This window comes from Mesorhizobium alhagi CCNWXJ12-2, from assembly GCF_000236565.1.
GTDB lineage: Bacteria > Pseudomonadota > Alphaproteobacteria > Rhizobiales > Rhizobiaceae > Allomesorhizobium > Allomesorhizobium alhagi.
In genome coordinates, this window is the sequence record NZ_AHAM01000021.1 from 1 (window position 1) to 55,580 (window position 55,580).

Below are 55,580 nucleotides of genomic sequence, written 5' to 3' on the forward strand. Positions count from 1 at the left end.
TCGCCAAGCGACTTCAAAGCTTCGTCCAGCGTCGGCAGGTCGGAAGCATGCGCCAGGCGGATGAGCACCATTTCCGCCGCACTCACCGGCCGGTTCGAGGCCTGCACCTCGGGAATGCCCTTGAGCAGCATCTGCCAGCTGCGCGACAGCACGCGCACCGACAGCGCCTGGGCGAATTCGCGGCCGCGCCTGCGCTCCTCCTCGGACAGCGAAGCGTCATCGGCCGCCGACGGCACGAAGCGCAAGCGGGTGACGAGATGATTGAACTCGGCAAGGTCGGTCAGCACGGCGACCGGATCGGCGCCGGTGTCGTACTGGGCGCGGAATTCGTTGAGGGCGGCAGCCGCATCGCCCTTCATGACGTGCTCGAACAGGTCGACGATGCGGGCGCGATCGGCAAGTCCGAGCATCGAGCGCACCGCTTCCGCGGTCACCCTGCCGGCGCCATGCGCGATCGCCTGGTCGAGGATCGACTGGGCGTCGCGGACCGAACCTTCGGCGGCGCGCGCGATCATCGCCAGCGCGTCGTCATTGACCTCGATCTCTTCCAGCGAGGCAATATTGCGCAGATTGGCGGTCAGCGTTCCGGCGTCCACGCGGCGCAGGTCAAAGCGCTGGCAGCGCGACAGGATGGTGATCGGGACCTTGCGAATCTCGGTCGTTGCGAAGATGAACTTCACATGCGGCGGCGGCTCTTCCAGCGTCTTCAGCAGGCCGTTGAAGGCCTGCGTGGACAGCATGTGCACTTCGTCGATGATATAGACCTTGTAGCGTGCCGAGACGGGCGCGTAGCGGACTTGCTCGATGATGTCGCGAATGTCGTCGATGCCGGTGTGCGAGGCCGCGTCCATCTCGATTACGTCGACATGGCGGCCATCCATGATCGCCTTGCAGTGCTCGCCGAGCGTCGTAAGTTCGACAGAAGGCTGGTCGATTTCGGCCGTCTTGTAATTGAGCGCCCGCGCCAGGATGCGCGCCGTGGTGGTCTTGCCGACGCCGCGCACGCCGGTCAGCATCCAGGCCTGAGCGATACGGCCCGAAGAGAATGCGTTGGTGAGGGTGCGGACCATCGGCTCCTGGCCGATGAGGCCCGAAAAATCGGACGGACGGTATTTTCGCGCAAGAACGCGATAGGCGCCGGGGGCGTTGCCTGTCTGATTGCTTCCGGCTTCGCTCATTCGCCCGTTTTGCTCCACTGGCCAACTGTGCTCGGCCGATTCCAGAAATGTGAGTGTCGCCCGCGCCGCAACGCGCCGTCAATGTCGCGGCGGCCCTTAAAAAGCGGTTTGCGAAGAGGTGGGAGGCTGGAACAATGACCCGTTCCGGGCTCGTTAGGGCTGCTTCCTTCCGGACCTGACCCGGTTGGCGAGTGGATCGTCCACCACCAACCTCCCGGGTTCCATATCGTCAATTGCGTGGCGAATTGCAAGACCGGCGGCAGAATCGGCTGGGACAAGCAATTTGGGCCATGATTCGCTTGCAGCGCCCCGGAAGGCGCTCTAGCCTTTCCAGAAAGTCGAGGAAACGCCGATGCAGACTGGCCAAAAGGCCGGATTCGAGCTTGACGCCCGGCTCGAGGCCGACAGCGAACAGCTGATGTGGCTCGGCCTGTGCGAATTGCGCGTCATGAACGACCGGCGCTGGCCGTGGCTCATTCTGGTTCCGCAGCGCCCCGGCGCCGAGGAGGTGCATGAATTGACGCCGCTCGACCAGGCCATGTTGACTTTCGAATCCAATATGGTCGCGCAGGCGCTCAAAACCGCCACGGGCTGCACCAAGATCAACAGCGCGGCGCTGGGAAATATCGTGCGCCAACTCCATGTGCATGTGGTGGCTCGGTCCGAGGGTGACCCTGGCTGGCCGGGGCCTGTTTGGGGCCATGGCATGCGCGAACCCTATAAGCCTGACGACATCCGCCGCTTTTGCGAGAAAATCAAAGCTGCGCTGTAGCGAGCCGAGGGACAGTTTACATTTTTCCGCTCGCATGGAATTTCAGCGGCCACTGCCTTTCTGCGGAAAAGTAAACTGCCCCTGGAGCCAGACCTGATGCCGTTTCGCCTTTTCGACGCGCCAGAGCGCGAGCCCAGCCAGTCTGTCGGGTTTGCCGGCAACCTGATCGATCGGCAGTCGGAGAATCGCAGCGACGACTCCGTCGAGAAGGCATTGGAAGACCCGGGCGCACGCGTGATGCTGATGCGCGAGGGCCGTCTGCTGTTGAAGCGCATCGAGGACCGCTTCGACGCGCATTTCTTGCTGAACGAGTGCGATCCGCTCGAAACGAGGCTGGACGACGCAATCCTGCTCGGCTTTGACGAAAGCGGGCCGATACTTGCGGCGCCCTGCCTCCTGGATACCGAGCGCCTGCCCGAAACGATCAAGGCGATCGACCACCGCTCTATCTATATTCAAGGCCTCATTGATCCGGCCGCGCTTGGCGCGCTGGCGCAAGGGGCCGCGCTGTTATCGTGGCATGCAAGCCATGGCTATTGCGGCAGATGCGGGCACCGGACAGAGATGCGAGCCGGCGGCTACAGGCGGCGCTGCTCGGCTTGCAATACCGAGCATTTTCCGCGCACGGACCCCGTCGCGATAATGCTTTCAGTTACCGCCGACCGGTGCCTGCTGGGGCGAGGCAAGCATTTCGCACCCGGCATGTATTCGGCGCTCGCCGGCTTCATCGAGCCCGGCGAAACGATCGAGGCGGCGGTGCGCCGCGAGACCTTCGAGGAAGCAGGTATCCGGCTCGGGCGGGTGGTCTATCACGCGAGCCAGCCCTGGCCGTTTCCTTATTCGCTGATGATCGGCTGCTTCGGCGAGGCGCTGAGCGAGGACATTTCAGCCGACATGAACGAGTTGGAGGACTGCCGCTGGTTTTCCCGCGACGAGGTCCTGGCGGCCATGGCAGGCAATCATCCCGGCGGCGTATTCGTCCCGCCCAGCGGCGCCATCGCCCACCACCTGATCCGTCACTGGGCGGAGAGCGAATAGTTTACCTGACTCAAGTCAGATAATTCTTGCCTTGGCAAAATACCTGACTAAAGTCAGGCGATGGACAATTCGCAAATCATACAGATCCGCAGCTTCAGTCGCGCGGTGACGCGTCGTGTCGGCGCTTTGGACGAAAGCTACCTGCGCCGCGGACGCCCGCTCGGCGAGGCACGGCTGCTTTTCGAGATCGGGCCGGAAGGCGCGGGGCTTGGCGCGCTCCGCAGCCGGCTTGGACTGGATTCGGGCTATCTCAGCCGCATGTTGCGTTCGCTCGAGGCGCAGGGCCTCGTCTCGGTCGAAAAGCTCGACGGCGACGCCCGCAGCCGCCGCGCGATGCTGACCGAGAAGGGACGCGCCGAGCACGCAGCCTACGATGCCCTGTCGGACGAATTGGCGAATTCCATTCTCGAGCCGCTTTCAGCGGCGGCGAGAGACCGGCTTGTTGGCGCGATGGCGGAGGTCGAGCGGCTGCTCGCCGCCGCGTCGATCGCCGTCGAGGAGGAGGCCGCCGACACCGAGGAAGCACAGCAATGCCTGACGCAGTATTTCAACGAACTCGCCGAGCGCTTCGAGGAAGGGTTCGACCCGGGTAAGGGAAACGCGACGACCGAGAGCGATTTCATCCCTCCCCGGGGCAGTTTCGTGATCGCCCGACTAGACGGCAATCCCGTCGGATGCGGGGCGCTGCGGATGATCGATGCCGAGACGGCGGAAATCAAGCGGATGTGGGTCGCGCCTTCAGCGCGTGGGCTTGGCGTAGCCAGCCGCATGCTGCGCAAGCTGGAGGCGATCTCGGCGAGCTTCGGCGCCAAGACGGTGTGCCTCGACACCAACCGCTCGCTGAAGGAGGCGCAGTCACTCTATAAGCGCCAAGGCTACGACGAAATTGCCCGGTTCAACGACAATCCGTACGCCGACCATTGGTTCGCCAAGCGTCTGTAGCTGACGGCGCCGTTGCCGGCTTCAGTCCGCCACTTTCCATTCCTCACGCGATTCGCTGCGCGGATAGACGCCGAGAATGCGCACCTCCCTTGAGAAGAAGCGGAGTTCGTCGAGCGCCAGCTTGACATTGTTGTCGTCGGGATGACCCTCAATGTCGGCATAGAACAGCGTCGCCGTGAACGCGCCGAGCTGGTAGCTCTCGAGCTTCGTCATGTTGACGCCGTTGGTGGCGAAGCCGCCCATGGCCTTGTAGAGGGCGGCGGGCACGTTTCGCACGCGAAAGATGAAGGTCGTCATCATCCTGGCATCGGCGGTCGGCCGTTCCACCCAGTTCTTGGACCTGGACAAGACGACGAAGCGGGTGACGTTGTTTTCAGTGTCCTCGACATTCTCTTCGAGGATATCGAGACCGTAGAGGCTGGAAGCGAGCCGGGGCGCCAGAGCCGCCATCGTCCGGTCGTTCAGCTCGGCGACCAGCTTTGCCGCACCCGCCGTGTCGCCGGCGACCATCGGTTTCCAGCCATTCTTGCGGATGTATTTGCGGCACTGCCCAAGCGCGTGGATATGGCTGTGTATGGTCTTGATTTCCTGCCTTTTCACGCCCGGCAGCACCATCAGCTGGAAGTGGATCGGCAGGAAATATTCGCCGACGATGTGCAGCCGCGATTCGGGCAAGAGATGGTGGATGTCGGCCACTCGCCCTGCGATGGTGTTCTCGATCGGGATCATCGCGAGGTCGGCCTTGCCGGTCTCGACCGCGTTGAACGCATCCTCGAAGGTTGGGCAGGGCAGCGGCTCCATCGACGGATAGACGTTGCGGCAGGCGGTGTCCGAATTGGCGCCCGGCTCGCCCTGGAAGGATATTCTGTTGGTCTTTTCAGGCGGCATGATCGGCCTTCAGGAATTGGTCAGGATTTCGCGGGCACGGGCGAGATCTTCGGCCGTGTCGACACCGAGCGGCACCGATTGCACGATCTCAACGTCGATACGCATTCCCGCTTCGAGCGCCCGCAACTGCTCGAGTCGCTCACGCCGTTCCAGCGGAGACGGCGAGAGGCTTACGAAGCGTTCCAGCGCTGCGCGCCGATAGGCGTAAAGCCCGATGTGATGGTAGAGCGGCCCTTCGCCCCAAGGCGCTGTCGCGCGGGTGAAGTAAAGCGCATGCAGCCGGGTTTCGGAAAGCGGCGAGCCGACGACCTTGACGACGTTCGGGTTGGTCTTTTCCTCGTCGCGGTGAATTTCGACACCCAATGTGGCGATGTCCACCGCCTGGTCTTCCAAAGGCCGCAAGGCGGCGCGGATGGTTTCCGGATCGATGGTCGGCAGGTCGCCCTGAACGTTGATGACGGTCTCGACCTTGCCGCCGGGATCGAGCGCCGACAGGGCTTCGAATATCCTGTCCGAACCCGATTCGTGGTCCGTCCGGGTCATGACCGCCTCGAAGCCGTGAGCCTGCACCGCCTCGCGCACGGCTTCGGTGTCGGTTGCCACGACGACGCGGCCGAGCCCGCTCTCGCGCGCTCGATCGGCGACGTGGACGATCATCGGGCGGCCGGAAATGTCGGCCATCGGCTTGCCCGGAAGGCGGGTCGAAGCCATGCGGGCGGGGATCAGAATGAGGGTCGACATGGCGCGGGTAAATCAGTCTCGGAAGGGCGGTTGAAAGTGTCAAAAGGTCTCACTGACCCCGCCCTTATAGGTGTTGCAACCCACAAGCAAAAGACCTAGTTTCCGCCGCAATTCGGCCGGGCACGGCCGGTTTGTGAAATCATGCCGGCTGCCTTCGTGGAGGCGCACCTCCTGCCAGCCAGCCGGATCAGGAAGCCTGGGGCGCAGATGGACTCTTTCGAATTCAACAAGCTGATCGGCGGTCTCCTGGGCGCAGTGTTCGTCGTGTTCTCAATTTCGATCGCTTCCGACGCGATCTTCGCCTCCCCCTCTCCGGAGAAGCCCGGTTTCATCATCGAAGCGGTCGAAGAAGAGCCCGCTGAAGGCCCGGCGGCGCCCGTTGAAGAGCCTATCGCCGTGCTGCTGGCCAGCGCCAACCCGGAAGCCGGCGCGGCCGCATTCAAGAAGTGCACCGCCTGCCACACCGCCGAAAGCGGCGGCGCCAACAAGATCGGGCCCAATCTCTGGAACATCGTCAACCGTCCGCTGGCCTCGCATGAAGGCTTCGCATATTCCGCGGCGATGAAGGAGTTCGCCCAGGGCGGCTCGGTGGTCTGGGATTACGAGCACCTCAGCAATTTCCTCGCGTCGCCGAAAGGCTACATCAAGGGCACCGCGATGAGTTTCGCTGGCGTGAAGAAGCCCGACGAGCGCGCCAATCTGATCGCCTATCTGCGCACGCTGTCTGACAGCCCCGCGCCGCTGCCCGAGGCGGCCGCTCCCGCCGCAGCCGCCGAACCCGCGGCCGCCGCCCCCGAAGGCGCCGCCGCGCCTGCCGAAGCTGCGCCTGCACCGGAAGCAACTCCTGCGCCGGCCGAGTCCGCTCCTGCGCCTGCGGAGCCAGCTGCTCCTGCGGAGCCAGCGCCGGCTCCGGCAGAACCGGCGCCTGCTCAATGACGAAATTGTAATCTCGAAAATCACGAAAAAGCCGGGTTCCGCCCGGCTTTTTTGTTAGACATTCTGAATATGCCGCCGAATGCTGGCCCAAGGCGTTTTCAGGAACCGGAGTTGGCCTAGATAGGCTCTCGAAGGTCTGATGGAGAATGAGTGATGAACGTTTGCGGAATCGGTTTCCTTGGCAAGGCCGGACTGGCTGCCGCGATACTCGCATCCGGCCTCCTTTCGGCATCGGCGGACGAATGGCGCACCTCCGACTCGCTGACCGGCGAATCCAAATACGGCCAGGATTTCAAACGTTACGACCATGTGAACCCTGACGCACCCAAGGGCGGTACGCTCAATTCCACCGTGGTCGGCACATTCGACAGCTTCAACCCCTATATCGTCCAAGGCAGCCCGGCGGCGGGTTTGGCCGCATTCGGCGGGGGGTTGCTGTATGACACGCTGATGGAGCAGTCGGTCGACGAGCCGAGCGTCAGTCATGCGCTCGTGGCCGAGGCCTTCAAGTTTCCTGACGATTTCTCCTCGGCCACCTATCGCCTCAACCCGAAGGCGAAATGGCACGACGGCAAGCCGATCACCGTGGAAGACGTCATCTGGTCCTTCAACGTGCTCAAGGAGCACAGTCCGCAATACAGCCATTATTACGCCAACGTGACGGAAGCGGTGGCGATTTCCGATCGCGAAGTCGAGTTCCGTTTCGACCAGAAGGGAAATCGCGAACTGCCGCACATCATGGGCGATCTCGTCGTTTTGCCGAAGCACTGGTGGGAAGGCACCGATGCTTCGGGCAAGAAGCGGGACATCACGAGGCCGACGCTGGAAGCACCGCTCGGCTCGGCCGCCTATCGCATCGAGAGCTTCAAGCCGGGATCGCAGATCGTCTGGACCCGCGTGCCCGATTATTGGGCCGCGGATCTGCCGGTGAAAGTCGGCCGCGAAAATTTCGATCGCCGGACATATCTCTATTTCCAGGACGACAATGCAGCCTGGCAGGCTTTTACCAAGGGTGGGTTCGAGGATTTTCACCTTGAGAACCGCTCCCAGCGTTGGGCAACAGGGTATAATTTTCCAGCGGTCCAGGCTGGCGACGTGATCAAGAAGGAATTTCCGACGACTTCGGGCGAACCGATGCAGGGATTCGTGCTCAATCTGCGCAAGCCGCAATTCCAGGATCGGCGCGTCCGTCAGGCGCTTACTTACGCGTTTGATTTCGAAAGCATGAACCGGACGCTGTTCTACAACTCGTATACCAGGACGGACAGCTATTTCGAGGGCGGGGAACTCGCCTCGAGCGGCCTTCCGCAGGGCAAGGAGCTCGAGATTCTCGAAGAATATCGTGACCAGCTTCCACCGGAACTTTTCACCGAAGAGTTCAAACTGCCTGTCTACGACTCGCCCCAGGCAACGCGCGACAATCTGCGGCGCGCTTTCCAGCTGCTCAAGGAAGCCGGATGGAACAATCGAGACGGCAAGCTCGTCAACGACAAAGGCGAGCAGTTCAAAATCGAGTTTCTTGGCGACGATCCAACCGACGACCGTGTGACCGGCCCCTTCATGGAGAACCTTCGGCGACTCGGCATCGATGCAACGCTGCGCATCGTGGACGCCAGCCAGTATGTGAACCGGTACCGCAGCTTCGAATTCGACGCGCTAACTGCCGTGCTGATGCAGTCGCAATCGCCCGGCAACGAGCAGCGCGACTTCTGGAGCTCCAAGGCAGCCGACTCGCCGGGATCGCGCAACATCATGGGCATCAAGAATCCCGTTGTAGACGCGCTGGTCGATCGCGTGATCTTCGCCACCGATCGTGATGATTTGCTCGCCGCGACCCATGCGCTCGACCGGGTGCTGCTGTGGAATTACTACGTCGTACCGCAATGGCATTTGCCGGAGGTCTGGACCGCCTACTGGAACAAGTTCGGCTTCCCCGAAAAGCAGCCGAGCTATGCCGGCGTCGATATAGAATCCTGGTGGGTCGACCCTGAAAAGGAAGCCGCGCTCGCGGCTAAATACGAGAGCATCAATTGATGCGGCCGATTCCGCGACGGAGTTTTCTTGCCGGGGCCGCGTCCGCGGCGGCCGTACCACTGCTGCCATCGATTGCCTTTGCCGCAACGCCGACCAGCACGAAGCTGCATGGCCTGTCGGCTTTCGGCGACCTGAAATACCCCGCGGATTTCCTGCATTTCGACTACGTCAACCCCGACGCGCCCAAAGGCGGCACATTCAACTTTTCGCCGCCCAACTGGTTTTTCAACCAGAGCACGCTGACCTTCAACACGCTGAACAGCTTCGTGCCCAGGGGCGATGCCCCTCCGCGTATGGAAATATGCTTCGACTCGCTGATGACTGGCATCCTGACCGGCCCGCTCGATGAACCCGATGCCGTTTACGGGCTGCTTGCCGAGACAGTCACACTCTCGGATGACCGCAACACATTTGAGTTTGCGTTGCGCCCGGAAGCGAAATTCCATGACGGGACGCCGCTGACCGCCGAGGACTGCGCCTTCACCTTCAAGCTCTTCAAAAAGGAAGGCCACCCCAACCTGCTGCTGCCGCTGAGCGAAATGACCGACGCAGTGGCGGTCGATGCGCGCACTCTCCGCCTTGTCTTTTCGGGCAAGCAGTCTGCGCGTACGGTGCTCAACGTTGTCAGCTTTCCGATTCTTTCGAAAGCCTATTTCGACGCCAATCCGTTCGATGGACGCGGTCTGAAGCCGCTGCTCGGCTCCGGGCCGTACAAGGTCGGGCGTGTCGTGGCCGGACAGGCCATCGAATATGAGCGCGTCGCCGACTATTGGGGCCGAGATCTGCCGGTCAATCGCGGATTGTACAATTTCGACCGCATCCGGATCGAATTCTACGGCGCGCGGCAGGCCGCATTCGAAGCCTTCAAGAAGGGCAACATCTTCTACCGGCAGGAACACACCGCGCGCGTCTGGGCCACGGAGTATAATTTTCCGGCGATGGCCGCAGGCAAGGTCATCAAGCGCGAGTTTCCCGCCGAGAAGCGGCCATCCATGCAGGCAATCGCGGTCAACCAGCGCCGCGAGCGTTTCCGCGACCGGCGCGTGCGTCAGGCGATCGCGCTTTGCTTCGACTTCGAATGGACGAAGCGCAATCTGTTCTACGATGCCTATGAGCGGTCGCAATCTTCCTTCGAGAAGTCCGACTACAAGGCCGAGGGCATGCCTTCGCCGGCGGAACTGGAGTTGCTGGAGCCCCTGCGCGACAAGATTCCGCCGGAGGCATTCGGTGAAGCGGTCATCCAGCCTGTGTCCGACGGGTCCGGCCGTGACCGCAAGCTTCTAAGCGCGGCCTCCAAGCTGCTGGCGGAGGCGGGGTGGAAGCGGGACGGTCCTCTCGTCGCCAACGGCAAGGGGGAAAGCCTGGCCGTGGAATTCCTGGTCGAGGACGACTCGCTTGCCCGCGTTCTCACGTCGTGGATGGAGAATATGAGGGCGATCGGCATCGACGCCACCATCCGCATGGTCGATTCGGCGCAGTACCAGGCGCGGCAGGCCGATTTCGATTTCGACCTTGTTATGATGGCGCTTTCCTTCACCGCCACGCCGACCCGCGACGACATGGAATCGCTATTCCATTCCCGCTCGGCCAATCTGCCGGGCGCGAGAAATCTTCCGGGCACCGCCGATCCCGCCATCGACGAGCTGATCGATGCCGTCGGCCGCGCCGCCGACCGCGAAAGCCTGGTTACGGCGGTCCGCGCACTCGACCGGGTCTTGCGCGCGCGGCTCGACTGGATTCCAAATTGGTTTTCGGCGAATCACCGTGCGGCCTTCTGGGACATGTTCGGCTTCAAGGAGCCGAAACCCGATTACGGCTTCCCGGTCGAAGCCATGTGGTGGTTCGACAAGGACAAGGCGGCAGCGATTGGGAAGGGCTGACATCATCTCCAGACCATCTTCCGAAAGGGTTTCGGCCTAATGGGCGCCTATATCCTCAGGCGCGTGCTTTTGATGATCCCGACGCTGTTCGGCATCATGGCGATCTCCTTCATCGTCATCCAGTTCGCGCCCGGCGGACCGGTCGAGCAGGTGATTGCGCAATTGACCGGGCAGGGCGGCGAAGACCGCCTTTCGGGCGGCGGCAGCGACATGGCTGCGGGCAATGTCGACGCCGGCGGCGGGGCTTCATCGAGATATCGCGGCGCGCAGGGGCTTAACCCCGAATTCATCGCCAAGCTGGAACAGCAATTCGGCTTCGACAGGCCGCCGCTCGAACGCTTCTTCAAGATGCTGTGGGACTATGCCCGCTTCGATTTCGGCGAGAGTTTCTTTCGCGACATCTCGGTCATCGACCTGATCCTTGAGAAAATGCCGGTGTCGATCTCGATTGGGCTGTGGACCACGCTCATCTCGTATCTGATCTCGATCCCGCTCGGCATCCGCAAGGCTGTCAAGGACGGGTCGGCCTTCGATGTCTGGACCAGCGGAATCGTCATCGTCGGCTACGCAATCCCGGGCTTTCTGTTCGCCATCCTGCTCATGGTGCTGTTTGCGGGCGGATCGTTCTTCGACTGGTTTCCGCTGCGCGGCCTGTATTCAGACAATTTCGACCAGCTGTCGCTCGGCGAAAAAATCCTCGACTATTTCTGGCATCTTGCGCTGCCGCTGACGGCTCTGGTGCTCTCCGCCTTCGCAACCACGACGCTGCTCACCAAGAACTCGTTCCTGGATGAAATCCGCAAGCAGTATGTGGTTACGGCGCGCGCCAAGGGGCTGTCCGAAGGGCGCGTCCTTTACGGCCATGTCTTCCGCAATGCCATGCTGATCGTCATCGCCGGTTTTCCCGGCGCCTTCATCGCGGCCTTCTTCACCGGTTCGCTGCTGATCGAGAACATCTTCTCGCTCGACGGGCTAGGCCTTCTCGGCTTTCGCTCCGTGGTCGCGCGCGACTACCCCGTCGTCTTCGCCAACCTCTACATTTTCTCGCTGATCGGCCTGTTCGTGGGCCTCATCTCCGACCTGATCTACACCTGGATTGACCCGCGCATCGACTTCGAGCGGAGGGATGTCTGATGGCGGCGGTCGAAGGATTCGGCCAGCGCGCCGCCCGGCCATGGCTGTCGCCGCTCAACCAGCGGCGCTGGCAGAACTTCAAGGCGAACCGGCGCGGCTACTGGTCACTCTGGATCTTCCTCGTCCTGTTCGTCCTGTCGATGTTTGCGGAGTTCGTCGCCAATGACAGGCCGATCCTCGCCTTCTACAAGGGCGAATTGCTGGTTCCGGCGCTTATCGACTATCCGGAGGAGAAATTCGGTGGCTTCTATGCAGTCACCGACTATCGCGACCCCGTAATATCGGACGAGATCGAGGCCAATGGCTGGCTGCTCTGGCCGCCGGTCCGCTATTCGTACCGGTCGGTGAACAATGAAATCCCCGAGGCCGCTCCGTCCAAGCCGTCCTGGATGTTCACGAAGGAAGAACGCTGCCAGCGCTATCCGCTTGGCGTCGACGACCCGAACTGCACCATAGGCAACTGGAATTGGCTCGGCACAGACGACCAGGCGCGCGACGTGCTGGCCCGCGTCATCTACGGCTTCCGCGTTTCGGTGCTGTTCGGCCTGATCCTGACTCTCGGGTCGGCGGTCATCGGCGTTTCGTCAGGTGCGGTCCAGGGCTATTTCGGCGGAATGACAGATCTCATCTTCCAACGCATCATCGAGATCTGGTCGTCGATCCCGGTGCTCTACCTGCTCCTCATCATCGCGGCGATCCTGCCGCCAGGCTTCTTCATCCTGCTTGGCATCATGCTCCTGTTCTCCTGGGTGAGCTTCGTCGGCATCGTGCGCGCCGAATTCCTGCGCGCGCGCAACTTCGAATATGTAAACGCCGCGCGCGCGCTCGGCGTGCCCAACCGCACCATCATGTTCCGCCACCTCCTGCCCAACGCGATGGTGGCGACGCTGACGTTCCTGCCCTTCATCCTGAACGGGTCGATCACCACGCTGACCTCGCTCGACTTCCTCGGCTTCGGCCTGCCGCCAGGTTCAGCCTCGCTCGGCGAACTGCTGAAGCAGGGCCAGCGCAACCTCAACGCGCCCTGGCTCGGCTTCTCGGGTTTCATCGTCATGTCGCTGATGCTGTCGCTGCTGATCTTCATCGGCGAGGCGACGCGCGACGCGTTCGATCCAAGGAAGACGTTCAAGTGAGCGCGGCTCCCCTTCTCTCGGTCCGCGATCTTTCCGTCGCCTTCAGCCAGGGCGGCAGGACGACCGCCGCCGTCGATCATATCTCCTTCGACATCGCCAAGGGCGAGACGGTGGCGCTGGTCGGCGAATCGGGGTCGGGCAAATCGGTCTCGGCGCTTTCGGTGCTCAAGCTTTTGCCCTATCCGCCGGCGAGCCATCCGTCCGGCCAGATACTGTTTCATGGCAACGATCTCCTGGCGCAGGGCGAGAACGAGTTGCGCAAGGTGCGCGGCAACAAGATCACCATGATCTTCCAGGAGCCGATGACCTCGCTTAACCCGCTGCACACGATCGAGCAGCAGATCGTCGAAATCCTGGCGCTGCACCAGGGCATGGGCGACCGCCAGGCGCGCGCCCGCACGCTCGAACTGCTCAACGAGGTCGGCATACGCGAGCCGCAGAAGCGCCTCCAGGCCTACCCGCATCAATTGTCGGGCGGGCAGCGCCAGCGCGTGATGATCGCCATGGCGCTGGCCAACGAGCCGGAACTCTTGATCGCCGACGAGCCGACCACCGCACTGGACGTGACCGTGCAGGCACAGATTCTCGAACTGCTTGCCGGTCTGAAGGCCCGCAAGGGCATGTCGATGCTGTTCATCACCCACGACCTCGGCATCGTCCGCAAGATCGCCGACCGCGTCTGCGTGATGACGAACGGCAAGATCGTCGAGACGGGGCCGACCAAGGAAATCTTCGACAATCCGAAGCACGACTACACCCGCCATCTGCTCGCCGCCGAGCCGAAGGGCCAGCCGCCGGTCGCCGACACCAGCGCAAAGACGGTGATGTCGGGAGAAGGCGTGAAAGTGTGGTTTCCGATCAAGCAGGGCTTCTTTCGCAGGATCGTCGATCATGTGAAGGCAGTGGACGGCATCGACGTCACAGTGCGTGCCGGCCAGACGCTCGGCGTGGTAGGCGAATCCGGCTCGGGCAAGACGACGCTCGGTCTCGCCCTCGCCCGCATGATCTCGTCCGAAGGCAAGATCCATTTCAACGGCCGCGACATCGACCGGCTTTCGTTCAACGAAATGCGCCCGCTGCGCCGCGAATTGCAGATCGTCTTCCAGGATCCGTTCGGTTCGCTGAGTCCGCGCATGTCGATTGCCGAGATCATCGAGGAAGGGCTGAAGATCCACGAGCCGAAATTGTCGGAGGAAGAGCGCGACCGGCGGGTGGTGGATGTGCTGAAGGAAGTCGGGCTCGATCCCGAGACGCGCTTCCGCTATCCGCATGAATTTTCCGGAGGGCAGCGCCAGCGCATCGCCATCGCGCGGGCGATGGTGCTCAACCCGCGCTTCGTGATGCTCGACGAGCCGACCTCGGCGCTCGACATGAGCGTGCAGGCTCAAGTGGTGGATCTTTTGCGCGACCTGCAGGTGAGGCACGATCTCGCCTATCTGTTTATCAGCCACGATCTGAAGGTGATCCGGGCGCTCGCCAACGAGGTGATCGTCATGCGCAACGGCAAGATCGTCGAGTTCGGCCCGGCCAAGCAGATTTTCGAGGCGCCGAAGTCGGATTACACGAGAGCGCTGATTTCGGCGGCGTTCAAGATCGAGACTGCGCCGACCGGAATCGTCAGCGAATAGCATGCCAGGAAAGAGACTGAGATCATGCAGAAGGGCCGCATCCTGCTTTCGGTCACCGGCTTCAATCCGCAGCGCTGGCAGGAATTGCTGTCAGCCGACCGCGAGGTGGTGCTGGCGCCGGACGGGCCGAACGATCCGACGATCACCTATGCGGTGGTGTGGAAGCAGCGTCCGAACCTGCTTGCCGGCCTGCCGAACCTGCGCGCCATATTCTCGATCGGCGCCGGCGTCGATCACATCTTCACCGATCCGACGGTGCCGGACGTGCCCATCGTGCGCGTCGTCGCCGAAAATCTCACCCAATACATGACCGAATATGTCACCTGGCGGGTGCTCGACCATCATCGGCAGGGCATGCTGTACCGCACCCAGCAGCGCAAGAAGATCTGGCATGAGCCGCCGCAGCGGCCTGCAAACGACATTTCGGTAGGCATCATGGGTCTGGGGCAGCTTGGCCGCGCGGCAGCCCAGGCGCTGCTGGCGCTTGGCTTCCGCGTCAATGGCTGGGGCCGCACGGACCGGCCGATGGCCGGCGTCACGACATTTTCCGGCGATGGCGGGCTGATCCCGTTCCTCAACGCCACCGACATCCTCGTGGTGCTTCTGCCGCTGACGCCGGCAACGCATGGCATCGTCAATTACGGGCTGCTTCGGGAACTCAGACGACGCAACGGTCTCGGCGGGGCGGTGCTGATCAATGCCGGGCGCGGCAGGCTGCAGCGCGACGCCGACATCTTGCGCGCGCTGGAGGATGGCACGCTGAAGGAAGCGAGCCTCGACGTGTTCGAGGTAGAGCCCCTGCCCCGCACCAGCCCGCTCTGGGCGCATCCGCGCGTCTTTGTCACGCCGCATGCGGCGGCGACATCCGACCCGGCGCACCTCGCCGCGCCGATGCTCGAGCAGATGGACGCCTACGAGCGCGGCGAGCCGCTGCACAATCTGGTCAATCGCGAGGCGGGGTATTAACCCGGGCATTTCTCGCCGGCTCGCCATCCCGCTTGCAGCGCGGGAGGGGATCACAGTCAAAAAGCCTACGGCCTTCTGAACCCCGTCGGGCCGCCATAGAGATAGCCTATGCGGTCGATGGCGTCGGAGAGCCGTTCGCGGGAGACCAGCATTGTCTGGCCGTTGGCATGGATCATGTTTTCGGCGTCGGTCATGATCGCGACGTGGCCCTTCCAGAAGACGAGGTCGCCGCGCCGCAGTCTCGAAAAGCCGGGGCCTGGCTCAACCGGCGCGCCGATGCTTTCGGCCTGCATGTCAGTGTCGCGCAACACGTTCCTGCCGGCCATGCACATGGCGAGCTGCACCAGCCCGGAGCAGTCGATGCCGAAACCTGATACCCCGCCCCAGAGATAGGGCGTGTAGAGGAGCGTCTCCGCCACCGCGACATAGTCCGTCGCGGCTTCGCCGATCGGGCGCAGGTGCCCCGCCACCAACGCTTCGCCGGAGGGCAGGAGCGCATAACGCGTGCCGCGCGTCTCGGCATAGCCGGTGGCGGTCACTGCCGAGCCCATCGACAATTCGCCCGAGCGCGGGAGCTTCAGGTCGGGGCCGGGATAGAGAAAACTGCGCGGCGCGGCCACGATATGCGTCGGTTCGGCCTCGCGCATCCCAAGGGCCGACTCGACCACATAGCCGACATAGCCGTCGCTTTCCGCCTGAATCCAGGCCCAGCCGCCCGCCCGCTCGAAGACCCGCACATCGGCGCCGAACAGCGCCTGCGTATCGACACCTGCATCCGGGGCCGGCGCCTTCCTGATGTCGGCGACTGCGGCGACGATGCGCGCCGGCTGGCCGGCGACAAAGCGCTCAGCCGCGACTTCACCTCTGAGGCGGTCGTCGGCGAGATCGGGACGGAAGGCATGCAGGCGGGCGTCGCGGGCAGTCAAATCGGCAGCTCCTTGGCTTTGGCGATGATAACATCGCCGAGCCGCTCGACATAGAGCGCGCCTTCGACGGTCCGTCTGACCAGCACGTTGCGCTTGTCGCGTTCGTCTCGGTGGCGCGAAACCAGCTTCAGCGCGCCCATCGAATCCAGCGCGCGCGTTATCACCGGCTTCGTGACGTTGAGCCGCGCGGCGAGGCCGCGCACGGTGTGCGGTGGCGGGTCGAGATAGACGGTGAGCAGGATCGCCGCCTGGCGCATGGTCAGGTCAGGCGCGTCGTCACGCACCTCCGAAAGGGTGACCTGCTGCCAGAGCCGAAGCGCCTGGCTGGGGCGCAAGTTGATGGTCATCGCAGCAGAATGAGCGCGAAACGTTTCGGTTCCGTTTCAGTTAGTGCAGATCATCATGTGAGGTCGGCGCCACCCCTCACCTGCCAGCCGGCATTTTCTCCCTGTATCTTTCGACAAGCTCAGACAGAGAGAAGCGGACTAGGCAGCTTCAGCCTTGCCCGAATGCTTAGCCATACCTCCGGGCCAGCACGCGCTCCAGCGCACGGATCCCCTGGGCTTCGCCGCCGGCGGGGCCGTGGGCGCGGTCGGACGGGTTCCAGGCGAAGATGTCGAAATGCGCCCAGCTTGCCGCCTTCTCGACGAAGCGGCGCAGGAACAAGGCCGCCGTGACGGAGCCGGCGAAGCCGTCGGTGGTGACGTTGTTTATGTCGGCGATCTTTGAGGTCAGCTTAGCCTCGTAGGGCCGCCACAGCGGCATGCGCCAGAGCGGGTCTTCGACAGCGAGTGCGGCGACCGCGAGTTCGGCGGCTAGCGCGTCATCGTCAGTATAGAAGGGCGGCAGGTCCGGCCCGAGCGCAACGCGGGCGGCCCCGGTCAGCGTGGCCATGTCGATGAGAAGCTGCGGCTCCTCCTCGTCGGCGAGCGCCAGCGCGTCGGCCAGAACCAGCCTGCCCTCGGCGTCGGTGTTGCCGATCTCGACGGTGAGGCCCTTCCTGCTCGGCAGGACGTCGCCGGGCCGGAAGGCGTTGCCCGAAATGGCGTTTTCCACCGCCGGGATCAGCACACGCAGGCGGATTGCGAGTTTCGCTTCCATGATCATAGAGGCAAGACCCAGCACATTGGCGGCACCGCCCATATCCTTCTTCATGATCAGCATGCCGCTTGCCGGCTTGATGTCGAGGCCGCCCGTGTCGAAGCAGACGCCCTTGCCAACCAGCGTGACCTTCAGCGCGTCCTTCGGGCCCCAGCGCATGTCGATCAGACGCGGCGCTTCAGTCGAAGCACGGCCGACAGCGTGGATCATCGGAAAGTTCTTTTCCAGCAGCGCATCGCCCGAGACGATTTTGATCTTGGCGTTGTGCTTGCCCGCAAGACTCTGGACCGCGGCTTCGAGCGCGTTGGGTCCCATGTCGTTGGTGGGCGTGTTGACCAGGTCGCGGGCCAGGAACACGGCGTCGGCGACGCGGCGCGCGTGCTCGATGTCGACGCCTGCCGGCACGGAAAAGCGTACGTCGCGCGACGGCTTCTTGCCGTAGCGGGTGAAGGCGTAGCCGCCGAGCATCAGGCCGAGCGCTGTGAGCGCCGGGTCCTTCGGCTCGGAAGCGAAATACCAGTCGCCCTCCGGCAGCGCCTTGGCCAGCGCGCCGGCAGTCAGCGACGCCTCGCCATTGCCCATGCCGCAAAGCGCGCCGGCAGCCGCGCCGCCGGCGCCAGGCAGGAGCAGCACCTTGCCTGCCTCGCCGGTGAAGCCGTTCGCGGCAGCCCATGCCGCGGCGGCGGGATCGAGGCCGGCTTTTTCCAGGCCGCCCCTGGTGACGAGATAGACGGGCAGCGCTTTGCGGGGCTGCTTGTGCACGAGTTCAAGAGGCATGTTTTCGGTCCTGGGACTGGTGAGGGCGTTCCTTAACCATCCATTAGGGTTAACGGAATATTTCTCCGAGGTGGGGCAGGCGGCCGGCGAACGGTCGCGGAGACGGATGGAGGTTCGGGCGCCGATGTTGACCAATCGCACGATGAACGCAACAGGCAAGCGGCTCGTGACCGGCGTTTTCCTGACTGTGATGGCCGCCGGCCTGGCCGGCTGCGGCACCTCGAAAATGATTACAGGCTCGATCTCGCGCGACGCGGGCAGGCCGATCGAAACCATGTCGGCCAGCGAACTCGACTCGACGGCCGACGCGCTGGGCAAGGCCTACACGCGCAACACCGAAGACAAGCCGACCGCCATGCGCTACGCCAGCGTGCTGCAGATGAACGGCAAGGCCGACCAGGCGCTCGCCGTCATGCGCAAGCTCGCCATCGCGCATCCCAAGGATCGCGAGGTGCTCGCCGCTTATGGCAAGGCGCTGGCCGGCGTCGGTCAGCTCGAACCGGCGCTGGACGCGGTGCGCCGGGCGCAGACGCCGGAATATCCGGACTGGAAGCTGGCCTCGGCCGAAGGCGCGATTCTCGACCAACTCGGCCAGACCGCCGAGGCGCGGCGGCTCTACCGCAAGGCGCTGGACCTGAAGCCGAACGAGCCTTCGGTGCTTTCCAATCTCGGAATGTCCTATGTGCTGGAAGGGGACCTCAAGACCGCCGAGACTTATATGCGGTCGGCTTCGCAGGCCGCGGGAGCCGACAGCCGGGTGAGACAGAACCTGGCGTTGGTCGTCGGGCTGCAGGGCCGCTTCGAGGAAGCCGAGCAGATCGCCAGGCAGGAGCTTTCGCCCGAGCAGGCGGAAGCCAATGTCGCCTATCTGCGCGGCATGCTGGCGCAGCAGAATGCCTGGACCCAGATCAAGGCCGAAGAAGAAAAGCCGGAAACCAATACGAACTGAGGCTGGCATCTACGCCGCCGCGCAGGAACACCGCCGCTTCATTCCTCGTGCCAGAGGATGTTCACGAGGCGGCCGAACGGGTCGCGAACGTAGAAGCGCCGCACGCCCCAGGGTTCGCTGGCCGGGCCGTATTCGATCTTCAATCCGTGGGCGACGACACGCTGCCGGACCTCCTCCAGATCATCGACCTCGATCGACAGATCGGGAACCGGCGTCCCCGAACCGCCTTGTGTGGCGAAGCTGATCTGCGGGGCTGCAAGGCCCTCATCCGCGAAGGTCTGGATCCAGCCGTGATCCATCACAATTCGGAGCCCGAGGATCTCGCCGTAAAAGGCATGAGCCGCGCCGAGATCCTCCGTTGCTATATTGGCGACTATGCGCTTGACCGTCATCGGATCCTCCATGCGCCAAGATCATTCGCGGTTCTTTATCTAGGCCTCGGCGCCTGAAGGGCTACTGGCTGGACGTCCGGCCGCCATCGCCGAAGATCCCTTGCTGACTGATCTGGATGCCGGCGGGGCCAAGGATAATGGCGAAGAGCACCGGCAGGAAGAACAGAATCATCGGCACGGTCAGCTTTGGCGGCAGCGCGGCCGCCTTCTTCTCGGCCGCATTCATGCGCATTTCGCGGCTCTCGGCCGCCAGCACTCTGAGCGCCGTGGCGACGGGCGTGCCGTAGCGCTCGGCCTGGACCAGCGCCTGCGTGACCGACTTGACCGATTCCAGTCCGGTGCGGCTGGCCAGGTTTTCATAGGCCTGCTTGCGTTCCTGCAGATAGGAGAGTTCGGCATTGGTGAGCACGAACTCTTCGGCGAGGTCGACCGACTGGCCGCCTATCTCGTCAGCAACCTTGCGCAAGGCCGCCTCGACGGACATGCCTGATTCCACGCAGATCAGCATCAGGTCGAGCGCGTCGGGCCAAGCCATCTGGATCGACTGCTTGCGCTTCGAGGCGCGGCTGCTGACGTAGAGATTGGGCGCGTAGAAGCCGCCATAGGCGACGACGATACAGACGAAGAACCGTATCAGAGGCGGCTGATCAGGCAGGCCGCCGAGCACGAACATATAGACGAGCGCCAGGGCGAAGCCGACAATGGGCAGCACCAGGCGGAAAAACAGGAACTTCGTCAGCGGATTCTGGCCGCGGAAGCCGGCGACCTTGAGTGCGTTCAGCGTCTTTTCGTCGACCAGCGCACGCCTCAGATCCAGCTTCTCGACGATGTTACGCATGCCGATCGACTGTTCCTCGCGCAGGCCCTTGCGGCGGCGCTCGGCATCGGCGGCGAGGCGCGCGCGCTGCTTGGCGCGGAGTTCGTCACGCTCCAGCGCCACCGATTTCATGCGCGCCTTGAGCGGATTTCCGCCGAATGCCGGCAGCACAGTGAAGACGGTGGCGAAGACGGCGATGCTGACCAGCATCGCAATGAGAAAGGATGGATCGGTAAGGGCTTTGACAACTTGATCGGTCATTTCTTCAGACCTCGAAATTCATCATCTTGCGCATGACGAAGATGCCGATCGACATCCAGACGCCGGAAATGCCCAGGATCAGATGGCCGGTGCTCGTGGTGAACAGCGGCATTATGTAATTCGGGCTCGTCAGATAGACGAGGAGGGCGACGATGAAGGGCAGGGCGCCGATGATCGCGGCGGATGCCTTCGCTTCCATGGACAGCGCCTGCACCTTGGCCTTCATCTTTTTGCGGTCGCGCAGCACGCGCGAAAGGTTGCCCAGCGCTTCCGACAGATTTCCGCCGGCCTGGCTCTGGATCTGGATGACGATGCCGAAGAACCCTGCTTCGGGGCACGGCATGGTTTCGGGCATGCGCATAGTCGCCTCCGGGATCGATAGACCGACCTGCTGCGATTCGACGATGCGGCGGAACTCGGTCCTGACGGGCTCGGGCGATTCATTGGCGATGAGCCGGATGCCATCATTGAGCGGCAGGCCCGACTTCACCGCGCGCACGATGATGTCGAGCGCGTTGGGAAACTCTTCGAGGAAGGCCTTGACGCGACGCGCCCGCCGAAACGACACGAACCAGCGCGGCAGGCCGAGCGTGCCAGCGATAAGCGCACCGCCTACGACCATCAAGGGGGCGCCCAGCACGAAGGTCGCGAGCGTCAGCGCGAGACCGCTGGCGAGCGAATAGAGATAGAAGCGCTCGACCGTCATGGTCATGCCGGCCTGCCGAATCTGAACCTTTAGCGGCGGCTTCTTGACGTTCTGGTCCTTCGCCTTCTGCTTGGCATCGAGGTCATCCAGCGAATCCTGCACGGATCTGCGGCGCTTGGCTGCTTCCGCCATCCGGTCGCGCGACGCCTTGACTACGGAGCGATCGGTATCGGCGCGCTTGACGGTTTCGAGCCGTTTGCCGGCATTCTTCTCAGCGGCGATGGTGTTGAACAGGAATGCATAGGCGACAGCGCCGGCGCTGCAGCCCGCGAGCGCTATGAAGGCCAGTATCGTTCCGTCGATGCCGAACATCAGAGCACGCTCCCGCGCATCAATCCGCCTTCTTTTCCATGGCTTCGAGCGCGCTGGCGAGGCGCTGCTCTTCATTATAGTAGCGCGCGCGGTCCCAGAAATGCGGACGGCCGATGCCGGTGGACACGTGCTCACCCATAAGCCTGCCCGAGGAATCTTCGCCCTTGATGTTGTAGAGGATCAGGTCCTGCGTGATGATCACGTCACCTTCCATGCCGATCACCTCGGTGACGTGCGTGATGCGGCGCGAGCCGTCGCGCAGGCGGGCGGCCTGGATGATCACGTCCACCGAGCCGACGATGATCTCGCGCACGGTCTTTTGCGGCAGCGAATATCCGCCCATCGCGATCATGGATTCGATGCGGTTCAGGCACTCGCGCGGGCTGTTGGAGTGGATCGTCCCCATCGAGCCGTCATGGCCGGTGTTCATCGCCTGAAGGAGGTCGAACACTTCCGGTCCGCGGACTTCGCCGACGATGATGCGTTCGGGGCGCATGCGCAGGCAGTTCTTGACCAGATCGCGCATCGTCACCTCGCCCTCGCCCTCGAGGTTGGGCGGACGGGTTTCGAGGCGCACGACATGCGGCTGCTGCAGCTGAAGCTCCGCCGAGTCCTCGCAGGTGATGACGCGTTCCTCGCGGTCGATGTAGTTGGTCAGGCAGTTCAGGAGCGTCGTCTTGCCGGAGCCGGTGCCGCCGGAGATCACGATGTTGCAGCGGACCCGGCCGATGATCTTCAAAACCTCGGCGCCCTGCGGGCTGATCGCGCCGAACTTGACCAGTTGGTCGAGCGTCAGCTTGTCCTTCTTGAACTTGCGGATGGTGAGCGTGGTGCCGTCGATAGACAGAGGTGGCGCGATGACGTTGACCCGCGAGCCGTCGGGAAGGCGGGCGTCGCAGATCGGGCTCGATTCGTCGACGCGGCGGCCGACCTGGCTGACAATGCGCTGGCAGATGTTGAGGAGCTGCTGGTTGTCGCGGAAGCGGATGCCGGTCTGCTCGACCTTGCCGTTGACTTCGATAAAGACCTGCTTGGCGCCGTTGACCATGATATCGGCGATGTCGTCGCGGGCGAGCAGCGGCTCAAGCGGGCCATAGCCCAGGACGTCGTTGCAGATATCCTCGAGCAATTCCTCCTGCTCGGAAATCGACATCGCGAAGTTCTTGATCGCGATGATGTCGTTGACGATGTCGCGGATTTCCTCGCGCGCGCTGTCGGGGTCGAGCTTGGCGAGCTGCGACAAGTCGATCGTGTCTATCAGGGCCGCGAAAACCTGCGACTTGGTATCGTAGTAGCTTTCGCTCCGCTCGCGCGATGCGCGACGCGGCTCGGGCGCGATCGGCGGAGAGGCGACCGCACGTCGGGTTGGGGCTGCGGCGGGAGCAGTCGCCGACGCAGGCGTCGCCGGGGCCAGTGCCGGCTCCGGAGTCCGGACCACCGGGGGAGCCGCCGGAGTGGGCGCGCGGAATTCGGGCGTCGCCCGGCTTCCGTCGTCATTGCCTCTTCTGCCAAACATGATCGATTACCAATTCCGCTGCCGGTGGATCACTTCTTCTTCAGCTTCAGCTTGCCAAGAAGATCACCGAATGCGGCTTTCTTCCTGGCCTTGATCTCGCTTCGCCCGGTCAGCACGTGAGCGATGTCGTTGATCGATGCGACGACCGGGTTCTTGGCGTCCATCTCACCGAGCATGCGCCCGTTGTTGGAGGCGTTGCCGAACAGGAGCGGCTCGAACGGTATGACCGCCATCGGCGTCACGCCGAGCGGTTCGGCGAAGTCGGCTATCGATATCTCAGGCCGCTTCGGGACACCCGCCTGATTGACGATCAGCTTCGGCGGCACGTCATTCGGCCTGATCTTCTTAAGCATATCGACCAGGTTCTTGGCGTTGCGCAGATTGGCCAGTTCGGGCGTCACCGTGATGACGATCTCGTCGGCTTTCATCAGCGTGTTCTTGGTCCAGCCGGTCCAGACATGGGGCACATCCAGCACCAGAAGTGGGGCGCTGCGTTGCGCCGTATCGATGATCTGGGCGAAGGCGTCGATGTCGAAATCATAGACGCGGTCGAGCGTCGAGGGCGCCGCCAGAAGCGACAGCCGCTCGGCGCATTGCGCGAGCAGGCGGTCGAGATAGACTTCGTCGATGCGCTCGGGCGAAAAAACGGCATCCGCTATGCCCTGGGCCGGATCCTGATCGAAATTGATGTTGGCAGTGCCGAAGGCCAGGTCCAGATCGGCTACGACGACCTCGGAGGCGAAGAGGTTGGACATGGCCCAGGCGACGTTGTGGGCGATCGTCGACGAGCCGACGCCGCCCTTTGCGCCGATAAAAGCGATCGAGCGGCCGATCGGTTCGGCCTCGGGATCGACGAAGATCGACGAGATGACGCTGACGATGTCGGCCATTGAAATCGGGGCTACGACATATTCGGAAATGCCGGTGCGGATCAGTTCCCGATAGAGGCCGACATCATTGTAGTGACCGATGACGACGACCTTGGTCGATGGATCGCAGTATTCCGACAATTGCCGGAGCCCGGCGAGCAGTTCCTTCGGCTCGCTGCGGGATTCCAGAATGATCAGGTTGGGCGTCGGCGCCGTCTGGTAGAATTCGATCGCCGTCGCAAGGCCACCCATATGGACCTTGAGATGGGCCTTCGACATGCGGCGATCCTCGCCGGCGCGCTCGATCGGGTTGGCGATGCCCTCGGTCTCGCAGAAGGCCTGCACGGAGATGCGCGGAACCGGGCGCAGCGCTTGCATCGCTGCGATATCCTGCGCCGCGTCGCTGCTTTCGAGAGTGGTATCGTAGGCCAGATTGTTCATGTTTCACGCGCCCCCAAGGCTGCGACTGGATCAGTATTCGACTTCGCGGCGTTGTGGCGGCGCAAAGACCGGCGCATTGCGGTAGTCGTCGATGACGATGCCGCGCCTTTCGGCGTCAATCGTGGTCTGCTTGCGCGGACCGAGCAGGTCCGACGGATTGGCGATCTGCGCGGCCAGATTGTTCTGATAGGAGCAGCCGAAATTGGCGTAATGCTTGTTTTCGGTGGATTCCAGAATGTCTTCCGGCCAGCGCCCGCATTTGCCCGTCTGCGCCTTCATGGCGGTATAGGCGACGCGGACCGGCGCCGAGATCTCCGGCGACGGCGCCTGGTACGAGCTGATCAGGATCCGGCTGTCGGGAATGCCGTTGGCCTTCGCCAGCCTGGCGAAGTCGTTGCCGGCATGAGACGCGGCGATGTCATTGGCTGCGCCCACCGGCACCAATATGCTCACCGGGGGGGCCGCGCTGCGGTCGTAATCTGCGAAAAAACCTTCCAGGGAGGCACGCTGCCCCGCCGTCATGCCGCGGTCGCTGGCGGCCACGGGAAGATCGATCACCTGGTCCTTCTCGGCGATGACGATCGGATGGTTGGTGCGGTAGTCGTCCGGGATCGACCCCACGACGACGCTGTCCCGCTGGCCCATCGCGCATCCGGCAAGGAGCGCCAGTGCAGCCACGCCGAGGATTGAAACCGCCGGCCGGCGGATGCGCGTGGGGGAAACGCCCTTGCGCGCGGCATCCGTCCGGTTCTTAAACGCTGCCTTAGACATTGCCCGTTCCCCGCTCATTTGTAGATGAAGCCGACCATCCCGTGATAGCGGCCATTCGGCTTGTCGGTCTGCATGGTGCCGTAGACGCGGTTGACCCTGCCGAGGAACATCCCGGCGCCGTCGCTCGCGGCATTAAAATTGTCGTCCGGCTTGGCGAGCGCATTGCGCGCGGTCGGCTTGACCAGATAGGGCGTCACGATGATGACGAGCTCGGTTTCGTTGCGGACGAAATCGCGGCTGCGGAAAAGCGTGCCCAGAACAGGAATTTTGGCCAGGCCAGGAAGGCCGTTGACCGCCTGCCTGACGTCGTCGCGCACCAGGCCGGCTATCATCATCGACCCCCCGGAGGGGAGTTCGACCGTGGTGTCGGCCAGGCGCTTTCGGATCGAAAGCGCGGTTGAGCCAGGTACGTTGAATCTACTACCCATAGACGGGCTGGAGAAGGTGACCGACCCTTCCGTTGTCGGCTCCGAGACAGAAGTCCTTATCTTCAGGCTGATCCGGCCCGGCGAAAGCACTACCGGCAGGAATTCCAGACCGATGCCGTATTCAAGCTTCTGGATATCATAGGTAAGGGTGTCGGCTTCACCTTTGGTCTGGTCTCCTTGCGAGACACTCTGACCGGTAAGCAAGTTGAATTCGCCGCCCACCTTGAAAGTCGCCTTTTCACCGGAAACCGCTGTGAGCGTAGGTTCGGCGAGAGTTTTCATAACGCCGGACTGCTCCATGGCGTTGATGTAAGCATCGAGCATGGAAGTACCGAGCGATATCTGCGAATCAGAAAGAGGTTTGCCGAGCCCAAGCACGTTGTCGCTGATAGCGCCCCATGTGATGCCATTTCCGTCGCCGCTGCCAATCATATTGACGCCAAGCTGCTTCATGACGTTGCGGCTGACTTCGGCAACCGTGACCTTCAGCGTGACCTGATCCTCGCCGATGATCTGGAGAAGATTGACGATCTGGCTGGTGCGGCGGGTGGAATCGGGATTGTCGATGTCGACACCGCCGTCAGACGAACCACCAGAGGCGGTCTGCGAGTATTGGCCGGTCGTCGCTTCACCGCCGCTGACGAAGATGTTGGCAAGCTCGGCCGCGCGCTTGGCGTCGAGCGGCGTGTCCACGGTGCCGGTGAGGACCACATTGTCGTTGATGAGCTCGACGGTGATATCCGAATTGGGGATGAAGCGCTGGATATAATCCTCCAGGCCGGCAACATCGCGCTCGACGGCGAGGTCGAGACTGACGATCTGTTCGCCATTCGGGCCGAAGACGAAGATGTTGGTCTGGCCGACGGCCTTTCCGAACAAGTAGATGCGCCGCGCCGTGCGCGTGACTGCGTCGGCGACCCCCGGATTGGCTACGAGAATGTCATAGGCGTCGCTCGGCAGGTCGATCACGATGGACTTGTTGAGACCAAGCTTCACTTGCTGGCCCGCGGCGGCCGAAGAGCCTATTTTCGCAAGATTCTCGGCAGCCTGAACACTGGTGAGGCCTTCCAGGCCTGTGCCTGCAAGCAGGACCGCGCAGACAGCGGCCAATGTCGTCGCGGTGCGGAAGGTGAACTTACAGGCGTGCCGGACGGACATGACGGGTGATTTCGCGGTCATTGTCATTTCCTGGCTCCCACTTCGGAAACTTCGCCCGATTTGATCAGCCGGACCGTGCCGCGCCGGCCATTGCCGGAGACGAGATAGTCGGCCTCGACCTGCGGCTCTTCCTGCGCGTCCGCGACCGACCGCAGCGCGAGCGTGAGGCGATCGGCCATCTGCTGCGCCACGGTGATGATCTCGGCCTGCTGGGGCGTGAGTTCCAAGGTCGCCGTCTCGCCTACTTTGACGCGGCGGCCCTCCTCATCCTCCTGGATTGCCTGGTCGATCGCCAGCACCTTGATGTTCTGCAGGATGGTTTCTGTGATGAAGCCGCTGCCGGCGCCGGCAGTGTCGGAGCGGCGCGTCATGATGACGTCGACAAAATCGTTGGGAAGGATGAAGCCGCCGGCCGAGGTGTCGGCGGCGATCTGGGTGGCGACGGCGCGCGACCCCGAGGGCAGGATAGACGACATGAAGCTCTGGCCTTCGCCGACCAGCTTGGAGCGACGCAGCGGCTCGCCGCCATACATGGCAAGGCGGGCGATCGAGCCTTTCAGCTTTTCCATCGCATCGGGCTCAGCCGCGCGGGCGATGAAATGCTCGGTAACCGCGTTGGACGGCCAGGCCTGCCAGGATAGTTGGTCCCCGACGGGAGCGCCCATCGGAACATCGCCGGACAACACCAGCACTTCAGTCGTCTCGATCGACGGCTGTTGTGGGCCAGCCTCGACGACGATTTCTGCCGGAGGCGCCGACATGTTCTTCGCCACGTAGCCAGCGCCGCCCGCCGCAGCCACGGCCACGCCCAAAATGATCAATCTCGATGCAGCCATTTGTCCCAGCCCGCCCTTGGCAACTCATCTAGTCGAGCCGGACATTGCATCGCCAATCGTCAAATTACGGTTAATGCAATGCTTACGATCGTGATTAATTTAAGGTTTACTCAAATACCGCCGAACCCATGCCGGCAAACGAAAACGGGCGGCCAGGCCGCCCGTTGTGAACGGGGATTGACCGAGGTCAACTCGCCGCCAGCCGCTCCAAAGCCCAGACGACCAGCGGCGAAGCGGGATAGGCGACGAGCCCGCCCAGGCCGAGCGCTATGCCGTAGGGAATGCCGACGGCATCGTCCGCGAAATGGCGCAGGAACATGTTGCGGCTGGTGAACACCGAAAGCGCTGAGTTGCGATAGGCCAGGATGGCGACAGTGAGAACGCCGCCGAGGAAGGCCGAAACCACCAAATACTCGATGAGGTGGATGTTGAAGCCAAGGAACAGCGCGGTGGCGGACATGAGCTTGGCGTCGCCGCCGCCCATACCGCCCAGCGCGAAAAGCGCGAAGGTGACCAGCAGCACGACGCCGCCGGCGGCCAAATGCCAGCCGAAGTCGATCCAGTCCATGCCGGTGAGAGGCGCGACAATCGCAAACGTCGCCACCAGGACAATCGCGACGCGGTTGGCGATCGTCATCGACAGCATGTCGGAGACCGCGGCAAACAGCATGCAGAACGGGAAAACGACGAAAATCGCGGCTTCGAGCATGTCTGTTCCAATGTGGCTCCCGCCGTCGCCTGCAGAGCGCCGGCATAGTTCCTTTCAAATAAAAAGGCCGCTCCGTTGGGAGCAGCCTTTTTATATAGCAAAAGGCCTGCAGCCCTATTCGAATTACGGGTTGTCAACCGCTGTCAGCGAATCCGCGATAGACTGGAATTTCAGGGCCAGTTCGTCGCCGATGGCTCCGGCTCCAACGATAATCGCCATGGCGATAAGGGCGGCGATCAGACCGTATTCGATTGCGGTCGCGCCGGATTCGTCCTTCACAAAACGTGCAATGAGTTTAGACATTTGGAGAGCTCCTTACTCCACGTGTTACAGCACTTCCGTCAACTTTTTTGTCGGGGTTGATCGGATGACCGGAAAGTACAAGCGAGCTCTTTCGATCGGCTTAATAAACAGCCTTACCGAATTCTTTCAGCCGCCTCCCGCCCCTTTTGGTTAACCGCCGGCTAAACTTCGGCGGGATATTCGAAGCCGGGTGCATTGCTGGAATGGCTCGCTCCGCCGGGCTTTCGCCACGCTCTTATTTATATGCCCGCCGACGATCATTCCGACGACGGGGCAGCGACCCTGGAACGCTTAACCGTTGGTTCACCAATATCGTTCATCTTCCGTTGAACACTTCCCTCGCCCGGAGAGCCCCATGGCCGCGCTGAGATCTTTCCTTCGCATTGCTGGCGCAGCCGCGCTCATCGCCGCGTCCACGCTTGCCGCGCATTCGGGCGCCGGCATCGAGGTGGTCATGAACCAGGCCAAGATCGTCAAGCTTTCGCGTGCCGCAGACACGATCGTTATCGGCAATCCGGCGATCGCCGATGCGGCGGTGCAGGACGGCACGACGATCGTGCTGACCGGAAAAGGGTTCGGCGTGACCAATCTCGTCGTGCTGGACCAGACGGGCGCACCGATCGTCGACGAGCAGGTGACGGTGACGCGGCAGACGACTTCGTCGGTGCGCATCTATCGCCGCGCCAATCTGCAGACATTGTCCTGCACGCCCTATTGCGAAAACTCCTACAAGACCGATGCCGAGCGGGAATCGGACATGGCGCTGGGTGCGAGCCAGTAGCGGCGGCCAACTCCGTCGGGCAGCCGCGCAAGGCATGGTAACCGCAGGGTAAAATCGGGCGCGCCAATTCTAGCGACCATCAAAACCGGACTTCAACCGGTTCAGTCTAATGTCCGGAAGCGATGACATTGGATCGGCGGGAACCGAAATGATTGCCAGACCCGATACGGATAGCGGAAACCCGCGAAAGCGGCCGCGGAGCATTCTGTCGCGGTTTGTACGCGATCGAAGCGGCGCAACAGCGATCGAGTTCTCGGTCTTGGCGATACCGTTCTCGCTGCTGATATTCGCGATTCTCGAGAGCTGCATCTCCTTTGCCGGACAGCAGGTCATGTCCAACGCTACCGACGACATCGCCCGCCAGTTGCGGACGGGGCAGCTCAAGGCCAGCGATCCGACGTTCACCCACGAGTTTCTCAAGGACAAGATTTGCGAAAGGCTCGAGGTCATGGTCGCCGACGGCTGCCTCGGCCTCCACGTGGATCTGCGTAGCTTCAACACGTTCGAGGAGGCCGCCGCCCTGCGTATCATTTACGAGGGCAGCGGCAAGGACAAAGCGCTTGCGACGTCCAACTTCACATTCGACCCCGGTCCGTCGCTGTCCAAGAACGTCCTGCGAGTGTTCTACGAATGGCCGGTCATAACCGATTTCATGCGCGCGTCGATGTCCAATCTCCAGGGCGGCAAGACGCTGCATTTCGCAACCGTAACCTGGCAGAACGAGCCGTTCGACGATTGAACACGGAAGGTCCAAGGAAATGTCTGTTGGTGCGGGGGCACAAACTGCAATATCGAAGCTGGCGGCTGGTTTTGCCAGGCTGATCCCGGATCGCCGCGGCGTCGCGGCGGTGGAGTTCGCGCTGATCGCACCGCTGCTCCTGTCCATGTACTTCGTCACCATGGAAGTGGCGCAGGGCATCGAGGCCAACAAAAAGGTCGGGCGGGTCGGAAGCATGGTGGCCGACCTGATCACGCAGCAGTCCGAAGTCACGCCGAGCCAACTCGATGCCATCATGAAGATCGGCGGATCGATCATGCAGCCATACAACCGCTCCACGCCCAAGATCGTGGTGACCGCCATCGGCATCTCGGCGACCTCGGAGGTGACGGTGGAATGGTCGCGCAAGCTTGAGAACGGCGCCTACAGCAAGGGCCCCGTTACTGTGCCTGCGTCTGCGGTGCCGCCGACGCTCCAAATGCCCGGCTCGTTCCTGATCCGCGTCGAGAGCTATCTCGACTACGAGCCGCTCATCACGTGGTCGCCGGACGCCAAGTCGACCCTTGGCCTGATGGCGGCCTTCGACAATATCGACATGAAGGAAACCTACTACTTGCGGCCGCGCATGAGCCCGACCATCAAATGCGCGACCTGCTGAGCAACCTCTAGCTCTTTTTGGCAGGAGCTTGCACCGGGCCTGCTCCGGCGCTTGCGGTGGCGAATTGCCAAGGCCACTCCCGGACCTTATGTCTGGGGGCGACCAGCGACCACCCGCAACAATGAGCCGGATACTTCATGGCCCGCGCATTCCTGTTCGTCCTCGATTCATTCGGCATTGGCGGCGCAGCCGACGCCGAGCGCTTCGGCGATTCCGGGTCGAACACGTTCGGCCACATCGCCAAAACCTGCGCGGCGGGAAAAGCCGACCGGGACGGATTGCGGCAGGGGCCTCTCATGGTTCCCAACATGCTGGCGCTGGGGCTCGGGCGAGCCGGGGCGCTCGCGACCGGCTTCTCCTTCGGCCAAGATGCACCGCGGCTTATGCCTTCGTCTTTCCACGGCGCGGCCGACGAGGTGTCCAGCGGCAAGGACACGCCCTCCGGCCACTGGGAAATAGCGGCAGTGCCGGCGCCGTTCGAATGGGGATATTTCCCGCACACCGAACCCACCTTTCCTGCCGAACTGACCGAGGCGATAATCGAGGAAGGCAATGTTCCGGGCATTCTCGGCAATTGCCACGCCTCGGGAACGGAAATTATCGCCAAACTCGGCGAAGAGCACATCAGGAGCGGCAAGCCGATCTGCTACACATCGGCGGATTCGGTCATCCAGATCGCCGCGCATGAGAGCCATTTCGGGCTCCAACGTCTCTATGATCTTTGCAAGACAGTGCGAAAGCTGGTCGATCCGCTCAATATAGGGCGGGTTATCGCGCGGCCCTTCATCGGCGAGAGCCCGGCGGATTTCGAGCGGACGGCAAATCGGCGCGACTTCGCTGTGCCGCCGCCCGAGCCGACATTGCTCGACCGTCTGGTCGAGCGCGGCAGCCGCGTCATCGGCATGGGCAAGATCGGCGACATCTTCGCGCATCGCGGCGTCTCCGAAGTACGCAAGGCGGCCGGCAACATGGCGCTGTTCGACAAGACGCTTGTCGCCATCGACGATGCCGGCGACGGCGACCTGGTGTTCGCCAATTTCGTCGACTTCGACACGCTGTACGGGCACCGGCGCGACATTGCCGGCTATGCGGCGGCGCTCGAGGAGTTCGACCGCCGCCTGCCGGAGGCGCTGGCGCGGCTGAAAAACGGCGATCTGCTGCTTCTGACCGCCGACCACGGCTGCGACCCCTCCTGGCGCGGCAGCGACCATACGCGTGAGCGCGTTCCGATCATCGGCATGATCCCGGGGCGTTCCGGCGGGTCAATCGGCCTCAGGAACACCTTCGCAGATATCGGCGAGACGGTTGCCGAGCATCTCGGCCTGTCGCCCGGCCGCCACGGTGCGTCATTCTACAAGACGATTTCCGCGCATGCCTGAACTTCCTGAAGTCGAGACCGTGCGGCGCGGCCTGCAGCCGGTGATGGAAGGCGCGCACATCATGCGCGTCGAAGCCCGCCGGCCGGATCTGCGCTTCCCGCTGCCCGAACGCTTCGCCGAACGGCTCGAAGGCCGCACTGTCACTGCCTTGGGCAGACGGGCAAAATACCTTACCGCGCATATCGATGGCGGGCCGACGCTGATCTGCCATCTCGGAATGTCCGGATCTTTCCGGGTTGAAGCGGGTGCGGACAGCGATATGCCCGGCGCCTTCCATCACGAACGCTCCAAGGCGTCGGCGCACGACCATGTGGTGTTCCACATGGAAGTGCCGCGAGGCGAAACCGTGCGCGTGGTGTTCAACGATCCCAGGCGCTTCGGCTTCATGCTGTTTGCCGAAGGCGCCTCCGGCGACCACCCGATGCTGGCCGGGCTGGGGATCGAGCCGACAGGCAACGCGCTCGACGGGCGGCTGCTCCAGGAATTGTTCCAAGGCCGAAAATCACCGCTCAAGGCGGCGCTGCTCGACCAAAGGCTCATCGCAGGTCTCGGCAATATATATGTCGCGGAGGCGCTGTGGCGTGCCGGCCTGTCGCCGCTTCGCGCGGCCGGAACCATAGCCGAGCGGGGAAAGAAGGCCGCGGCCCGCGCCGACGCCCTGGCGGAGGCTGTGCGGTCGGTGATCGCCGACGCCATACAGGCTGGCGGCTCGTCCCTGCGGGACTACATCCAGGCCGACGGCTCGCTTGGTTATTTTCAGCATTCGTTCTCTGTCTATGACCGTGAGGGCGAGCGCTGCACGACGCCCGGCTGCAAGGGCCACATCACGCGCGTCGTGCAGAGCGGAAGATCGACATTCTATTGCCCGTCCTGCCAGCGTTAGGTTAGAGCAGGGCTGCTCTAGGTCAGGGCGACAGCGCGCAGATTTCAGGGAGAGCTTCTGATGGCTTACGAAACGATCATCGTCGAAACGCGCGGCAAGGTCGGCCTTGTCACGCTCAATCGACCGGAGGCGCTGAATGCGCTGAACTCGACGGTTCTCGCCGAAGTGCTGGCAGCGATGCAGATCTTCGAAGCCAACCCGCGCATCGGCGCCATGGTGCTAGCCGGCTCGGAAAAGGCGTTTGCGGCCGGCGCAGACATCAAGGAGATGCAGTCCAAGAGCTATGTCGACGCCTATTTCGAGGATTTCTTCGCCGGATGGGAGCAGTTTGCCCGCATTCGCAAGCCGGTGATCGCGGCAGTCGCGGGATATGCGCTCGGCGGCGGCTGCGAACTCGCGATGATGTGCGACTTCATCATTGCCGCCGACAGTGCCAAGTTCGGCCAGCCGGAAATCACGCTTGGCGTCATGCCCGGCATGGGCGGCTCGCAACGCCTCACCCGCTTCGTCGGCAAGTCCAAGGCCATGGACATGTGCCTGACCGGCCGGATGATGGACGCGGCCGAAGCCGAGCGCTCCGGCCTGGTGTCTCGCGTCGTGCCGCTGGGCGAACTTCTGGAGGAGACGCTGAAGGCCGCGGCCAAGATCGCCGAATTCTCGCTGCCCGCCGTGATGATGGCGAAGGAAGCGGTCAATCGCTCCTACGAAACCACGCTTGCCGAAGGCCTGCGCTTTGAGCGCCGGCTCTTCCATTCCATGTTCGCACTGGAAGATCAGAAGGAAGGCATGGCGGCCTTTATCGAGAAGCGTTCGGCCAATTTCAGGAACCAGTGACCGCCGCAGCAAACCCGTTCAAAATCGTGCCCAAACAGCGTTGACGGGCCGGGAAAGCTGCACTATAAGCCGCACCAACCGAGGCGGCCTGTGGCTGCCCGTTTGTTTTTTGCGCCCAAGCCAAACCCGGGCGCCCATGCAGAGATACAAAGAGAGGCACCATGGCCAATACATCTTCGGCCAAGAAGGCTACGCGCAAGATCGCACGGCGCACCGCGATGAACAAGAACCGCCGCTCGCGCGTCCGGACCTATATCCGCAAGGTCGAGGAAGCGCTGGCCGCCGGCGACAAGACCGCTGCGGAGGCGGCCTTCCTGGCTGCCCAACCGGAACTGATGCGCGCGGCGACCAAGGGCGTCATGCACAAGAACACCGCCTCCCGCAAAGTTTCACGGCTGGCTCAGCGCCTCAAGACGCTTTCCGCCTGAAGCGCAGGAAGCATCCAACCGAAACGAACCCGGCCTAATCCGCCGGGTTTTTTCGTTTGCCGACAATGGGTTGCAAAATGCCCGCAACAGGATGCCCCAGCGGAACTCTCAACAGTTGCAACTGTTTTGCCGGCATATGCGGAATTTCTGAACTCAGGCAGCCCAAAGCGCCGCTTCAGCGTATAACTATCCTGACACGTTTTCCTCTTTAAATTCAGATAGTTGCGAAAGGTTGTCCACAGCTTGTTCAATATGCCGGTGGATGATCCGGGGCATTTAGCTGTCAAGCAAATATTTTAAAAATTTTTCGCGCTAGCGCCCGGCTCCGGCAACCGGCGAAAAACGATTTGAATCCACACGCTTTTGTCGTTTCGGCAACCAACGGCGCCCCAGAGTCGGGCAATTCACCAATCAGATTCATTAAAAATCCGTTAGCTGCGGCCTTGCCCTGTCCACAGCGATTTTTGTAATGTCTGTACATCGAAAGGGACGGGCCAATGGCCTGACGACCTAGCTGGAAATCGCAGAATTTGAGCGTGGGGGTTTGTCTCTGCGAATGGATTAGGTTTGCCTTTCGAGCGTGTAGGGGACTGGGGGCAAGACAAATTTTGGGGAAGCGAGTGCGCTCTGGCTATTTGCCGGAAACGAGCTTCCTTTGCCTTGTTGGGGTGATGCCGGTGCGGGCGGGGACAAGCCCGTGCCGGCAATGAAGGAACCGTGTCGCCGGGCGGATGCACGGCGATCGGGATCAACTGTCGACGGGCGCGGCGTCGGCGAAAACAGAAAATGAAGCGAGGGATTGAACAATGCAAAGCGGCATCGAAAGAGAGGCTAAGTCCGGCTTCTCTTTTCCTGGAAACCGGATCGGGGGAGACGGCATGGCAGCGTCGGGCAGCGCGGAAAAGGCATTCGACAAAGTTAAGGCGCAGCTAAAGGCGCGTCTCGGAGGCGAGGTCTATTCCAGCTGGTTCGGCCGGATGAAGGTCACCGAAGCGTCCAAGGGCCTGGTCCGGATTTCCGTGCCGACCGCGTTCCTGCGCTCCTGGATCAACAGCCACTATCTCGATTTGATTTCCGAGCTTTGGAAGCAGGAAGATCCCGACGTCCTGAAGATCGACATCGTGGTTCGCACCGCGACCCGCATGGCAGCGCCGGCCGGTGAGGCCGAGCCGGCCTTCGCCCGCAAGGCGACACGGCAGGTGCACACCGCGCTTTCGGCCGGCACAGCCGCAGCGGCTGCTGTCGAGCGGGCGACGCCCGCCCGGGCAAACGGCGCCGACGTGGAGTTTCGGCAGAGCGTTCTCGGCTCTCCGCTCGACCCGCGCTATACGTTCCAGTCCTTCATCGAAGGACCGTCAAACCGCGTCGCGCTCGCGGCTTCGCGAGCGGTGGCGGAATCGAACTCACGATTCAATCCGCTGTTCCTTCACGCCACCGTCGGGCTCGGCAAGACCCATCTCCTGCAGGCGATCGCAGCCGAATCCCTGAAGCAGAACCCGAAATCGCGGGTGGTCTATCTGACGGCGGAATATTTCATGTGGCGCTTCGCCACCGCCATTCGCGACAACAATGCGCTGACGCTCAAGGAACAGTTGCGCGACATCGACCTGCTGATCATCGACGACATGCAGTTCCTGCAGGGAAAATCGATCCAGCACGAGTTCTGCCATCTGATCAACATGCTGCTCGACAGCGCCAAGCAGGTCGTGGTGGCGGCCGATCGTCCGCCCTCCGAGCTGGAATCGCTCGAGCCGCGCGTGCGTTCGCGGTTGAATGGCGGCGTGGCGCTGGAAATGTCGGCACCGGATTTCGGCATGCGGCTCGGCATGCTGCAGCTTCGGCTGGCAAGCGCCAAGGCCGACGACCACGCGCTCGATATATCGGAGGAGATCCTGACCCATGTCGCGCGCACCGTCACCGGCAGCGGCAGGGAACTGGAAGGCGCTTTCAACCAGCTCTTGTTTCGTCAGTCCTTCGAGCCGCAGATCACCATCGACCGTATCGACGAGATCCTCGGCCATATCTATCGCTCGGGCGAGCCTAAACGGGTACGCATCGAAGACATCCAGCGGATCGTGGCGCGGCACTACAATGTGTCCAAGACCGAGCTTCTGTCGAACCGGCGCACGCGCACGATCGTCAAGCCGCGGCAGATCGCCATGTATCTCGCCAAGGTGATGACGCCGCGCTCGCTGCCCGAGATCGGCAGGCGTTTCGGCGGCCGCGACCACACCACGGTGCTGCACGCAGTACGCAAGATCGAGGATTTGTCCGGCGGCGACAACACGCTGGCGCAGGAACTGGAACTGCTGCGCAGGCTTATCAGCGACCAGGCTTGAGCCCCTAAGGACAAGCGGCCGGCCGCCAGGGCCAGCTTATCCCCAGAAAGACTGCGGAACCGCATGCTTGCGGTTTCGCGGGCTTGCCTTTCGCAGCTTTTTCTTGTCAGTCTGACGCATTCTGTCCAAGTTGGGCCTTACGCGGGAATCCGAGCCCGGAATTCCGTTCCTTCGTTCAAGCGAGCCTATTTCGTCATGCGTGTAATCCTGGAACGCTCAAACCTCTTGAAGTCGCTTAACCACGTTCATCGCGTGGTCGAGCGACGCAATACCATCCCGATCCTGTCAAACGTGCTGCTCGCCGCCGAAGGCCAGAGCCTCGAACTGAAGGCGACGGACCTCGACCTCGAAATCACCGAGGCGACCGCGGCCAAGGTCGAGCGCGGCGGCGCCACCACTGTTCCGGCGCATCTGCTCTACGACATCGTTCGCAAGCTGCCGGAAGGCGCCGAGGTGATGCTAAAGACCGACGAGGACGGCAACGCCATGACTGTAGCGTCGGGGCGGTCGAGCTTCCGCCTGCAGTGTCTGCCGCAGTCGGATTTCCCGGAACTCTCAGCCGGCTCGTTCTCGCATATTTTCCGCCTGGAATCGGCGGCGCTGAAGGGGCTGATCGACAAGACGCAGTTCGCAATCTCGACCGAGGAGACGCGCTACTATCTGAACGGCATCTATTTCCACGCCATCGAGGCCGGCGGCAAATTGAAGCTGCGTTCGGTCGCGACCGACGGCCACCGGCTGGCGCGCGCCGAAATGGATGCGCCAGCGGGTTCCGAGGGCATGCCGGGCATCATCATTCCGCGCAAGACCGTCAGCGAATTGCAGAAGCTCGTGGACGATCCGGACGTGGCGGTCACCACGGAACTATCGGACACCAAGATCCGCTTCACCATCGGCAGCGTGATTTTGACCTCCAAGCTGATCGACGGCACGTTCCCGGACTATCAGCGGGTCATCCCAACCGGCAACGACAAGAAGCTCATCATCGATCGTGAGACTTTTGCGCGCGCCGTTGACCGCGTGTCGACGATTTCGTCGGAGCGCGGCCGCGCCGTGAAACTGTCGATTTCCGACGGGCAAGTCACGCTGGCTGTGAACAATCCGGATTCGGGCAGCGCGACCGAGGAATTGGCCGCCGACTATTCGTCCGACCCGATCGAGATCGGCTTTAACGCGAAATACCTGCTGGATGTCGCAGCGCAGCTTTCGGGCAGCGAAGCGCGCTTCATGCTGGCCGATGCCGGGTCGCCGACCCTGATTCACGACACGTCGGACGAGCACGCGCTCTACGTGCTCATGCCGATGCGCGTTTAGGAACGGGCCTGACCCGGACCGGAGCCAGATGTGGAAACGGTCCACATAAGCAAGCTCACGCTTGCCGATTTCCGCAATTACTCGGCGCTCGCGCTTGAACTCAAGCCCGGGCCGGTGGTGTTCACCGGCGAAAACGGGGCCGGCAAGACCAATCTGCTCGAAGCGATTTCGTTCCTGACGCCTGGACGCGGGCTGCGCCGCGCGCCCTATGGCGATGTCGCCCGCGAGGGCAGTGCGGGCGGGTTTGCGGTCCACGCCAGCCTCGACGGGCCGGAGGGCCCGGCGGAGATCGGCACCGGGACCAGCGGCGCGGAGGCAGAGGGCGGACGCCGGGTGCGCATAAACGGCGCCAACGCCCGATCGGCCGAGGACATGCTGGAATGGTTGCGCGTGGTGTGGCTGACGCCGGCCATGGACGCGCTGTTCACAGGGCCGGCGGGCGACCGGCGGCGCTTCCTCGACCGGCTGGTGCTGGCGATAGATGCGCGGCATGGCCAACGGGCTCTGGATTACGAGAAGGCGATGCGTGGGCGCAACCGGCTGCTTGCCGACGATTCGCGCGACCTTGCCTGGTTCGAGGCGATCGAGGGCCAGATGGCCGAAACCGGCGTGGCGATCGCGGCGGCGCGCGTCGAACTGGTGCGGCTGCTTGCGGCAATGATTGAAAAACTGCCCGACAGCGGACCGTTTCCCCAAGCTGATATCAGCCTGGCCGGAACGCTGGAGGCGCGGATCGGGTTGGAGCCAGCGGTCGACGCCGAGGAAGGTTTTCGCGAGGCGCTGGCACAGGGGCGGGACCGCGACCGCGCAGCGGGCCGCACGCTGGAGGGGCCGCACCGCTCCGATTTGATCGTGCGCCACCGCCCCAAGGCGATGCCAGCGGAACTCTGCTCCACCGGCGAGCAGAAGGCGCTGCTGGTCGGCATTGTGCTTTCGCATGCCAGGCTCTGCGGCGAGATGTCGGGGCAGGTGCCGATCCTGCTGCTCGACGAAATCGCCGCGCATCTCGACACCGGCCGGCGCGCCGCGCTGTTCTCCATTCTGGAGGAGCTGAACTGCCAGGTCTTCATGACCGGGACCGAGCCGGCGCTGTTTTCCAGCCTGAAAGGCAAGGCGCAGTTTCTGACCGTCGATCACGGCCGCGTCTTTCCGACGGCAGACGCCTGACAAGCGCCGCGGACCGCATTATGGTCGCGCCATGGATGCTGCAACGCCGCTTACCCCCGAGGAACTCGAACGCTATGCGCGCCACATCGTGCTGCCGGAAATCGGCGGCGCCGGCCAGCAGAGGCTGAAGCGCGCGCGTGTGCTGGTGATCGGTGCGGGCGGGCTCGGCGCGCCGGTGCTGCAATATCTCGCGGCGGCCGGCATCGGCACGCTGGCCATAGTCGATAACGATCACGTCTCGCTGTCGAATTTGCAGAGGCAGGTGGTGCACGACACCCAGTCGATAGGCATGGCCAAGACCCAAAGCGCGCGTGCGGCGATTTCCCGGATAAACCCGAACGTCATCGTCATCCTGCACGATCTGCGCGTGACGGCGGCAAATGCCGCACAGCTCGTGTCGCAATACGATATCGTCGCCGACGGCTCGGACAATTTCGAGACGCGCTATGCGATCGCCGATGCGTGCGCGGCGGAAGGAAAGCCGCTGGTGCATGCGGCGGTCGGGCGGTTCGACGGCTCGATAACAGTGCTGAAGCCGTTCGAGAGCGATGCGGAAGGACGGCCGAACCCGAGCTATCGTGATCTGTTCCCCTCGCCGCCGCCGCCCGGCCTGGTGCCTTCTTGCGCGGAGGCCGGCATTCTGGGCGCGCTGACCGGCGTGGTCGGGACGCTGCAGGCGATGGAGGTGATAAAGCTCGTCACCGGCATCGGCGAGCCGCTGGTAGGAAAACTGCTGCTTTACGATGCGCTTGCCGCGCGTTTCGAGACGATGCGCTACAGGCGGGCCTGACCGGATGCGCTCTGCGCCGATCGTGCTGATTGAGAGGCTGCCCGCCGGCTTCAACCGATGGGAAGAAGTGCTTTCGCTGATCAACCGCTCCTTCGCCTATATGGACGGCGTTATCGACCCGCCATCCTCCGCCCATCGGCTTACGGCGGAAGGCCTGCGCCGCAAGGCCGAGGACGAGACCGGATTTCTCGCGGTATGCGAGGGCAGGATCGTCGGCTGCGTCTTCGTGGTCGAGCGGGAGCATGACTGCTACTTCAGCAAGCTGGCGGTCGAGCCTGAGCTTCAACGACAGGGGATGGGGAAAAATCTCGTTGAGGCTGTTGAGGAATTCGCGATGACTCGCGGGAAGGTCGCGCTGGAGCTGCAGACGCGCATAGAGCTGGCCGCCAACCATGCGGCGTTCACCCGGCTCGGCTTTCGTGAGACGGCTCGCACCGCGCATGAAGGCTATGATCGGGCAACGTCCATCACCATGCGCAAGGTGCTGCGGTGACGCTGGCGCTGTCGCCGGAAGAGCAAGCCATCGCAGCGGGTTCGAATGGAGCCGGCGCGGCGATGGCTATGCGGATTGTGGCCGACAGCGCGCGGCTGCTCGGCGCTCCACGGCTGATCCCGATCGCCTCGGCGCATATCGACGGGGCGCTCTACCACGGTGATTCCGGCACGCTGTTTGCCGAAAGGCTGGTCGAAGGCGGCGCGCGGGTGGCGGTGCGCGCAACGCTGAATGTCGGCGCACTCGACCTGATGGGCTGCTCGCGCGTGCGGCTGGAGGAGCCGGCGCGCGAGATGGCACGGCGGATGATGGAGGCCTATCGCAGGCTTGGCTGCGAACAGAGCTGGACCTGCGCGCCCTATCAGGCAGGCCACCGGCCGGCATTCGGCAGCGATGTCGCCTGGGGCGAATCCAATGCGGTCGCGTTCTGCAACTCGGTGCTCGGCGCGCGAACCAACCGCTATGGCGATTTCCTGGACATCGCCTGCGCGATCACCGGCTGCGCGCCCGATTACGGCCTGCACCGGCCGGAAAACCGTATCGCCAGGCTCGTTTTCGATGTCAGCGCCCTGCCCGCCGGCTTCATGGCGTCCGAAATCGCCTGGCCCGTGCTCGGCAGCCTCTACGGCCGCGAGGTTGGGAATAGGGTCGGGGTGATTGCAGGGGTGCAAAAACATCCGGGGGATGACGCGTTAAAGGCATTCGGAGCTGCGGCGGCCTCGACCGGCGCAGTTGGGCTTTTCCATATCGCAGGCGTGACTCCGGAAGCGCCGGATGTCGAGACGGCGCTGGGCTCCACGCTACCGGAAGCGACGATCCGCGTGACGCCCGACATGGTGGCGGACGCGCAGGCGCGGCTGTCGACCGCGGAAGCGCCGGCGACCATCGATGCGGTGGCGATCGGCAGCCCGCATCTGTCGCTGGCCGAGTTCGACGCGCTGGAGCGGCTGATCGCCGGGCGGCGGCTTGCGGTGCCGATCCACGCCTGCACTGGCCGGCACGTGCTCTCCGAACTGGAACGAAGCGGTCGGCGGCGGGCACTGGAAGCGTTGGGCGTGGTCATCGTCGCCGACACCTGCGTCGTCGTCACGCCTATACTGGCAAGCACGACGGGCGGCGTCCTGATGACCAGTTCCGGGAAATTCGCGCAATATGCGCCGGGAAATACCGGCTATTCGGTGCTCTACGGCTCGCTGGCCGACTGCGTCGAGAGCGCGGTTGCCGGTAGGCCCGTGTTTTCGGAAGCTCTTGCATGAAGCCGGCAGTGCAAGGCGAAATCCTGGTTCCGGGCGCCGCTGGCGAGGGGGAAGCGTTGGTGCTGACGGCGCCAATCAGCTTCTGGGGCGGCGTCGACCCGAAGAGCGGGCGCATTGTCGACGTACGTCACCCCGAATACGGCGAAACGATTTCCGGCCGCGTTCTCTTTCTCCCCGGCACGATCGGCTCATCGTCGGCTTCTGCGGTGCTGATGGAACTCGTCCACAGCGGCCATGCGCCGACCGCGTTGGTGCTGCACGAGCCGGATCCGATCCTGCTGCTCGGACTGATCGTGGCGCGGGAGGTGGGCTGGCAGACGCCGATCGCGGTGAGGCTCGACAGTGCCCGATTCGCCGGTTTCGCAGGCAGTCAGGCTGCGGTTTCGCAGGATGGTTTTGTGAACATGGCGTAGTTCTTCGGTGCGTCCTTCGAGGCTCGCCTGTCGAGATTGGCATGCAATCCGCGGAGGTTCTGCGAGCTCGCACCTCAGGATGAGGAAGGTCGGCGTATCGTTGCCAGGTTCTGCGACGCCGACGATTGCAATGCTGCCTATGAAGCATGCTTTCATCTCAGAGCCGACGATCAGCGCCAACAGCCCTCATCCTGAGGTGCGAGCGTAGCGAGCCTCGAAGGACGCACCCAGATGAGAGGGCATTCATTTCAATCCCGGAGCGGCAGGACCCGATCCGGCGGGCGGTGGCCGTCGAAGAAGGTCCGGATGTTGATGATGACCTTCTCGCCCATGTCGATGCGACCCTCGATGGTGGCCGAACCCATATGCGGCAGGAGCACGACCTTGCCTTTTGCCGCCAGCTTCAGCAGCTTCGGATTGACCGCAGGCTCATGCTCGAACACGTCGAGGGCTGCGCCCGCGAGCTTGCCGTCCTGCAACATCTTGATCAGCGCGTCCTCGTCGATCAGGTCGCCGCGCGCGGTGTTGACGATGTAGCTGGACGGCTGCAGCAGCGCCAGCCGCCGTGCCGAGAGCAGATGGAATGTGGCTGGCGTCGAGGGGCAATTTACGGAAATGATGTCCATGCGCGCCAGCATCTGGTCGAGACTGTCCCAATAGGTCGCCTCAAGCTCGTCCTCGACCTTCTGCAGCACACGGTGGCGATTGTGGTAATGGATGGAGAGGCCGAAAGCCTTGGCGCGGCGGGCGACCGCGGTGCCGATGCGGCCCATGCCGACAATGCCGAGGCGCTTGCCCCAGATGCGCCGGCCGAGCATCCAGGTCGGCGACCAGCCGGCCCATTTGCCGTCGCCTCGCAGCACATTGGCGCCTTCCGCCAGCCGGCGCGGCACCGCGAGCATCAGCGCCATCGTCATGTCGGCCGTGTCTTCGGTGAGCACGTTAGGCGTGTTGGTGACGGTGATGCCCTTCTTCGCCGCAGCCGTCACGTCGATCTTGTCGACGCCGTTGCCGAAATTGGCGATCAGCTTCATTTGCGGGCCGGCCTGTTCGATCAGCGCCGCGTCGATGCGGTCGGAGATGGTCGGCACCAGCACGTCGGCTTCCTTGACCGCAGCGACAAGTTCGGGCTGGCTCATCGGTTTGTCGTCGACATTCAGGCGCGCGTCGAACAATTCGCGCATACGCGTTTCCACCTGGTCCGGCAGCTTGCGCGTGATTACCACGAGAGGCTTCTTTTTGCCGACCATTAATGCCTCGAATCCGGATCCTGTTGAGACCTCTTTAACCAAGACGGGCGAAACTGAAAACCAGTCCCGGCGCGACAACTGTGTAACAAGCGGTTCGGCCGATGACAAAGAAAAAGGGGTGCCTGAACCGGGGACGGCGCGGCGCCGGATACAAAAGGACGAACAAGAGTGTCTCGCTTCGCATCGCTTCGCATGACCGTCAGTGCAGCGCTGCTCGGTCTGGCGTTCATTTGCCCCAGCACATTGCCGGCAACCGCGCAAATGGCGGCCGGCCAGCAGGTCAACCGCGGCGCGAGCGGGCTGCCGCTGCCGCGCTTCGTCAGCCTCAAATCTGGCCGCGTGAACTCGCGCATCGGCCCCGGCCTCAATTATGCGGTCGACTGGCTGTACATGAAACCCGGCCTGCCGATGGAGATCATCCAGGAATACGACAATTGGCGGCGCGTTCGCGACGCGGACGGCTCCGAGGGCTGGATCAACCAGTCGCTGCTGTCGGGCCGGCGCACGGCGATAACCGCGCCATGGCAGCGCGGCAAGGATGCCCGGCTCACGCTTCTGGCCGAGCCCGACCGGGAGGCGGGCACGGTGGCCATCATCGAGCCGGGCGTGGTCGGCACGATCAAGCAGTGCAACGGCGAGTGGTGCCAGATGACCTTCGACGGGCATACGGGCTGGATCGCCCAGACGCAGGTCTGGGGCGCCTATCCGGGCGAGCAGGTCAAGGATTGACGCTTCGATCTCGCCCGATGCGGCCGAGATGCGTGTCCTGAAATCCGGTGGAGAATTTCAGACCATAGCCGAGCGCGCGGTCGATCGCGATGTGGGCGAGCCATATCGCGGCGATGTGCATCGCCAGATACTGCCCGGCCAGGAAGCCGAATGCCAGAAGGCACAGCGGCAGGATCAGCGCGTGGAAGAGATTGTAGGCGAAAGCCCCGATGCGCGGGCCGGCGAGATAGCCGAGCATCGAGAGGTCGGGCGCGAGGATCAGCAGGAAAAATAACAGCCCGGAACCGCCGGACAGGGCATAGGCTGCACAGCACAGGACAAACAAAAAGGCCCATTCGAGCCTGACGAGGAGATCGATCGGTCCGAGAGATCGGCGCTGTTCAGACATTCCGCTTGGGGCGGAGCCGCACGACAATGTCGACGTTGCAGATTTCCATGCCTTCGGGCGGTTCGGGCAGGTTGCGTACCTCGACCGGGCCGGAATCGATGTCGAAGATCTTGTTTTCGCCTTCGATGTAGAAATGGTGGTGGTCGGAAGTGTTGGTGTCGAAATAGGTTTTCGATCCTTCGACCGCCAGTATGCGCAGCAGGCCAGCCTCGGTGAACTGGTGTAGCGCGTTATAGACTGTCGCCAGCGAGACGGGAACGCCCGCGGCGAGCGCTTCCTCGTGCAGTTCCTCGGCGGAGAGATGGCGATCGCCCTTGGCGAACAGCAGATCTGCCAGCGCCACGCGCTGACGCGTCGGCCGCAGGCCCGCTTCGCGCACCCGCTGATCGACGCTCACACCGTCCTTGCAATTTGGAACCATCAACCCGCCAAACTTCGCCTATATGCCTTCCGGACCGTCGATTCTGTAGGTTCGACGGCGCCGGATGGTTCCCGACATATATTCGGTCACGGCAAACCGATCAATAGGCGCGGATTGACCCGGCAAGGCCGGCACGCTAGGTCGTGCACTGCTGTTTCCGACCCGAAACAGACTGTGATAATGACATTGCCAAGGGCGCCGCAGCGCGCCCACAAATTTATGGGGACGGAATTTCATGGCGGTTGCGAAGTCCAGCTACGAATACGAAGAACTGCTTGCCTGCGCGCGCGGCGAACTCTTCGGGCCCGGAAATGCGCAGCTTCCCTACCCGCCGATGCTGATGTTCAACCGGATCACCGAAATCAGCGAAACCGGCGGCGAATTCGGCAAGGGCTTCGTGCGCGCCGAACTCGACATTCACCGCGACCTCTGGTTCTTCCCCTGCCACTTCATCGGCGACCCGGTGATGCCGGGCTGCCTCGGACTTGATGCACTGTGGCAGCTCTCCGGCTTTTTCCTCGGCTGGCTCGGCGAACCCGGCAAGGGCCGCGCGCTGTCGACCGGCGAAGTGAAGTTCACCGGCATGGTGACGCCCGCCAACAAACGGGTGGAATATGGCGTCGATTTCAAGCGCGTGATGCGCGGACGGCTGGTGCTTGGCATCGGCGACGGCTGGCTGAAAGCCGACGGCGAGACCATATACAAGGCCACCGACCTTCGGGTCGGCCTGTTCAAGGAAGCAGCGGCCGCCTGAACGGCCCAGCAAAATCGAAGGAGTTGCCGATGAGACGTGTCGTCGTGACAGGCCTTGGGATCGTATCGTCCATCGGCAACAATGCCGACGAGGTGCAGGCCTCGCTGCATGGCGCCCGGTCGGGCATCAGCTTTTCCAGTGATTTCGCCGAGCACGGCTTCCGCTGCCAGGTGTGGGGGGCGCCGACGCTCGACCCGGCCGAGCTGGTCGACCGGCGGGCGATGCGCTTCCTGCACAAGGGCGGGGCGTGGAACCATGTCGCCATGCAGCAGGCGATAGCATCCGGGGGGCTCGAGGAAGGCGACATCACCAACGAGCGCACCGGCATCATCATGGGCTCGGGCGGGCCATCGACGAAGACGATCGTGGAAGCCGCCGAGATCACGGAAAAGAACAACAGCCCGAAGCGCATCGGGCCGTTTGCGGTGCCGAAGGCGATGTCGTCGACCGCATCGGCGACACTCGCGACCTGGTTCAAGATCCACGGCGTCAACTATTCGATCTCGTCCGCCTGCTCGACCTCGGCGCATTGCATCGGCAATGCCTATGAGCTGATCCAGTTCGGCAAGCAGGATATCATATTCGCGGGGGGCCACGAGGATCTCGACTGGACGATGTCGAACCTGTTCGACGCTATGGGCGCGATGTCCTCTAAGTTCAACGACAGGCCCTCCGTGGCGTCCCGTGCCTATGACATCAACCGCGATGGCTTCGTCATCGCCGGCGGCGCGGGCGTGCTGGTGGTGGAAGAGCTGGAGCACGCCAAGGCGCGCGGCGCGAAAATCTATGCCGAGATCGTCGGCTACGGCGCGACATCGGACGGCTACGACATGGTCGCGCCGTCAGGGGAAGGCGCGGTGCGCTGCATGAAGCAGGCGTTATCCACCGTCAAAGGCGATATCGACTACATCAACACGCACGGCACCTCGACGCCGGTCGGCGATTCCAAGGAGATGGGCGCGATCCGCGAAGTTTTCGGCGACAAGATGCCGAACATCACCTCGACCAAGTCGCTGACCGGGCACTCGCTGGGGGCGGCCGGCGTGCAGGAATCGATCTACTCGATCCTGATGATGCAGGGCGGATTCATCGGCGAAAGCGCCCATATCGAGGAGCTCGATCGGGAATTCGAAGGCATGCCGGTCGTGCGCAAGCGCATCGACAACGCAAAGATCGATACCGTGCTGTCGAACTCGTTCGGCTTTGGCGGCACCAACGCCACGCTGGTCTTCCAACGCTATAACGGTTGAAGGTTTCAGGCAGATGGACGGATTGATGAAGGGCAAACGCGGCCTGATCATGGGCGTCGCGAACGATCACTCCATCGCCTGGGGCATCGCGAAGAAACTGGCCGAGCAGGGCGCGGAACTCGCCTTCACCTATCAGGGCGAGGCGTTCGGCCGCCGCGTCAAGCCGCTGGCCGAGAAGGTCGGCGCATCGCTGGTGCTGCCTTGCGACGCGGAGGACAGCGCCTCCGTCAGCTCCGTGTTCGAGACGCTGGGCAAGGAATGGGATGGCATGGATTTCATCGTCCATGCCATCGGCTTTTCCGACAAGAACGAGCTCAAAGGCCTCTACGCCGACACCAGCCGCGAGAACTTCATCCGCACCATGGTGATCTCCTGCTACTCCTTCACCGAAGTGGCGCGCCACGCGGCGGCGCTGATGAAGGAAGGCGGATCGATGATCACGCTGACCTATGCCGGATCGGTGCGCATCATGCCCAACTACAATGTGATGGGCGTCGCCAAGGCCGGGCTGGAAGCCAGCGTGCGCTATCTCGCCAATGATTACGGCCCGCGCGGCATCCGCGTAAACGCGATCTCCGCCGGTCCGGTGCGTACGCTTGCCGGCGCCGGCATTGCCGATGCGCGCCACATGTTCTCCTATCAGCAGCGCAATTCGCCGCTGCGCCGCACGGTGACGATCGAGGAAGTCGGCGGTTCGGCGCTCTATCTGCTGTCCGATCTGTCGTCCGGCGTCACCGGCGAGATCCACTACGTCGATTCCGGCTATCACATCGTCTCGATGCCGACGCTGGATGAGCTGAAGCGGACGGGCGAAGAGCGGGAATAGGCGCTCAGCGTTTCGCTGCGAAAACTTTGAACATGCCGTCGCGCGCGACTTCGGAATAACTGGAAAAGACCTCCGCGAGCGTCTTCTCGTAGGGAAGCTGGCGGTTCGCGACCATCATGAGCCGTCCGCCGGGTTTAAGAGCGGCGCCTGCCGTGCGGATCATCCGCTGGCCAATATCCGGCTCCGCCTCCCGCTTCTGGTGGAAGGGCGGGTTCATGACTATGAAATCGTAGCGGTGGGGAACCTCTTCGGCCAGCAGATCGTGCCAGAAGAAGCGCAGTTCAAGCGCGCCGGTGGCGGCGACATTGCGCTTCGCCGCCTCAAGGGAGGCGAAATCAGCCTCGTAGAGATCCAGCGCCGATATTTTCGGGTAACGCCCCGCCAGTTCGGCGGCAAGAAAACCCCAGCCGGCGCAAAAATCGGCCACCGCACCGGAAATCTTGTCCGGCAGATGTGCGGCCAGAAGTTTCGAGCCGGCGTCGATGCGGTCCGACGAGAACATGCCGGGAGCCGCGACGAAGCGGCCCTCGATCAACGTCTCGCCATTGCCGGCGCGCAGGGCGGCCACAGCCTGCGAGACATCGCCAGGTCGTCGGAACCAGAAGGCGACGCCATGATGCTTCGGCGTATGTCCTTCCAGTTCGACAAGTCCCTCCACCCGCTTGCGCAGGCTGGCTATGCCGTCATCCTTGCCTCCCCCGACAAGGATCAACCCGCCTGTCCTGATGCGTTCGAGCGCCTCGGCAATGCGAAGCTCGTTCTCGCCGCGATGCCGGCCGCAGAGGACCAGCGCTGAATCGAAATTTTCTTCCTCCGGCTGTGGCGTGACTTTATAGCGGCCAGCCAGCGCCCGGAACCAGGGGCGAAATCCCTGGATAAGCGAAAGATCGGCGGCAAAGCCTTCCGGAAGCCGGAACCCGGGTTCAGCACCGAAGAAGAGAACGCGCTGATTCCGGCCAGGCGCTGCAAGTGACTCTGCTTCGAACGGGTGGAACAAGGTTTTCAGCGCGTCGCTGGTCATTGGTTCAAGCCGCGGTTTGCCGGGCTCGATATTCGCGTATCAGCACCGCCCATTCGTCAATGCCCGCGGCAAAGGATTCAGGCGTGATGGCAGCAATGAACGCGCGGCCTCGCTCCGACAACGGAACATACGAGTAGGAAACGCAAGCCATCGTCCGTGCGGCGCCGTCCGGCTTGCAGGTCACGTCGACAAAAGCCACCCGCGAGCCGGGAGTGGTCCGCAGATAGCGGACATGGCGCTCGGCCGGCTGCCATTCGAGGCATGTCCAAAGTGTCGCTTCGTCGCCGCTGCCGGTGGCGAAGATCATCTCTTTGCATACTTCCCCTGACGCCGGCGAAATATATTCGGGCGCCCAGTCAGGCACCCAAAGTTCCTCTCCCCTTGGCGTGAACAACGGGAAGGCTTCTTCGGCCGGCAACGGAAGTGAAATCTCGTGGCAAAATGCGACGCGCATGACTGTCATTCGTCCTGGTCGGGATGAAGGTGACTGTCCGCGCTCGTCAGCCGGCAATCGTAAATGTCCTTCAGTTTCTCGATGACGGAGAGAGTGTCGTTCGAGAAAGGTTGTCTGCCCTCGAACGCATGCAGCACGATGCCTTCAAGAAGGTCGCCGAGGCTCATGTCCTTTTTCTCGGCAAGCGCCTTCAGCACCTTGAGCAGAGACGTGGAAATGCGGACACCGGTTTGCGTTCTCTCGATCATAACAGGATGTTACCGTGGTAACACTGGACACGCAAGCCAAACAAAAGGGCGCGGCCTTCCGGCACGCGCCCTTTTGCCGTCAGTTTGCTGAAATCAGGCGGCGGTCTCTTCGCCTTCGGCCTTCTTCTCGCGCACGATTTCCTTGCCGGTCTCCTGGTCGACGACCTTCATCGACAGGCGAACCTTGCCGCGCTCGTCGAAGCCCATGAGTTTGACGAAGACCTTGTCGCCTTCCTTGACCACGTCCGACGTCTTGGCGACGCGGTCGTTGGCAAGCTGCGAGATGTGGACCAGGCCGTCCTTCGGACCGAAGAAGTTCACGAAAGCGCCGAAGTCGGCGGTCTTGACGACCGTGCCTTCGTAGATCTCGCCAACTTCCGGCTCGGCGACGATGGTGTGGATCCACTTCTTCGCCGCCTCGATCTCCTTGGCGTTCGACGAAGCGATCTTGACCGTGCCGTCATCCTCGATGTTGATCTTGGCGCCGGTCTTCTCAACGATCTCGCGGATGACCTTGCCGCCCGAACCGATCACGTCGCGGATCTTGTCGGTCGGGACGTGCATGACCTCGATGCGCGGCGCGAACTCGCCGAGCTCCGAACGGCCTTCGGCGATCGCCTTAGACATTTCGCCGAGAATGTGCACACGACCTTCCTGCGCCTGGGCGAGCGCAACCTTCATGATCTCCTCGGTAATGCCTTCGATCTTGATGTCCATCTGCAGCGCGGTGATGCCGCCCTGGGTTCCGGCCACCTTGAAGTCCATGTCGCCGAGGTGGTCCTCGTCGCCGAGAATGTCGGAAAGGACGGCGAAGCGCTCGCCTTCCTTGATCAGGCCCATGGCGATGCCGGCAACGGGCTTGGCCAGCGGCACGCCGGCATCCATAAGCGCTAGCGAGGTGCCGCAGACGGTAGCCATCGAGGACGAACCGTTGGATTCAGTGATCTCCGAGACGACGCGAAGCGTGTAGGGGAAGGCGTCCGCGGCCGGCAGCATCGGACGGATAGCGCGCCAGGCGAGCTTGCCGTGGCCGATTTCGCGGCGGCCGGGCGAACCCATGCGGCCGGTTTCACCGACCGAATAGGGCGGGAAGTTGTAGTGAAGGAGGAACTTCTCCTTGTACATGCCGGTCAACGAATCGACGTACTGTTCGTCTTCGCCGGTGCCCAGCGTGGCGACAACGATCGCTTGGGTCTCGCCGCGGGTGAACAGCGCCGAACCGTGGGTGCGCGGCAGGATGCCGACTTCCGAGACGATCTGGCGAACGGTCTTAAGGTCGCGGCCATCGATGCGCGAACCGGTGTCGAGGATGTTCCAGCGCACGATCTTGGCCTGCAGGTCCTTGAACACCGCGTTCACCTGCTCGGAAGTCCAGGTCGTCGTCTCGGCGCCTTCCGGCAGCAGAGCCGCCTTCACCTTGGCCTTTGCAGTATCCACCGCCGCATAGCGCTCCTGCTTGAGCGTGTTCTTGTAGGCGGCGCGCAGGTCGTCTTCGACCATGCCGAGCATGGTAGCTTCCAGCTCGGAAAGATCCTTGACCTGATGGTCGCGCGGCTCCTTCGCGGCCACTTCGGCGAGCTTGATGATCGCATCGATGACCGGCTGGAAGCCCCTGTGGCCGAACATGACAGCGCCGAGCATGACGTCCTCGGGAAGCTCCTTGGCTTCCGATTCGACCATGAGGACCGCATCACCGGTTCCTGCGACGATGAGGTCGAGTTTCGATTCCTCCATCTCGTCGACGTGAGGGTTCAGCACGTATTCGCCGTTGATGTAGCCGACGCGGGCGCCGCCGATCGGACCCATGAAGGGCACGCCCGAAAGCGTCAGGGCCGCCGAGGTGGCGACGATCGACAGGATGTCCGGATCGTTTTCGAGGTCGTGCTGGACCACGGTCACGACGACCTGTGTGTCGTTCTTGTAGCCTTCGGCGAAGAGCGGACGGATCGGACGGTCGATGAGGCGGGAAACCAGCGTTTCCTTCTCGCTCGGACGGCCTTCACGCTTGAAGTAGCCGCCCGGGATCTTGCCGGCGGCGTAGGTCTTTTCCTGGTAGTTGACGGTTAGCGGGAAGAAGTCGAAGCCGGGCTTGGGCTCCTTCGCCGAAACGACTGTGGCGAGCACGATGGTCTCGCCGTAGGTGGCGAGAACGGCGCCGTCGGCCTGACGGGCTATCTTGCCGGTTTCCAGAATGAGCGGACGGCCCGCCCATTCGATCTCTACCTTGTGATGATTGAACATTTCTTGTCCTTGCGTAATGCGGAAAGGGCCGCGAACTTCTCGCGGCGTCCTTCTCCTGGCTTGTTCCAGACGAGCCACGGGCAAGACAACGGGGTGTCTGGACAGTCGGCGTCAGATCAACGCCCCAGGCATCCTGCAATCCTGCCCCATGACCGTCTCATGAGGCGGTTCCGATGCCGCCCTGTGCCGCACCTGGAACCAGTTCGGACATGATCCCCCGGACCATGTCCTGTCGGGAAGCCTTTGACGGCCGCCCGGATAAGCGAACGGCGGACCTCAATGAAGCCCGCCGGCCGGAAGTCTTAGCGGCGCAGACCGAGTTTCTCGATCAGCGTCTGGTAGCGGCCTTCTTCGCGCGACTTCAGATAGTCGAGCAGACGGCGGCGCTGCGAAACGAGAGCGAGAAGACCACGACGGGAGTGATTGTCCTTCTTGTGGTCCTTGAAGTGTTCGGTCAGGTTCTTGATGCGCTCGGAAAGAATGGCCACCTGGACTTCCGGCGAACCGGTATCGCCTGCGGCGGTCGCAAATTCCGTCATCAATTCCTTCTTGCGTTCAGCAGTAATCGACATCGTGCTTTTCCTTTCGAATTTGAGGAAACGGGTCGCCCTCAGCCGGGATGTCGTCCAGCAGGGGCCGGTGTACATTGCGCGTCTCGCCCAATGCTGCGGCGCATATAGTGCAAAACCGGACGGAAAGCCAGAGAGAATCCAAACCGGCAAAGAATCTCGATCGGGCAGTCAGTTCAGAGCCATTTCTTCCAGCGGAAGAAGCCGACGAGCGAAAATCCGATGACAGCCATAATGCCAAGCGCGATCGGGTAGCCGTAATAGCTCAAGAGTTCCGGCATGTTCCAGGGAGAAGCGCCTGGATCGAAATTCATGCCCCATATACCGGCCAGAAAGGTCAGCGGGATGAAGATCGCCGAAACGATGGTCAGGAAGCTGATCACGTCGTTGGTGCGGGCCTGGCTCAGCGAAAGATGCATCTCGATCAGCCCCGTCAACATGTCGCGGTGCATCTCGACCACCTCGATCAGCCGGATCGAATGGTCGTGCGTGTCGTTCAAATAGACCTTGGTTTCGGGATGGACGAAGGGGACCTCGGCGCGCAGCAGGGCCGCGAGTGCGTCACGAAGCGGCCACAGCGCCCGCTTGAGCACGATCATGCCGCGCTTGAGCTCGTGCAACTCGCGCACCTGATGCCGCCCCACCCCCCGTAGCATCTCGTCCTCGATGCCGTCGATCTTTTCGCCCTTGGTTTCCAGGATGGGGAAATAGCTGTCGACGATTGCGTCTATCAGGGCATAGGCGAGGTAGTCGGCCTTGCGCGTGCGCAGCCTGTTGGGCAGCGAAGCCTTGATGCGCTTGCGCACCGGCCCGAACGGATCACCCTCGCGCTCCTGAAAGGTGACGACGAAGTTCTCGCCGAAGAACAACGATATCTGCTCGTAGCGGCCGGCGGCCGCGTCGTCGATCGCTGAGACGACGACGAAGGCGTGGTCATCGAAGAAATCAACCTTCGGGCGCTGGCCGGTGTTGACTGTGTCCTCGAGCGCCAGTTGGTGCAGCTTGAAGATCGCGCCAATCTCGGCAATCAGCTCGACATTGGCGAGGCCGACGCAATCGAGCCAGATGACAGGCCATTCGGCGCAGCTTTCAACGACATCCCGAAGGCTGGCATTGTCGATGAACTTGCACTCGTCGGGAGCAATCAAGGTGAGGCTGAGCGCCGACTGGCGGGCGGCGGGATCGGCGATCAACGTACCGGGCGACGCGCCGATGGGCGACCTCTTGACCTTGCGCAGGGACCGCCTTTTGACCGCCTCAACCTTCGCCATGCTGCTTCTCGCCCAGCGCATGACCCCGAAAACCGGAAACGGCTTTCATGCGCAGATTGACAGTCTTAGAGCGTCCGGGAGGACGCGCGGCGCTCTACCGATTCGGCTCGGAGAATACAGGAATCAGCCGGCAAAAACCCGCTTCGGTTTGAACATGCCGGCTTCGACAGCGCCGATCGCGACCAGCTTGCCGCGGGCGGTGGCGCAAGCCTCCTCCGCCTCGACCGGGGCGTCGCGGCCGCGGATGATGACGGGATTGCCGAGCCGGATCTTTGCCGCGGCATCGTCGGTGATGGCGATTTGCGGCAGGCATTCGAGGGCTGCGCCGGTGTCGACCAGATAGGCGTCGATCGCGTCGAAGCGGTCGTTCCAATTACCCAGCGCAAGGGCCGGCTGATCCGGATCCGGCTTTGGCGGCGCGGCGGCCTCGAGTTCTTCCAGCGTGACGAAATCTTCCGCCGTGAACGGCTCGACCTCGACACGGCGCAGTTCGGCGATGTGGCCGAAACAGTCGAGATCGCGGCCCATGTCGCGGGCCAGCGAGCGCACATAGGTGCCCTTGCCGCATTCGGTCTCGAAGACGGAGCGGCCATCGGCCGTCGTTTCGATCAGGTCGAGCCGGCCGATCTCGATCTCGCGCGCAGGGATGTCGACGCTTTCGCCCTCGCGGGCGAGGTCGTAGGCGCGTTCGCCACCAATCTTGATGGCGGAGAACTGCGGCGGCGTCTGCATGATGACGCCCGTGTATTTCGGCAGCAGCGCCCGGATCTCTGCGTCGCTGGGGCGCTTGTCGGAGGTTTTCGTCACCGGGCCCTCCAGATCGTCGGTCGAGCGCTCCTCGCCCCAAGCGACGGTGAAACGATAGACCTTGGCGCCGTCCATGACGTAGGGCACGGTCTTGGTCGCCTCGCCGAGCGCGATCGGCAACATGCCGGAGGCCAGCGGGTCGAGCGTGCCGGCATGGCCGGCTTTCTCGGCCTGGAACAGCCATTTGATCTTGGCGACGGCGTCGGTCGAGCCCATGCCGACCGGCTTGTCGAGGATCAGCCAGCCGGAGACCGGCCGGCCCTTTTTCTTGCCGCGGCGCGCCATCTATTCCTCGTCGTCCTTGTCCAGGTCGCGCACCACTTCGGGCGAGCGCAGAAGCTCGTCGATCTTCGCGAAATTGTCGTAGCTGGTGTCCCGGCGGAAACGGAACTCGGGCATGTACTTCATCTGCCGGAGCGCCGATGACACACGTCCGCGAATGAATTTCGCGTTCCGGTTCAGCGCCTCTATCACCGCCTCGTCGTCCTTAGCGCCAAGCGGCGAGACGAAGGCTGTCGCGATCTTGAGATCGGGCGACATCCGGACCTCGGAGATCGAGATCACCGTGGATTCGACTACGTCGTCGCGGACCTCGCCGCGCTGGATCAGGTCTGAGAGGGCATGGCGCACCTGCTCGCCGACGCGAAGCATGCGCTGGGAGGGGCCTGAGGACTGGGATCGGGACATCGTTTAAATCCAAAAGACATGGAACGGGTGTAGGACCGCGTTCCATGTCTGGTCGTTACGAACGCGGCGCCTGCCGCCGTTCCTTTATGCGCCGGCTACAAAGCGGCTAAAGCGTGCGGGTCACCATCTCGACGCGGAAGCACTCGATGACGTCGCCAGCGCGCATGTCTTCGTAGTTCTGGAACGCCATGCCGCATTCCTGGCCGGCAGGGACTTCCGACACTTCGTCCTTGAAGCGCTTCAGCGTCTTCAGCGTGCCTTCGTGAATGACGACGTTGTCGCGGATCAGGCGGACGCCCGCACCGCGTTCGACCTTGCCTTCCGTGACACGGCAGCCGGCGATCTTGCCGACCTTGGTGATGTCGAAGATCTCGAGGATTTCCGCATTGCCGATGAAGGTCTCGCGACGCTCCGGCGACAGCAGGCCCGACATCGCCGCCTTAACGTCATCCACCAGATTGTAGATGATGTTGTAGTAGCGGATCTCGATGCCGGCGGCTTCCGCCGCCTGGCGCGCCTGCGGGTTGGCGCGGACGTTGAAGCCGATCATCGCCGCGCCAGAGGTTGCCGCCAGTGACACGTCGCTTTCGGTGATGCCGCCGGCGCCGGCGTGAACGATGCGTGCCCGCACCTCGTCGGTTCCGAGCTTGTCGAGCGCTGCAACGATAG

At 62.9% G+C, this 55,580-nt stretch carries 57 protein-coding genes and 1 other RNA gene (1 of these 58 running past the window's edge); 29 read left to right on the top strand and 29 right to left on the bottom strand.

What is annotated here, in order from left to right; all coding sequences use genetic code 11:
- Window positions 1-1,178 (bottom strand): DNA polymerase III subunit gamma/tau (locus MAXJ12_RS01760; protein ID WP_008834019.1); only part of this gene is annotated, 1,178 nt, incomplete at its 3' end.
- 118 nt (window positions 1,179-1,296) lie between these two features.
- An RNA gene (ffs, locus tag MAXJ12_RS34915) (signal recognition particle sRNA small type) lies at window positions 1,297-1,393 on the bottom strand.
- Between the two features lie 137 nt (window positions 1,394-1,530).
- On the opposite strand from ffs, the gene MAXJ12_RS01765 reads away from it, so the two are divergent.
- The 3 genes from MAXJ12_RS01765 (at window position 1,531) to MAXJ12_RS01775 (ending at window position 3,930) form a co-directional block, all read left to right on the top strand.
- A complete protein-coding gene (locus MAXJ12_RS01765) occupies window positions 1,531-1,950 on the top strand; it encodes an HIT domain-containing protein (RefSeq protein ID WP_008834020.1) in 420 nt (139 codons plus the stop codon).
- 96 nt (window positions 1,951-2,046) lie between these two features.
- Entirely contained in the window at window positions 2,047-2,988 is a 942-nt protein-coding gene (gene nudC, locus MAXJ12_RS01770) for an NAD(+) diphosphatase (RefSeq protein ID WP_008834021.1), read from the top strand.
- Window positions 2,989-3,048: 60 nt separating this feature from the next.
- Complete coding sequence (locus MAXJ12_RS01775) at window positions 3,049-3,930, top strand: bifunctional helix-turn-helix transcriptional regulator/GNAT family N-acetyltransferase (protein ID WP_008834022.1); 882 nt, start codon at window positions 3,049-3,051, stop codon at window positions 3,928-3,930.
- A 21-nt stretch (window positions 3,931-3,951) separates the two neighbouring features.
- Here MAXJ12_RS01775 and MAXJ12_RS01780 read toward each other — a convergent pair whose 3' ends face one another.
- Complete coding sequence (locus tag MAXJ12_RS01780) at window positions 3,952-4,818, bottom strand: prephenate dehydratase (RefSeq protein WP_008834023.1); 867 nt, start codon at window positions 4,816-4,818, stop codon at window positions 3,952-3,954.
- Window positions 4,819-4,827: 9 nt separating this feature from the next.
- On the bottom strand, window positions 4,828-5,559 hold the full coding sequence (locus tag MAXJ12_RS01785) for a 3-deoxy-manno-octulosonate cytidylyltransferase (RefSeq protein ID WP_008834024.1): 732 nt from the start codon (window positions 5,557-5,559) through the stop codon (window positions 4,828-4,830).
- Between the two features lie 207 nt (window positions 5,560-5,766).
- Between MAXJ12_RS01785 and MAXJ12_RS01790 the strand changes: the two genes are divergently transcribed.
- The 7 genes from MAXJ12_RS01790 (at window position 5,767) to MAXJ12_RS01820 (ending at window position 15,270) form a co-directional block, all read left to right on the top strand.
- Window positions 5,767-6,495, top strand: a complete 729-nt coding sequence (locus MAXJ12_RS01790; protein WP_040584626.1) for a c-type cytochrome — start codon at window positions 5,767-5,769, stop codon at window positions 6,493-6,495.
- Between the two features lie 153 nt (window positions 6,496-6,648).
- Entirely contained in the window at window positions 6,649-8,529 is a 1,881-nt protein-coding gene (locus MAXJ12_RS01795; protein WP_008834026.1) for an extracellular solute-binding protein, read from the top strand.
- Complete coding sequence (locus MAXJ12_RS01800) at window positions 8,529-10,409, top strand: extracellular solute-binding protein (RefSeq protein ID WP_008834027.1); 1,881 nt, start codon at window positions 8,529-8,531, stop codon at window positions 10,407-10,409. Before MAXJ12_RS01795 ends, MAXJ12_RS01800 begins: the two co-directional genes overlap by 1 nt.
- A 39-nt stretch (window positions 10,410-10,448) precedes the next feature.
- Window positions 10,449-11,543: a microcin C ABC transporter permease YejB gene (locus MAXJ12_RS01805; RefSeq protein ID WP_008834028.1), complete on the top strand. Its 1,095-nt coding sequence runs from the start codon at window positions 10,449-10,451 to the stop codon at window positions 11,541-11,543.
- Complete coding sequence (locus tag MAXJ12_RS01810) at window positions 11,543-12,676, top strand: ABC transporter permease (RefSeq protein ID WP_008834029.1); 1,134 nt, start codon at window positions 11,543-11,545, stop codon at window positions 12,674-12,676. Before MAXJ12_RS01805 ends, MAXJ12_RS01810 begins: the two co-directional genes overlap by 1 nt.
- Window positions 12,673-14,304, top strand: coding sequence for an ABC transporter ATP-binding protein (locus tag MAXJ12_RS01815; protein WP_008834030.1), 1,632 nt, complete (start codon window positions 12,673-12,675; stop codon window positions 14,302-14,304). Before MAXJ12_RS01810 ends, MAXJ12_RS01815 begins: the two co-directional genes overlap by 4 nt.
- Window positions 14,305-14,328: 24 nt before the next feature.
- Window positions 14,329-15,270: a 2-hydroxyacid dehydrogenase gene (locus MAXJ12_RS01820; RefSeq protein WP_008834031.1), complete on the top strand. Its 942-nt coding sequence runs from the start codon at window positions 14,329-14,331 to the stop codon at window positions 15,268-15,270.
- A 65-nt stretch (window positions 15,271-15,335) separates the two neighbouring features.
- On the opposite strand, the gene MAXJ12_RS01825 is transcribed toward MAXJ12_RS01820, so the two are convergent.
- The 3 genes from MAXJ12_RS01825 to MAXJ12_RS01835 form a co-directional block, all read right to left on the bottom strand.
- Entirely contained in the window at window positions 15,336-16,196 is an 861-nt protein-coding gene (locus MAXJ12_RS01825; RefSeq protein WP_008834032.1) for a C40 family peptidase, read from the bottom strand.
- Complete coding sequence (locus MAXJ12_RS01830) at window positions 16,193-16,543, bottom strand: MarR family winged helix-turn-helix transcriptional regulator (protein WP_008834033.1); 351 nt, start codon at window positions 16,541-16,543, stop codon at window positions 16,193-16,195. The genes MAXJ12_RS01825 and MAXJ12_RS01830 overlap by 4 nt, the downstream gene beginning before the upstream one ends.
- A gap of 166 nt (window positions 16,544-16,709) precedes the next feature.
- Window positions 16,710-18,074, bottom strand: a complete 1,365-nt coding sequence (locus MAXJ12_RS01835) for a leucyl aminopeptidase family protein (RefSeq protein ID WP_008834034.1) — start codon at window positions 18,072-18,074, stop codon at window positions 16,710-16,712.
- 124 nt (window positions 18,075-18,198) lie between these two features.
- Here MAXJ12_RS01835 and MAXJ12_RS01840 point away from each other — a divergent pair, with 124 nt between their 5' ends.
- Entirely contained in the window at window positions 18,199-19,023 is an 825-nt protein-coding gene (locus MAXJ12_RS01840) for a tetratricopeptide repeat protein (RefSeq protein ID WP_040584628.1), read from the top strand.
- A 38-nt stretch (window positions 19,024-19,061) separates the two neighbouring features.
- On the opposite strand, the gene MAXJ12_RS01845 is transcribed toward MAXJ12_RS01840, so the two are convergent.
- The 10 genes from MAXJ12_RS01845 to MAXJ12_RS01890 form a co-directional block, all read right to left on the bottom strand.
- Complete coding sequence (locus tag MAXJ12_RS01845) at window positions 19,062-19,415, bottom strand: VOC family protein (RefSeq protein WP_008834036.1); 354 nt, start codon at window positions 19,413-19,415, stop codon at window positions 19,062-19,064.
- A gap of 61 nt (window positions 19,416-19,476) precedes the next feature.
- Entirely contained in the window at window positions 19,477-20,493 is a 1,017-nt protein-coding gene (locus MAXJ12_RS01850; protein ID WP_008834037.1) for a type II secretion system F family protein, read from the bottom strand.
- Between the two features lie 4 nt (window positions 20,494-20,497).
- On the bottom strand, window positions 20,498-21,511 hold the full coding sequence (locus MAXJ12_RS01855; protein ID WP_008834038.1) for a type II secretion system F family protein: 1,014 nt from the start codon (window positions 21,509-21,511) through the stop codon (window positions 20,498-20,500).
- Between the two features lie 19 nt (window positions 21,512-21,530).
- Complete coding sequence (locus MAXJ12_RS01860; RefSeq protein WP_008834039.1) at window positions 21,531-23,027, bottom strand: TadA family conjugal transfer-associated ATPase; 1,497 nt, start codon at window positions 23,025-23,027, stop codon at window positions 21,531-21,533.
- Between the two features lie 29 nt (window positions 23,028-23,056).
- Window positions 23,057-24,337 (bottom strand): CpaE/TadZ family protein, encoded by a 1,281-nt coding sequence (locus MAXJ12_RS01865; protein WP_008834040.1) that lies wholly within the window; start codon window positions 24,335-24,337, stop codon window positions 23,057-23,059.
- A gap of 30 nt (window positions 24,338-24,367) precedes the next feature.
- A complete protein-coding gene (locus MAXJ12_RS01870) occupies window positions 24,368-25,108 on the bottom strand; it encodes a CpaD family pilus assembly protein (protein ID WP_008834041.1) in 741 nt (246 codons plus the stop codon).
- Between the two features lie 14 nt (window positions 25,109-25,122).
- Complete coding sequence (locus MAXJ12_RS01875) at window positions 25,123-26,715, bottom strand: type II and III secretion system protein family protein (protein ID WP_008834042.1); 1,593 nt, start codon at window positions 26,713-26,715, stop codon at window positions 25,123-25,125.
- Between the two features lie 2 nt (window positions 26,716-26,717).
- On the bottom strand, window positions 26,718-27,530 hold the full coding sequence (cpaB, locus tag MAXJ12_RS01880; RefSeq protein WP_040584618.1) for a Flp pilus assembly protein CpaB: 813 nt from the start codon (window positions 27,528-27,530) through the stop codon (window positions 26,718-26,720).
- A 187-nt stretch (window positions 27,531-27,717) separates the two neighbouring features.
- Complete coding sequence (locus tag MAXJ12_RS01885; protein ID WP_008834044.1) at window positions 27,718-28,239, bottom strand: A24 family peptidase; 522 nt, start codon at window positions 28,237-28,239, stop codon at window positions 27,718-27,720.
- 123 nt (window positions 28,240-28,362) lie between these two features.
- Window positions 28,363-28,542: a Flp family type IVb pilin gene (locus MAXJ12_RS01890; RefSeq protein WP_008834045.1), complete on the bottom strand. Its 180-nt coding sequence runs from the start codon at window positions 28,540-28,542 to the stop codon at window positions 28,363-28,365.
- A gap of 355 nt (window positions 28,543-28,897) precedes the next feature.
- Between MAXJ12_RS01890 and MAXJ12_RS01895 the strand changes: the two genes are divergently transcribed.
- The 14 genes from MAXJ12_RS01895 (at window position 28,898) to MAXJ12_RS01960 (ending at window position 41,995) form a co-directional block, all read left to right on the top strand.
- Window positions 28,898-29,323 (top strand): pilus assembly protein N-terminal domain-containing protein, encoded by a 426-nt coding sequence (locus MAXJ12_RS01895; RefSeq protein ID WP_008834046.1) that lies wholly within the window; start codon window positions 28,898-28,900, stop codon window positions 29,321-29,323.
- A gap of 148 nt (window positions 29,324-29,471) precedes the next feature.
- Entirely contained in the window at window positions 29,472-30,062 is a 591-nt protein-coding gene (locus tag MAXJ12_RS01900) for a TadE/TadG family type IV pilus assembly protein (RefSeq protein WP_050898772.1), read from the top strand.
- 19 nt (window positions 30,063-30,081) lie between these two features.
- Entirely contained in the window at window positions 30,082-30,699 is a 618-nt protein-coding gene (locus MAXJ12_RS01905; RefSeq protein ID WP_008834048.1) for a TadE/TadG family type IV pilus assembly protein, read from the top strand.
- Window positions 30,700-30,836: 137 nt separating this feature from the next.
- Entirely contained in the window at window positions 30,837-32,078 is a 1,242-nt protein-coding gene (locus tag MAXJ12_RS01910) for a phosphopentomutase (protein ID WP_008834049.1), read from the top strand.
- Window positions 32,071-32,961, top strand: a complete 891-nt coding sequence (gene mutM, locus MAXJ12_RS01915) for a bifunctional DNA-formamidopyrimidine glycosylase/DNA-(apurinic or apyrimidinic site) lyase (RefSeq protein ID WP_008834050.1) — start codon at window positions 32,071-32,073, stop codon at window positions 32,959-32,961. Before MAXJ12_RS01910 ends, mutM begins: the two co-directional genes overlap by 8 nt.
- A gap of 60 nt (window positions 32,962-33,021) precedes the next feature.
- The gene (locus MAXJ12_RS01920) at window positions 33,022-33,795 is read left to right on the top strand and encodes an enoyl-CoA hydratase (RefSeq protein WP_008834051.1); all 774 of its coding nucleotides are present in this window, start codon (window positions 33,022-33,024) and stop codon (window positions 33,793-33,795) included.
- 161 nt (window positions 33,796-33,956) lie between these two features.
- Window positions 33,957-34,223 (top strand): 30S ribosomal protein S20, encoded by a 267-nt coding sequence (gene rpsT, locus MAXJ12_RS01925; RefSeq protein ID WP_008834052.1) that lies wholly within the window; start codon window positions 33,957-33,959, stop codon window positions 34,221-34,223.
- An 878-nt stretch (window positions 34,224-35,101) separates the two neighbouring features.
- Complete coding sequence (dnaA, locus tag MAXJ12_RS01930) at window positions 35,102-36,562, top strand: chromosomal replication initiator protein DnaA (protein ID WP_008834053.1); 1,461 nt, start codon at window positions 35,102-35,104, stop codon at window positions 36,560-36,562.
- Window positions 36,563-36,757: 195 nt separating this feature from the next.
- Window positions 36,758-37,876, top strand: a complete 1,119-nt coding sequence (gene dnaN, locus MAXJ12_RS01935) for a DNA polymerase III subunit beta (RefSeq protein WP_008834054.1) — start codon at window positions 36,758-36,760, stop codon at window positions 37,874-37,876.
- A gap of 30 nt (window positions 37,877-37,906) precedes the next feature.
- Window positions 37,907-39,043 (top strand): DNA replication/repair protein RecF, encoded by a 1,137-nt coding sequence (recF, locus tag MAXJ12_RS01940; protein ID WP_008834055.1) that lies wholly within the window; start codon window positions 37,907-37,909, stop codon window positions 39,041-39,043.
- Between the two features lie 31 nt (window positions 39,044-39,074).
- Window positions 39,075-39,833 (top strand): molybdopterin-synthase adenylyltransferase MoeB, encoded by a 759-nt coding sequence (locus tag MAXJ12_RS01945; RefSeq protein WP_008834056.1) that lies wholly within the window; start codon window positions 39,075-39,077, stop codon window positions 39,831-39,833.
- 4 nt (window positions 39,834-39,837) lie between these two features.
- Complete coding sequence (locus tag MAXJ12_RS01950) at window positions 39,838-40,326, top strand: GNAT family N-acetyltransferase (RefSeq protein ID WP_008834057.1); 489 nt, start codon at window positions 39,838-39,840, stop codon at window positions 40,324-40,326.
- The gene (locus tag MAXJ12_RS01955; RefSeq protein ID WP_008834058.1) at window positions 40,323-41,582 is read left to right on the top strand and encodes an aconitase X; all 1,260 of its coding nucleotides are present in this window, start codon (window positions 40,323-40,325) and stop codon (window positions 41,580-41,582) included. Before MAXJ12_RS01950 ends, MAXJ12_RS01955 begins: the two co-directional genes overlap by 4 nt.
- Complete coding sequence (locus MAXJ12_RS01960; protein ID WP_008834059.1) at window positions 41,579-41,995, top strand: aconitase X swivel domain-containing protein; 417 nt, start codon at window positions 41,579-41,581, stop codon at window positions 41,993-41,995. The genes MAXJ12_RS01955 and MAXJ12_RS01960 overlap by 4 nt, the downstream gene beginning before the upstream one ends.
- Window positions 41,996-42,243: 248 nt before the next feature.
- On the opposite strand, the gene MAXJ12_RS01965 is transcribed toward MAXJ12_RS01960, so the two are convergent.
- The gene (locus tag MAXJ12_RS01965) at window positions 42,244-43,245 is read right to left on the bottom strand and encodes a 2-hydroxyacid dehydrogenase (protein WP_008834060.1); all 1,002 of its coding nucleotides are present in this window, start codon (window positions 43,243-43,245) and stop codon (window positions 42,244-42,246) included.
- Window positions 43,246-43,413: 168 nt separating this feature from the next.
- Between MAXJ12_RS01965 and MAXJ12_RS01970 the strand changes: the two genes are divergently transcribed.
- Complete coding sequence (locus tag MAXJ12_RS01970; protein ID WP_008834061.1) at window positions 43,414-43,974, top strand: SH3 domain-containing protein; 561 nt, start codon at window positions 43,414-43,416, stop codon at window positions 43,972-43,974.
- Here the strand turns inward: MAXJ12_RS01970 and MAXJ12_RS01975 are convergent.
- Entirely contained in the window at window positions 43,964-44,362 is a 399-nt protein-coding gene (locus MAXJ12_RS01975) for a DUF4260 domain-containing protein (protein ID WP_008834062.1), read from the bottom strand. The genes MAXJ12_RS01970 and MAXJ12_RS01975 overlap by 11 nt on opposite strands.
- The gene (irrA, locus tag MAXJ12_RS01980) at window positions 44,355-44,783 is read right to left on the bottom strand and encodes an iron response transcriptional regulator IrrA (protein WP_008834063.1); all 429 of its coding nucleotides are present in this window, start codon (window positions 44,781-44,783) and stop codon (window positions 44,355-44,357) included. Before irrA ends, MAXJ12_RS01975 begins: the two co-directional genes overlap by 8 nt.
- A 235-nt stretch (window positions 44,784-45,018) precedes the next feature.
- Between irrA and fabA the strand changes: the two genes are divergently transcribed.
- From fabA to fabI, 3 genes are read left to right on the top strand one after another with little or no spacing between them, the layout of a single operon-like run.
- Window positions 45,019-45,537: a 3-hydroxyacyl-[acyl-carrier-protein] dehydratase FabA gene (fabA, locus tag MAXJ12_RS01985; RefSeq protein WP_008834064.1), complete on the top strand. Its 519-nt coding sequence runs from the start codon at window positions 45,019-45,021 to the stop codon at window positions 45,535-45,537.
- 29 nt (window positions 45,538-45,566) lie between these two features.
- On the top strand, window positions 45,567-46,787 hold the full coding sequence (gene fabB, locus MAXJ12_RS01990) for a beta-ketoacyl-ACP synthase I (protein WP_008834065.1): 1,221 nt from the start codon (window positions 45,567-45,569) through the stop codon (window positions 46,785-46,787).
- 13 nt (window positions 46,788-46,800) lie between these two features.
- Entirely contained in the window at window positions 46,801-47,613 is an 813-nt protein-coding gene (gene fabI / locus MAXJ12_RS01995) for an enoyl-ACP reductase FabI (protein WP_008834066.1), read from the top strand.
- Between the two features lie 4 nt (window positions 47,614-47,617).
- Here fabI and MAXJ12_RS02000 read toward each other — a convergent pair whose 3' ends face one another.
- The 9 genes from MAXJ12_RS02000 to infB all read right to left on the bottom strand — a co-directional run.
- Window positions 47,618-48,634 (bottom strand): class I SAM-dependent methyltransferase, encoded by a 1,017-nt coding sequence (locus tag MAXJ12_RS02000; protein ID WP_008834067.1) that lies wholly within the window; start codon window positions 48,632-48,634, stop codon window positions 47,618-47,620.
- Window positions 48,635-48,638: 4 nt separating this feature from the next.
- Window positions 48,639-49,088 carry a hypothetical protein gene (locus MAXJ12_RS02005; protein WP_008834068.1) on the bottom strand — a complete coding sequence of 150 codons (450 nt, stop codon included), beginning with the start codon at window positions 49,086-49,088 and terminating at the stop codon, window positions 48,639-48,641.
- A gap of 5 nt (window positions 49,089-49,093) precedes the next feature.
- Complete coding sequence (locus tag MAXJ12_RS02010; protein WP_008834069.1) at window positions 49,094-49,336, bottom strand: hypothetical protein; 243 nt, start codon at window positions 49,334-49,336, stop codon at window positions 49,094-49,096.
- A gap of 93 nt (window positions 49,337-49,429) precedes the next feature.
- Window positions 49,430-51,577, bottom strand: coding sequence for a polyribonucleotide nucleotidyltransferase (gene pnp / locus MAXJ12_RS02015; RefSeq protein ID WP_008834070.1), 2,148 nt, complete (start codon window positions 51,575-51,577; stop codon window positions 49,430-49,432).
- Window positions 51,578-51,879: 302 nt separating this feature from the next.
- Complete coding sequence (rpsO, locus tag MAXJ12_RS02020; RefSeq protein WP_280113308.1) at window positions 51,880-52,224, bottom strand: 30S ribosomal protein S15; 345 nt, start codon at window positions 52,222-52,224, stop codon at window positions 51,880-51,882.
- A 98-nt stretch (window positions 52,225-52,322) separates the two neighbouring features.
- Complete coding sequence (gene corA / locus MAXJ12_RS02025; protein WP_008834072.1) at window positions 52,323-53,417, bottom strand: magnesium/cobalt transporter CorA; 1,095 nt, start codon at window positions 53,415-53,417, stop codon at window positions 52,323-52,325.
- Between the two features lie 123 nt (window positions 53,418-53,540).
- Window positions 53,541-54,509 carry a tRNA pseudouridine(55) synthase TruB gene (gene truB, locus MAXJ12_RS02030; protein WP_008834073.1) on the bottom strand — a complete coding sequence of 323 codons (969 nt, stop codon included), beginning with the start codon at window positions 54,507-54,509 and terminating at the stop codon, window positions 53,541-53,543.
- Window positions 54,510-54,911: a 30S ribosome-binding factor RbfA gene (rbfA, locus tag MAXJ12_RS02035; protein ID WP_008834074.1), complete on the bottom strand. Its 402-nt coding sequence runs from the start codon at window positions 54,909-54,911 to the stop codon at window positions 54,510-54,512.
- A gap of 106 nt (window positions 54,912-55,017) precedes the next feature.
- On the bottom strand, window positions 55,018-55,580 hold the 3' end of the coding sequence (gene infB / locus MAXJ12_RS02040) for a translation initiation factor IF-2 (RefSeq protein WP_008834075.1). 1,993 nt of this gene lie beyond the right edge of the window; 563 of the gene's 2,556 nt are visible here — the last part of the coding sequence; its start codon lies off the right edge, out of view; the stop codon is at window positions 55,018-55,020.

Coding starts and splice junctions, on each gene's coding strand:
- MAXJ12_RS01765 (WP_008834020.1), top strand. CDS start 1,531: ATGCAGACTGGCCAAAAGGCCGGATTCGAGCTTGACGCCCGGCTCGAG.
- nudC (WP_008834021.1), top strand. CDS start 2,047: ATGCCGTTTCGCCTTTTCGACGCGCCAGAGCGCGAGCCCAGCCAGTCT.
- MAXJ12_RS01775 (WP_008834022.1), top strand. CDS start 3,049: ATGGACAATTCGCAAATCATACAGATCCGCAGCTTCAGTCGCGCGGTG.
- MAXJ12_RS01780 (WP_008834023.1), bottom strand. CDS start 4,818: ATGCCGCCTGAAAAGACCAACAGAATATCCTTCCAGGGCGAGCCGGGC.
- MAXJ12_RS01785 (WP_008834024.1), bottom strand. CDS start 5,559: ATGTCGACCCTCATTCTGATCCCCGCCCGCATGGCTTCGACCCGCCTT.
- MAXJ12_RS01790 (WP_040584626.1), top strand. CDS start 5,767: ATGGACTCTTTCGAATTCAACAAGCTGATCGGCGGTCTCCTGGGCGCA.
- MAXJ12_RS01795 (WP_008834026.1), top strand. CDS start 6,649: ATGAACGTTTGCGGAATCGGTTTCCTTGGCAAGGCCGGACTGGCTGCC.
- MAXJ12_RS01800 (WP_008834027.1), top strand. CDS start 8,529: ATGCGGCCGATTCCGCGACGGAGTTTTCTTGCCGGGGCCGCGTCCGCG.
- MAXJ12_RS01805 (WP_008834028.1), top strand. CDS start 10,449: ATGGGCGCCTATATCCTCAGGCGCGTGCTTTTGATGATCCCGACGCTG.
- MAXJ12_RS01810 (WP_008834029.1), top strand. CDS start 11,543: ATGGCGGCGGTCGAAGGATTCGGCCAGCGCGCCGCCCGGCCATGGCTG.
- MAXJ12_RS01820 (WP_008834031.1), top strand. CDS start 14,329: ATGCAGAAGGGCCGCATCCTGCTTTCGGTCACCGGCTTCAATCCGCAG.
- MAXJ12_RS01830 (WP_008834033.1), bottom strand. CDS start 16,543: ATGACCATCAACTTGCGCCCCAGCCAGGCGCTTCGGCTCTGGCAGCAG.
- MAXJ12_RS01835 (WP_008834034.1), bottom strand. CDS start 18,074: ATGCCTCTTGAACTCGTGCACAAGCAGCCCCGCAAAGCGCTGCCCGTC.
- MAXJ12_RS01840 (WP_040584628.1), top strand. CDS start 18,199: ATGTTGACCAATCGCACGATGAACGCAACAGGCAAGCGGCTCGTGACC.
- MAXJ12_RS01845 (WP_008834036.1), bottom strand. CDS start 19,415: ATGACGGTCAAGCGCATAGTCGCCAATATAGCAACGGAGGATCTCGGC.
- MAXJ12_RS01850 (WP_008834037.1), bottom strand. CDS start 20,493: ATGACCGATCAAGTTGTCAAAGCCCTTACCGATCCATCCTTTCTCATT.
- MAXJ12_RS01855 (WP_008834038.1), bottom strand. CDS start 21,511: ATGTTCGGCATCGACGGAACGATACTGGCCTTCATAGCGCTCGCGGGC.
- MAXJ12_RS01860 (WP_008834039.1), bottom strand. CDS start 23,027: ATGTTTGGCAGAAGAGGCAATGACGACGGAAGCCGGGCGACGCCCGAA.
- MAXJ12_RS01865 (WP_008834040.1), bottom strand. CDS start 24,337: ATGAACAATCTGGCCTACGATACCACTCTCGAAAGCAGCGACGCGGCG.
- MAXJ12_RS01870 (WP_008834041.1), bottom strand. CDS start 25,108: ATGTCTAAGGCAGCGTTTAAGAACCGGACGGATGCCGCGCGCAAGGGC.
- MAXJ12_RS01875 (WP_008834042.1), bottom strand. CDS start 26,715: ATGACCGCGAAATCACCCGTCATGTCCGTCCGGCACGCCTGTAAGTTC.
- cpaB (WP_040584618.1), bottom strand. CDS start 27,530: ATGGCTGCATCGAGATTGATCATTTTGGGCGTGGCCGTGGCTGCGGCG.
- MAXJ12_RS01885 (WP_008834044.1), bottom strand. CDS start 28,239: ATGCTCGAAGCCGCGATTTTCGTCGTTTTCCCGTTCTGCATGCTGTTT.
- MAXJ12_RS01890 (WP_008834045.1), bottom strand. CDS start 28,542: ATGTCTAAACTCATTGCACGTTTTGTGAAGGACGAATCCGGCGCGACC.
- MAXJ12_RS01895 (WP_008834046.1), top strand. CDS start 28,898: ATGGCCGCGCTGAGATCTTTCCTTCGCATTGCTGGCGCAGCCGCGCTC.
- MAXJ12_RS01900 (WP_050898772.1), top strand. CDS start 29,472: ATGATTGCCAGACCCGATACGGATAGCGGAAACCCGCGAAAGCGGCCG.
- MAXJ12_RS01905 (WP_008834048.1), top strand. CDS start 30,082: ATGTCTGTTGGTGCGGGGGCACAAACTGCAATATCGAAGCTGGCGGCT.
- MAXJ12_RS01910 (WP_008834049.1), top strand. CDS start 30,837: ATGGCCCGCGCATTCCTGTTCGTCCTCGATTCATTCGGCATTGGCGGC.
- mutM (WP_008834050.1), top strand. CDS start 32,071: ATGCCTGAACTTCCTGAAGTCGAGACCGTGCGGCGCGGCCTGCAGCCG.
- MAXJ12_RS01920 (WP_008834051.1), top strand. CDS start 33,022: ATGGCTTACGAAACGATCATCGTCGAAACGCGCGGCAAGGTCGGCCTT.
- rpsT (WP_008834052.1), top strand. CDS start 33,957: ATGGCCAATACATCTTCGGCCAAGAAGGCTACGCGCAAGATCGCACGG.
- dnaA (WP_008834053.1), top strand. CDS start 35,102: ATGGCAGCGTCGGGCAGCGCGGAAAAGGCATTCGACAAAGTTAAGGCG.
- dnaN (WP_008834054.1), top strand. CDS start 36,758: ATGCGTGTAATCCTGGAACGCTCAAACCTCTTGAAGTCGCTTAACCAC.
- MAXJ12_RS01945 (WP_008834056.1), top strand. CDS start 39,075: ATGGATGCTGCAACGCCGCTTACCCCCGAGGAACTCGAACGCTATGCG.
- MAXJ12_RS01950 (WP_008834057.1), top strand. CDS start 39,838: ATGCGCTCTGCGCCGATCGTGCTGATTGAGAGGCTGCCCGCCGGCTTC.
- MAXJ12_RS01960 (WP_008834059.1), top strand. CDS start 41,579: ATGAAGCCGGCAGTGCAAGGCGAAATCCTGGTTCCGGGCGCCGCTGGC.
- MAXJ12_RS01965 (WP_008834060.1), bottom strand. CDS start 43,245: ATGGTCGGCAAAAAGAAGCCTCTCGTGGTAATCACGCGCAAGCTGCCG.
- MAXJ12_RS01975 (WP_008834062.1), bottom strand. CDS start 44,362: ATGTCTGAACAGCGCCGATCTCTCGGACCGATCGATCTCCTCGTCAGG.
- irrA (WP_008834063.1), bottom strand. CDS start 44,783: ATGGTTCCAAATTGCAAGGACGGTGTGAGCGTCGATCAGCGGGTGCGC.
- fabA (WP_008834064.1), top strand. CDS start 45,019: ATGGCGGTTGCGAAGTCCAGCTACGAATACGAAGAACTGCTTGCCTGC.
- fabB (WP_008834065.1), top strand. CDS start 45,567: ATGAGACGTGTCGTCGTGACAGGCCTTGGGATCGTATCGTCCATCGGC.
- fabI (WP_008834066.1), top strand. CDS start 46,801: ATGGACGGATTGATGAAGGGCAAACGCGGCCTGATCATGGGCGTCGCG.
- MAXJ12_RS02000 (WP_008834067.1), bottom strand. CDS start 48,634: ATGACCAGCGACGCGCTGAAAACCTTGTTCCACCCGTTCGAAGCAGAG.
- MAXJ12_RS02005 (WP_008834068.1), bottom strand. CDS start 49,088: ATGCGCGTCGCATTTTGCCACGAGATTTCACTTCCGTTGCCGGCCGAA.
- MAXJ12_RS02010 (WP_008834069.1), bottom strand. CDS start 49,336: ATGATCGAGAGAACGCAAACCGGTGTCCGCATTTCCACGTCTCTGCTC.
- pnp (WP_008834070.1), bottom strand. CDS start 51,577: ATGTTCAATCATCACAAGGTAGAGATCGAATGGGCGGGCCGTCCGCTC.
- rpsO (WP_280113308.1), bottom strand. CDS start 52,224: ATGTACACCGGCCCCTGCTGGACGACATCCCGGCTGAGGGCGACCCGT.
- corA (WP_008834072.1), bottom strand. CDS start 53,417: ATGGCGAAGGTTGAGGCGGTCAAAAGGCGGTCCCTGCGCAAGGTCAAG.
- truB (WP_008834073.1), bottom strand. CDS start 54,509: ATGGCGCGCCGCGGCAAGAAAAAGGGCCGGCCGGTCTCCGGCTGGCTG.
- rbfA (WP_008834074.1), bottom strand. CDS start 54,911: ATGTCCCGATCCCAGTCCTCAGGCCCCTCCCAGCGCATGCTTCGCGTC.